Origin of the sequence: Campylobacter pinnipediorum subsp. caledonicus (genome assembly GCF_002022005.1) — a bacterium.
Taxonomy (GTDB): Bacteria; Campylobacterota; Campylobacteria; order Campylobacterales; family Campylobacteraceae; genus Campylobacter_A; species Campylobacter_A caledonicus.
On sequence record NZ_CP017258.1, the window covers coordinates 519,045 to 576,715 of the forward strand.

The 57,671-nt window shown below is 30.6% G+C and carries 60 protein-coding genes (2 of these 60 cut by a window edge); 52 read left to right on the forward strand and 8 right to left on the reverse strand.

Translation table 11 applies throughout. The features are described from left to right. The 8 genes from CPIN18021_RS02710 to hydF form a co-directional block, all read left to right on the forward strand. On the forward strand, positions 1-60 hold the final stretch of the coding sequence (locus CPIN18021_RS02710) for a hypothetical protein (protein ID WP_078423042.1). The gene continues 540 nt to the left of window position 1, outside the view; only the last 60 of its 600 coding nucleotides appear in the window; its start codon lies beyond the left edge, outside the window; it ends in the stop codon at positions 58-60. Positions 61-84: 24 nt separating this feature from the next. Further along, positions 85-2,541: a molybdopterin-dependent oxidoreductase gene (locus tag CPIN18021_RS02715; protein WP_078424354.1), complete on the forward strand. Its 2,457-nt coding sequence runs from the start codon at positions 85-87 to the stop codon at positions 2,539-2,541. Positions 2,542-2,771: 230 nt separating this feature from the next. Continuing rightward, positions 2,772-4,121, forward strand: a complete 1,350-nt coding sequence (locus tag CPIN18021_RS02720) for a [Fe-Fe] hydrogenase large subunit C-terminal domain-containing protein (RefSeq protein ID WP_078423044.1) — start codon at positions 2,772-2,774, stop codon at positions 4,119-4,121. A gap of 14 nt (positions 4,122-4,135) precedes the next feature. Further along, entirely contained in the window at positions 4,136-4,483 is a 348-nt protein-coding gene (locus CPIN18021_RS02725; protein WP_078424355.1) for an iron hydrogenase small subunit, read from the forward strand. Beyond that, on the forward strand, positions 4,476-5,159 hold the full coding sequence (locus CPIN18021_RS02730; protein ID WP_078423046.1) for a cytochrome b/b6 domain-containing protein: 684 nt from the start codon (positions 4,476-4,478) through the stop codon (positions 5,157-5,159). The genes CPIN18021_RS02725 and CPIN18021_RS02730 overlap by 8 nt, the downstream gene beginning before the upstream one ends. Positions 5,160-5,174: 15 nt before the next feature. Continuing rightward, a complete protein-coding gene (gene hydG / locus CPIN18021_RS02735; RefSeq protein WP_078398271.1) occupies positions 5,175-6,647 on the forward strand; it encodes a [FeFe] hydrogenase H-cluster radical SAM maturase HydG in 1,473 nt (490 codons plus the stop codon). Then, positions 6,635-7,684 carry a [FeFe] hydrogenase H-cluster radical SAM maturase HydE gene (hydE, locus tag CPIN18021_RS02740; RefSeq protein WP_078423047.1) on the forward strand — a complete coding sequence of 350 codons (1,050 nt, stop codon included), beginning with the start codon at positions 6,635-6,637 and terminating at the stop codon, positions 7,682-7,684. Before hydG ends, hydE begins: the two co-directional genes overlap by 13 nt. Further along, positions 7,681-8,865, forward strand: a complete 1,185-nt coding sequence (gene hydF / locus CPIN18021_RS02745; protein WP_078424356.1) for a [FeFe] hydrogenase H-cluster maturation GTPase HydF — start codon at positions 7,681-7,683, stop codon at positions 8,863-8,865. The genes hydE and hydF overlap by 4 nt, the downstream gene beginning before the upstream one ends. 18 nt (positions 8,866-8,883) lie before the next feature. On the opposite strand, the gene topA is transcribed toward hydF, so the two are convergent. Then, positions 8,884-10,971, reverse strand: a complete 2,088-nt coding sequence (topA, locus tag CPIN18021_RS02750; protein ID WP_078424357.1) for a type I DNA topoisomerase — start codon at positions 10,969-10,971, stop codon at positions 8,884-8,886. A 189-nt stretch (positions 10,972-11,160) separates the two neighbouring features. On the opposite strand from topA, the gene CPIN18021_RS02755 reads away from it, so the two are divergent. Further along, positions 11,161-12,252 (forward strand): nicotinate phosphoribosyltransferase, encoded by a 1,092-nt coding sequence (locus tag CPIN18021_RS02755; protein ID WP_078424358.1) that lies wholly within the window; start codon positions 11,161-11,163, stop codon positions 12,250-12,252. Between the two features lie 43 nt (positions 12,253-12,295). Here the strand turns inward: CPIN18021_RS02755 and CPIN18021_RS02760 are convergent, their stop codons facing one another. Next, positions 12,296-13,963, reverse strand: coding sequence for an anaerobic C4-dicarboxylate transporter (locus tag CPIN18021_RS02760; protein WP_078423050.1), 1,668 nt, complete (start codon positions 13,961-13,963; stop codon positions 12,296-12,298). A gap of 346 nt (positions 13,964-14,309) precedes the next feature. On the opposite strand from CPIN18021_RS02760, the gene CPIN18021_RS02765 reads away from it, so the two are divergent. The 18 genes from CPIN18021_RS02765 to CPIN18021_RS02850 all read left to right on the forward strand — a co-directional run bounded on the left by CPIN18021_RS02765 (position 14,310) and on the right by CPIN18021_RS02850 (position 30,550). Further along, positions 14,310-15,296: a FecCD family ABC transporter permease gene (locus tag CPIN18021_RS02765; RefSeq protein ID WP_078423051.1), complete on the forward strand. Its 987-nt coding sequence runs from the start codon at positions 14,310-14,312 to the stop codon at positions 15,294-15,296. Continuing rightward, on the forward strand, positions 15,293-16,066 hold the full coding sequence (locus tag CPIN18021_RS02770) for an ABC transporter ATP-binding protein (RefSeq protein WP_078423052.1): 774 nt from the start codon (positions 15,293-15,295) through the stop codon (positions 16,064-16,066). The genes CPIN18021_RS02765 and CPIN18021_RS02770 overlap by 4 nt, the downstream gene beginning before the upstream one ends. 3 nt (positions 16,067-16,069) lie before the next feature. Further along, positions 16,070-16,867, forward strand: a complete 798-nt coding sequence (locus CPIN18021_RS02775; RefSeq protein ID WP_078423053.1) for an ABC transporter substrate-binding protein — start codon at positions 16,070-16,072, stop codon at positions 16,865-16,867. 36 nt (positions 16,868-16,903) lie between these two features. After that, positions 16,904-18,124, forward strand: coding sequence for a radical SAM protein (locus CPIN18021_RS02780; RefSeq protein ID WP_078423054.1), 1,221 nt, complete (start codon positions 16,904-16,906; stop codon positions 18,122-18,124). After that, on the forward strand, positions 18,121-18,633 hold the full coding sequence (locus CPIN18021_RS02785; RefSeq protein ID WP_078423055.1) for a flavodoxin family protein: 513 nt from the start codon (positions 18,121-18,123) through the stop codon (positions 18,631-18,633). Before CPIN18021_RS02780 ends, CPIN18021_RS02785 begins: the two co-directional genes overlap by 4 nt. 131 nt (positions 18,634-18,764) lie before the next feature. Then, a complete protein-coding gene (gene rpsB, locus CPIN18021_RS02790; RefSeq protein ID WP_078423056.1) occupies positions 18,765-19,553 on the forward strand; it encodes a 30S ribosomal protein S2 in 789 nt (262 codons plus the stop codon). Next, the gene (tsf, locus tag CPIN18021_RS02795) at positions 19,553-20,617 is read left to right on the forward strand and encodes a translation elongation factor Ts (RefSeq protein ID WP_078423057.1); all 1,065 of its coding nucleotides are present in this window, start codon (positions 19,553-19,555) and stop codon (positions 20,615-20,617) included. Before rpsB ends, tsf begins: the two co-directional genes overlap by 1 nt. Continuing rightward, positions 20,617-21,261: an ABC transporter ATP-binding protein gene (locus CPIN18021_RS02800; RefSeq protein WP_078423058.1), complete on the forward strand. Its 645-nt coding sequence runs from the start codon at positions 20,617-20,619 to the stop codon at positions 21,259-21,261. Before tsf ends, CPIN18021_RS02800 begins: the two co-directional genes overlap by 1 nt. After that, entirely contained in the window at positions 21,252-22,013 is a 762-nt protein-coding gene (fliR, locus tag CPIN18021_RS02805; RefSeq protein ID WP_078424359.1) for a flagellar biosynthetic protein FliR, read from the forward strand. Before CPIN18021_RS02800 ends, fliR begins: the two co-directional genes overlap by 10 nt. Before the next feature lie 61 nt (positions 22,014-22,074). Then, positions 22,075-23,739 (forward strand): hypothetical protein, encoded by a 1,665-nt coding sequence (locus CPIN18021_RS02810; protein WP_078424360.1) that lies wholly within the window; start codon positions 22,075-22,077, stop codon positions 23,737-23,739. Then, entirely contained in the window at positions 23,740-24,351 is a 612-nt protein-coding gene (gene gmk, locus CPIN18021_RS02815; RefSeq protein WP_078423061.1) for a guanylate kinase, read from the forward strand. It begins immediately after the preceding gene. A gap of 25 nt (positions 24,352-24,376) precedes the next feature. Next, positions 24,377-24,577 carry a Sec-independent protein translocase subunit TatA/TatB gene (locus tag CPIN18021_RS02820; protein WP_069632909.1) on the forward strand — a complete coding sequence of 67 codons (201 nt, stop codon included), beginning with the start codon at positions 24,377-24,379 and terminating at the stop codon, positions 24,575-24,577. A 9-nt stretch (positions 24,578-24,586) separates the two neighbouring features. Next, a complete protein-coding gene (gene argS, locus CPIN18021_RS02825; RefSeq protein WP_078424361.1) occupies positions 24,587-26,173 on the forward strand; it encodes an arginine--tRNA ligase in 1,587 nt (528 codons plus the stop codon). 5 nt (positions 26,174-26,178) lie between these two features. Continuing rightward, positions 26,179-27,180: a YeiH family protein gene (locus CPIN18021_RS02830; protein WP_078423063.1), complete on the forward strand. Its 1,002-nt coding sequence runs from the start codon at positions 26,179-26,181 to the stop codon at positions 27,178-27,180. Positions 27,181-27,187: 7 nt separating this feature from the next. Then, entirely contained in the window at positions 27,188-27,595 is a 408-nt protein-coding gene (locus CPIN18021_RS02835) for an SseB family protein (protein WP_078424362.1), read from the forward strand. Between the two features lie 147 nt (positions 27,596-27,742). Continuing rightward, complete coding sequence (locus CPIN18021_RS02840) at positions 27,743-28,246, forward strand: ubiquinol-cytochrome c reductase iron-sulfur subunit (RefSeq protein WP_069632913.1); 504 nt, start codon at positions 27,743-27,745, stop codon at positions 28,244-28,246. Between the two features lie 10 nt (positions 28,247-28,256). Continuing rightward, positions 28,257-29,498 (forward strand): cytochrome b, encoded by a 1,242-nt coding sequence (locus CPIN18021_RS02845; protein WP_078423065.1) that lies wholly within the window; start codon positions 28,257-28,259, stop codon positions 29,496-29,498. Between the two features lie 2 nt (positions 29,499-29,500). Beyond that, on the forward strand, positions 29,501-30,550 hold the full coding sequence (locus CPIN18021_RS02850) for a c-type cytochrome (protein WP_078423066.1): 1,050 nt from the start codon (positions 29,501-29,503) through the stop codon (positions 30,548-30,550). Between the two features lie 550 nt (positions 30,551-31,100). Here the strand turns inward: CPIN18021_RS02850 and CPIN18021_RS02855 are convergent. From CPIN18021_RS02855 to CPIN18021_RS02865, 3 genes are all read right to left on the reverse strand, one after another. Then, entirely contained in the window at positions 31,101-31,649 is a 549-nt protein-coding gene (locus CPIN18021_RS02855) for an SCO family protein (RefSeq protein WP_078423067.1), read from the reverse strand. A gap of 9 nt (positions 31,650-31,658) precedes the next feature. Then, positions 31,659-32,033: a hypothetical protein gene (locus CPIN18021_RS02860; protein ID WP_141080402.1), complete on the reverse strand. Its 375-nt coding sequence runs from the start codon at positions 32,031-32,033 to the stop codon at positions 31,659-31,661. 94 nt (positions 32,034-32,127) lie between these two features. After that, the gene (locus tag CPIN18021_RS02865) at positions 32,128-32,556 is read right to left on the reverse strand and encodes a copper chaperone PCu(A)C (protein ID WP_078423069.1); all 429 of its coding nucleotides are present in this window, start codon (positions 32,554-32,556) and stop codon (positions 32,128-32,130) included. Positions 32,557-32,705: 149 nt separating this feature from the next. Between CPIN18021_RS02865 and CPIN18021_RS02870 the strand changes: the two genes are divergently transcribed. From CPIN18021_RS02870 to polA, 8 genes are all read left to right on the forward strand, one after another. After that, positions 32,706-33,674: a L,D-transpeptidase family protein gene (locus tag CPIN18021_RS02870; RefSeq protein ID WP_078424363.1), complete on the forward strand. Its 969-nt coding sequence runs from the start codon at positions 32,706-32,708 to the stop codon at positions 33,672-33,674. Positions 33,675-33,677: 3 nt separating this feature from the next. Next, a complete protein-coding gene (cmeU, locus tag CPIN18021_RS02875) occupies positions 33,678-33,905 on the forward strand; it encodes a CmeU family protein (protein ID WP_078424364.1) in 228 nt (75 codons plus the stop codon). Position 33,906: 1 nt separating this feature from the next. Then, on the forward strand, positions 33,907-34,920 hold the full coding sequence (locus tag CPIN18021_RS02880) for an alanine racemase (RefSeq protein WP_078424365.1): 1,014 nt from the start codon (positions 33,907-33,909) through the stop codon (positions 34,918-34,920). Positions 34,921-34,925: 5 nt separating this feature from the next. Then, entirely contained in the window at positions 34,926-35,324 is a 399-nt protein-coding gene (locus CPIN18021_RS02885; RefSeq protein WP_078423073.1) for a hypothetical protein, read from the forward strand. 57 nt (positions 35,325-35,381) lie between these two features. Continuing rightward, positions 35,382-36,488 (forward strand): molecular chaperone DnaJ, encoded by a 1,107-nt coding sequence (gene dnaJ / locus CPIN18021_RS02890; RefSeq protein ID WP_078423074.1) that lies wholly within the window; start codon positions 35,382-35,384, stop codon positions 36,486-36,488. 114 nt (positions 36,489-36,602) lie between these two features. Further along, a complete protein-coding gene (locus tag CPIN18021_RS02895; RefSeq protein ID WP_141080401.1) occupies positions 36,603-36,893 on the forward strand; it encodes a hypothetical protein in 291 nt (96 codons plus the stop codon). 183 nt (positions 36,894-37,076) lie between these two features. Continuing rightward, positions 37,077-37,880 carry an HDOD domain-containing protein gene (locus tag CPIN18021_RS02900; RefSeq protein WP_078423076.1) on the forward strand — a complete coding sequence of 268 codons (804 nt, stop codon included), beginning with the start codon at positions 37,077-37,079 and terminating at the stop codon, positions 37,878-37,880. 28 nt (positions 37,881-37,908) lie between these two features. After that, a complete protein-coding gene (gene polA, locus CPIN18021_RS02905; protein ID WP_078423077.1) occupies positions 37,909-40,557 on the forward strand; it encodes a DNA polymerase I in 2,649 nt (882 codons plus the stop codon). Between the two features lie 53 nt (positions 40,558-40,610). On the opposite strand, the gene CPIN18021_RS02910 is transcribed toward polA, so the two are convergent. Together CPIN18021_RS02910 and glnA are read right to left on the reverse strand one after the other, a co-directional pair. After that, positions 40,611-41,066 carry a hypothetical protein gene (locus CPIN18021_RS02910; RefSeq protein ID WP_078423078.1) on the reverse strand — a complete coding sequence of 152 codons (456 nt, stop codon included), beginning with the start codon at positions 41,064-41,066 and terminating at the stop codon, positions 40,611-40,613. Positions 41,067-41,165: 99 nt separating this feature from the next. Beyond that, the gene (glnA, locus tag CPIN18021_RS02915; RefSeq protein ID WP_078424366.1) at positions 41,166-42,596 is read right to left on the reverse strand and encodes a type I glutamate--ammonia ligase; all 1,431 of its coding nucleotides are present in this window, start codon (positions 42,594-42,596) and stop codon (positions 41,166-41,168) included. A gap of 306 nt (positions 42,597-42,902) precedes the next feature. Between glnA and CPIN18021_RS02920 the strand changes: the two genes are divergently transcribed. The 17 genes from CPIN18021_RS02920 to CPIN18021_RS03000 all read left to right on the forward strand — a co-directional run bounded on the left by CPIN18021_RS02920 (position 42,903) and on the right by CPIN18021_RS03000 (position 56,846). Beyond that, entirely contained in the window at positions 42,903-43,637 is a 735-nt protein-coding gene (locus tag CPIN18021_RS02920; protein ID WP_078424367.1) for a chemotaxis protein, read from the forward strand. Continuing rightward, on the forward strand, positions 43,637-44,896 hold the full coding sequence (locus CPIN18021_RS02925; protein WP_078423081.1) for a peptidase U32 family protein: 1,260 nt from the start codon (positions 43,637-43,639) through the stop codon (positions 44,894-44,896). Before CPIN18021_RS02920 ends, CPIN18021_RS02925 begins: the two co-directional genes overlap by 1 nt. Next, complete coding sequence (gene purE / locus CPIN18021_RS02930; protein WP_078424368.1) at positions 44,896-45,390, forward strand: 5-(carboxyamino)imidazole ribonucleotide mutase; 495 nt, start codon at positions 44,896-44,898, stop codon at positions 45,388-45,390. Before CPIN18021_RS02925 ends, purE begins: the two co-directional genes overlap by 1 nt. Positions 45,391-45,399: 9 nt before the next feature. Further along, positions 45,400-45,870: a DUF3972 domain-containing protein gene (locus CPIN18021_RS02935; protein WP_078423083.1), complete on the forward strand. Its 471-nt coding sequence runs from the start codon at positions 45,400-45,402 to the stop codon at positions 45,868-45,870. A gap of 132 nt (positions 45,871-46,002) precedes the next feature. Then, positions 46,003-46,860 carry a glycine--tRNA ligase subunit alpha gene (gene glyQ / locus CPIN18021_RS02940; RefSeq protein WP_078424029.1) on the forward strand — a complete coding sequence of 286 codons (858 nt, stop codon included), beginning with the start codon at positions 46,003-46,005 and terminating at the stop codon, positions 46,858-46,860. Next, entirely contained in the window at positions 46,857-47,579 is a 723-nt protein-coding gene (locus CPIN18021_RS02945; protein ID WP_078424369.1) for a Nif3-like dinuclear metal center hexameric protein, read from the forward strand. The genes glyQ and CPIN18021_RS02945 overlap by 4 nt, the downstream gene beginning before the upstream one ends. Positions 47,580-47,591: 12 nt before the next feature. Next, complete coding sequence (locus CPIN18021_RS02950) at positions 47,592-48,299, forward strand: zinc ribbon domain-containing protein (protein ID WP_078423085.1); 708 nt, start codon at positions 47,592-47,594, stop codon at positions 48,297-48,299. A gap of 3 nt (positions 48,300-48,302) precedes the next feature. After that, positions 48,303-49,439, forward strand: a complete 1,137-nt coding sequence (waaA, locus tag CPIN18021_RS02955) for a lipid IV(A) 3-deoxy-D-manno-octulosonic acid transferase (protein ID WP_078424370.1) — start codon at positions 48,303-48,305, stop codon at positions 49,437-49,439. Further along, positions 49,436-50,194, forward strand: a complete 759-nt coding sequence (locus CPIN18021_RS02960) for an RluA family pseudouridine synthase (RefSeq protein WP_078424371.1) — start codon at positions 49,436-49,438, stop codon at positions 50,192-50,194. Before waaA ends, CPIN18021_RS02960 begins: the two co-directional genes overlap by 4 nt. Positions 50,195-50,267: 73 nt before the next feature. Then, positions 50,268-51,608: a signal recognition particle protein gene (gene ffh, locus CPIN18021_RS02965; protein ID WP_078424372.1), complete on the forward strand. Its 1,341-nt coding sequence runs from the start codon at positions 50,268-50,270 to the stop codon at positions 51,606-51,608. 73 nt (positions 51,609-51,681) lie between these two features. Beyond that, positions 51,682-51,912 (forward strand): 30S ribosomal protein S16, encoded by a 231-nt coding sequence (rpsP, locus tag CPIN18021_RS02970; protein ID WP_069632936.1) that lies wholly within the window; start codon positions 51,682-51,684, stop codon positions 51,910-51,912. Positions 51,913-51,923: 11 nt separating this feature from the next. Continuing rightward, the gene (locus CPIN18021_RS02975) at positions 51,924-52,169 is read left to right on the forward strand and encodes a KH domain-containing protein (RefSeq protein WP_078423089.1); all 246 of its coding nucleotides are present in this window, start codon (positions 51,924-51,926) and stop codon (positions 52,167-52,169) included. Continuing rightward, positions 52,159-52,689 carry a ribosome maturation factor RimM gene (gene rimM / locus CPIN18021_RS02980; RefSeq protein ID WP_069632938.1) on the forward strand — a complete coding sequence of 177 codons (531 nt, stop codon included), beginning with the start codon at positions 52,159-52,161 and terminating at the stop codon, positions 52,687-52,689. The genes CPIN18021_RS02975 and rimM overlap by 11 nt, the downstream gene beginning before the upstream one ends. Next, on the forward strand, positions 52,686-53,396 hold the full coding sequence (gene trmD / locus CPIN18021_RS02985; RefSeq protein ID WP_078424373.1) for a tRNA (guanosine(37)-N1)-methyltransferase TrmD: 711 nt from the start codon (positions 52,686-52,688) through the stop codon (positions 53,394-53,396). The genes rimM and trmD overlap by 4 nt, the downstream gene beginning before the upstream one ends. Further along, positions 53,386-53,742: a 50S ribosomal protein L19 gene (rplS, locus tag CPIN18021_RS02990; RefSeq protein ID WP_078423091.1), complete on the forward strand. Its 357-nt coding sequence runs from the start codon at positions 53,386-53,388 to the stop codon at positions 53,740-53,742. The genes trmD and rplS overlap by 11 nt, the downstream gene beginning before the upstream one ends. A gap of 1,056 nt (positions 53,743-54,798) precedes the next feature. Beyond that, complete coding sequence (locus tag CPIN18021_RS02995; RefSeq protein WP_078424374.1) at positions 54,799-56,118, forward strand: major outer membrane protein; 1,320 nt, start codon at positions 54,799-54,801, stop codon at positions 56,116-56,118. Positions 56,119-56,288: 170 nt separating this feature from the next. Next, positions 56,289-56,846, forward strand: coding sequence for a c-type cytochrome (locus CPIN18021_RS03000; protein WP_078424375.1), 558 nt, complete (start codon positions 56,289-56,291; stop codon positions 56,844-56,846). A gap of 197 nt (positions 56,847-57,043) precedes the next feature. On the opposite strand, the gene CPIN18021_RS03005 is transcribed toward CPIN18021_RS03000, so the two are convergent. Beyond that, positions 57,044-57,671: the end of an aryl-sulfate sulfotransferase gene (locus CPIN18021_RS03005; protein ID WP_078422926.1), read on the reverse strand. Its footprint extends 1,244 nt past the window's final position; only the last 628 of its 1,872 coding nucleotides appear in the window; the start codon falls outside the window, past its right edge; its stop codon occupies positions 57,044-57,046.

Consider the following 57,671-nt stretch of genomic DNA (forward strand, 5'->3'; position numbering starts at 1 on the left):
CCTAGCCAGCGTGATTTGATTACTAAATTTCTTCAGCATAACGCTAAAGATATAAAATGAGAACAACTCATAAAAGGAGAAAATATGAAAAGGCGAGATTTTTTAAAATTTAGTGGAGTTGCTGCTACTGCAGCACAAGCAAGTCGTATAGATGGTATTACTGAAACTATTTTTGATAGCAAAAGAGTATTGGGGGTTAATCGTTTCGGACCTTTTTATGCAAATTTAAATAGCGATCAAATAGTAAGTGTGGATAGCTTTGAAGGCGATGCTTTTCCAAATACTATGAACAACTCACTACCTGATCGCATCCAAAACGAAAGCCGTGTGATGTATCCTTATGTAAGAAAAAGCTACCTAGAAAAGAAAGGTCCAAGCAAATCCGAACTTCGTGGGCAAGATGAGTTTGTAAGGGTTAGTTGGGATGTGGCGCTTGATCTAGCTGCTAAGGCTCTAAAAGAAAATTTTGATAAATATGGCCCTGAGGCTATTTATGGTGAATGCTACTGGTGGGGCGGTAGTGGTAAGGTTAGCTGGGGAAGAACAGTTGCACATAGAATGCTAAATATCTTGGGTGGATATGTGGAAGAAACTGATGATTATTCAACAGGTGCTGGTATAGCCATAATGCCTTATGTTTTTGGTTCTACTACTGTTTATGATGCTCCTACACGCTGGGAAGCGATAGTAAAAGAGTGCAAAAACATTGTATTTTGGGGAACAGACCCTGTTCTTACAAATCAAATAGCAACAGGAGTTCCTACACACAATAACTACGAATACTTTACTAAAATCAAGGAGCTTAAGAAAACGGGCAAGATGACAATCACAAGCATTGATACTTATCGCAATAATACAGCACGCTATTTAGAAAGTGATTATGTGCCAGTTCGCCCAAATACCGATACAGCAATGATGATAGGAATGTGTCATTATCTATATGAAAGTAAACTTTATGATGAAAAATTTATAAAAAAATACACAGTTGGATTTAATAAATTTAAAGATTACTTTTTAGGCAAAAACGATGGCGTGGTTAAAGACTTAAAATGGGCCAGTGTTATATGTAATGTTTCTGTTGATAAATTAGAACAACTATGCCAAATGCTTGCAAAAGACAACTCTATACTAATAGCCGGTCGTGCATTGCAAAGACAAGACCATGGAGAACAGACATTTTGGATGATAGCAACATTGTCAGCTATGCTAGGGCATATAGGTAAAGTCGGTGGTGGATTTGAGTTTAGCTTAGGTTATAATGGTGGCGGTCCTAAGAGTATGATAGCGCCTGGACTAAAAGGTATGTCAGCTTTACCAAGTGAAAAATATACAACCCCTGATAGTCCATGGGTAAAAAATAAAAACTATACTATACCAACAAGTAGAAGTATTCAGTCTCTAGAAACCCCTGGTGTGGAGATAGATTTTAAAGGTCGCAAAATAAAACTACCTCATATGAGAGTAGCATACAACGCAAGTGGTTCTATGTTTACACGTCATCAAGATATAAATCGTGCTGTTAAGGCATGGAAAAAACTTGATACAGTTATTACAGCAGAGCCTTTTTGGACAAGTTGTGCGAAATTTAGCGATATAGTATTGCCGGTTGCAATAGAAGGAGAAAGAACAGATATAAATAGTTCAAACTCAACAAATGAATATATATTTGCAATGAAGCCTATTATCAAGCCTATGGGAGAGAGTAAGAGTGATTTTGAAATTTGTCGTGAAATTTGTAAGCGTTGGGGTATGGAAGAGACATTTACAGAGGGCAAAGATGAGCTAGCTTGGGTTAAAGAATTCTTTACTGATGCTATGGAGCAAGCAAAAGATTTAGGCTATCAAAATTTACCTAGTTTTGATGAGTTTTGGGAAAAAGGCTATGTTAGATTTGATAAAGAGGATGAGAGCAAGAAGTATTATACTAGACTTAAGTCTTATAGAGAAAATCCAAATAAAAACAGATTAGGGACACCATCAGGAAAGATTGAACTCTATTCACCTGCTATAGCTAAGATGAACTATAAGGATTGTTTCGGACATCCTGCTTGGTTTGAGCCATTTGAGTGGTTGGGTGATAAAAAACAAGCTAAAAAATATCCGATAGCTATATCTAGTCCACACAGCCGTTTCCGCTTGCACTCTCAGCTTAACAACTCTATCATAAGAGAGTATGCAGAGGTATCTGCTAGAGAGCCTATGATAATAAGCCCTAAAGCAGCGGAACAAAGAGGCATAAAAACTGGCGATATAGTTAGAGTGTTTAACGATAGAGGTGAAATTCTTTGTGGTGCGATAGTAAGCGATATAGCTCAAGATGATGTTGGAATTATTTGTGAGGGTGCTTGGTATGACCCTGAAGTTTGGGGTAAAAAAAGCTTATGTCAACACGGAAATATAAATGTCTTAACAAATGACAAAGGTTCAAGTAGTTTAGGACAAAGCAATTGCGCTCATACATTACTAGTTCAAGTTGAAAAATACAAAGGAGTAGTAAGAGAAATTAGAGCGTTTGGTAAGCCAAAAATTTTAAATAAATAAAATACAAGAGAGGTAATTTTATCTCTCTTAAATATTATTTGTAAATTTTAAATAGCTACAAATAATTTTAAAATTAACTCTTTACACACATAGTTTATTCAAAACAATATTTTTTATATTTTTTATTATCTTTTAAGGACAGTGTATATAATATTAAAAATATAATATTTTATTTAAATTTAAAGATTTGATTAAAATAGATTCTTAATATAGCCTAGGGGAGGTTTATTATGGGTGTTTATACTGTAAAGACTTTTCCGCCTTCTGTAAATTCAAGAGGTGGTGATGCAGAGTTTGAAGGTACTTATAGAAAAGGTGAACTTAGGGGAATTATCCAAATCAATCAAGATGATTGTGTTGGATGTGATACCTGTAGCAAGTTTTGTCCTACTGAAGCCATAGATGGTTCGCTTGGTGTAGCGCATAAGATAGATCAAAACTTATGTGTAGCCTGTGGTCAGTGTTTGATTAATTGTCCATTTGGCGTTATAGAACAGATGAGTTTTGTTGATGAGGTTATAAAAAAGTTAGAAGATAAAAAGACTTTTGTGGTTGCTCATCCTGCACCTTCTGTAAGAGTGGCTTTAGCTGAAGAGTTTGGCGGAGAGCCAGGAGATCTAACGATAAATAAAATGTATAATGCATTAGAAAAAGTTGGTTTTAATATGTATGATGTAAACTTTGCAGCAGACCATACCATACTTGAAGAGGGAACAGAACTCATTAAAAAGATAAAATACTGGGTTTTGGGAGAAAGAAGCGATGATTTAAATCATATGGCAGCTCATCCTTTCCCGCATTTTACAAGTTGCTGTCCTGCATGGGTAAGAAATGCTGAAATTTTTCATCCTGAATTAATACCGCATATTTCAGGAGCAAAATCTCCGATTCAGATGGGCGGTCCTTTAGCTAAAACATGGGCTGCCAAATTTATATGGGACAAAGACCCAAGAGATATTTTTATGGTTTCTATTACACCATGTACTGCAAAAATATTTGAAGCTAGTAGACCTGAGTTTGACTCAGCCTATAGATATCTAAAAGAAACAGGAGAAATACCAGCAGATACTGCTAGTTTTCCTGATATAGATGCTGTTTTAACAGCTAGGGATTTAGCTGAGCTTTTTAGAAGAAAAGGTATAAATCCACTTGAAATGTCAGCTGAGTATCCTGAAAAAGTTATGAATGTTTATTCTGGTGGTGGAACTATATTTGGTAATAGTGGTGGTGTTATGGAGGCCGCTTTAAGAACTGCTTATTATTTACTTTCAGGTCAAAATTTAAAAGATCCAGAGCTTACACCTGTTAGAGGTTATGATAATGACTTAACACAAGCTGTTATCCCTATACCTTTAAAGGATTATGATGGTAAAATTCTTGAACTAAAAATTGCTGTTGTAAACGGGGCTTCAAGAAATCTTAGTACAATTATAAAACATATAACAAAAGATAGCAACAAATATCACTTTATAGAGGTTATGAATTGTCCTGGTGGATGTGTAAATGGTGGCGGTCAGCCTGTTCAAGCTATGGGTACTTCGTGGTTACATCCACTTTTACCACTTCCTTTAAGAGCATAGTAAAAGGATAGAAAATGAGATATCAATATATAGAAAAACCGGTTGGAAAAATATTTTCAAGAAGAGATTTTTTAAAAGTTGGTGGTATTTGCACAGCTGTTGTAGCAATGAGCGGATATGCTATAACAGATATTATTAAAAAGAGAAAAGCCTATATAGCAATGAGACAAAATGGCCTTTATAAGGATGATAAAAGATGTCAACAAATGAATATCACAAGTTCTCATCAAAATCCAAGTTGTGCTAAATCTTATGCTGATTTAAAAACAGAACCGATGGGTGAAATAGCAGAAAAGTTACTTCATACAAATGCTTATTTTGATCGTAAAAATTTGCTTTTAAAAGGAGTAAGTCATGCTTAGTAATCAAAGAGTTTTAAAATTCCCGTTGTCAGAAAAAGTTTTCCATAACCTAAATTTAGTAACATGGACAGGTCTTGCTGTTACTGGGATATTGATTTATTTTAAGTTAGTTGATGAAAAAATGTCTGAAATACTTATGGATTGGCATATAGGTATAGCTATTGTATTTACTATGAATTTCTTTGGTTTTATGTTTTTGAATTTTGATAGATTTACATTAATGCTAAGAAATTTATTTATATGGGATAAAGATACTTTTGCTTGGTTTAAAAACTTTGGTGGTTACCCAAGAAGACTTTTTGGTATAAAATTTGGACCAGAAGAAGTCGCCCCTCAAGGTAGATTTAATGCCGGACAAAAGGCAACTTATATTATATTTATGTTTATGATATTTGCTCTTATCGTTACAGGTTGGCTACTTTATGCTTATCCAGCGGCAATTGGTAAAGTTGTTACTAAATGGATGTTTATATTTCATGTTTGGGCCTCAATTTTAACAACTTTAATAGCTTTTTGTGCTCATATGCCACTAGCTTTAATAAATATTGAAGACTTTAAAGCTATGTTTAGATTTGGACCAGGAGATGTGCCTTTGGAAGATGCGCATCATCACGCCCCAAAATGGGTAAAGGAGGATTTAATATCTATTGACGGCAATCTAAAAACAATAAAATAATAAGGAGAAAAATATATGTCATGGACAAGTGAGAGATATCAAAAAATAGTTGAATGGGTTAATAAGCACGAATATGAAAATTTCATAGATGAAGATGAGATACATAGTATTTTAGAAAAAACAAAGAATGCTAGCAAAGAAGAAGTAAGAGCTATAATAGCAAAAGCTAAACAAAATGCATCTAATGGGGCTATGCTTAGTCCTTATGAAACAGCTGTTTTATTGAATAACTCTCACGATGAGCTTTGGGAAGAAATTTTTGATGCAGCAACATGGGTAAAAACAGAGGTTTACGGCGATAGAATGGTATTATTCTCTCCTCTTTATATATCAAGCCCATGTGTAAACAACTGCAAATATTGTGGTTTTGCAGAGTCAAATACCGAGCATAATAAAAAAATATTGCGTGAAGAAGAGCTAAAAAATGAAGTAACTTCTATGCTCGATATGGGTCAAAAACGACTTGTTGCTGTTTATGGAGAACACCCAAAAAGTGATCACAACTTTATAGCACAAAGTGTAAGAACTATTTATGGAGTTAAAAAAGGTAATTTAAGTATGCGTAGAGTAAATATAAACGCAGCTCCACTTTTTGAAGACGAATACAAGATAGTTCATAACGAAGGCATCGGAACATTTCAGGTTTTTCAAGAAACATACCACAGACAAACCTACAAAGAAAATCATCCAGAAAATACACTAAAAGGTATTTATGATTGGCGTGTTTTTGCTCTTCATAGAGCATTAAAAGCCGGGCTTGATGATGTTGCGATAGGTGCTTTACTTGGTCTTTATGATTATAAATTTGAAATTTTAGGATTATTGTTTCATGCGATGAGCTTGGAAAAATACTTTGGAATAGGACCTCATACAATATCTTTTCCTCGTATTAAAAAAGCATCTGGTGCAAATAACGATGATATGCCTTATGCTTTAGATGACGATGAGTTTTTAAGAGCTATTGCTATCATCCGCTTAATGTGTCCGTTTACAGGAACGATACTTACAGCAAGAGAAGAGCCTGAGCTAAGGAACAAGGCTATTCAAAGATGTGGAATTTCTCAAATGGATGCTGGAACAAATATAGAAATTGGTGGATATTCAAAAGATAACAAGATAGATGAGCTAAATAAACAACAATTTCAAATTGGCGATCATCGCTGTATAGATGAGTTTGTTATAAATGTTATGAAAAAAGATAGAATTCCAAGCTTTTGCACATCTTGTTATAGAGAAGGTAGAACTGGTGATCACTTTATGCCTTATGCAAAAAATGCAAAGATAAAATACCTTTGTCTTCCAAATGCTATTTTGACTTTAAAAGAGTATTTGCTTGATTATGGCTCAGAGGAGGCTAGAAATTTAGGCGAAAATGTTATAATTCCAAAATATTTAAAAGAGCTTGAACAAAATTTACCTCATATTGCAGAAAAAGTTAGAACACTTATAACTGCAATGGAAAACGGAGAAAGAGATTGTCATCTTTAGAATTTATAAACGAACTTTATAATACACATACGACATCACTTAAAGGTCTTGAAGAGATAATAAAAGATGAAAGCAACTGTGATTATCTCTTTGAGGCTGCTGATAAAACTAGGCGCAAATACTCAAAACAAGAGGTGCATTTAAAAGCACTTATAGAAATTTCAAATATATGCACCAAAACTTGCTTTTATTGTGGTTTAAGACAAGCAAATAAAGTCGTAAACCGTTACAAGATAGAGCCTGATGATATAATAAACTATGCAAAAGAAGCAGCTCAAGTAGGCTATAAAACCATAGTTTTACAATCAGGCGAAAGTAACATTTTTAGCGATGACGATATGTGTAAAATACTTAGAGGTATTAAAAAATTTGGAGTTCAAATCACACTAAGCCTTGGAGAAAAGAGCTTTGAACAATATAAGGCTTATAAAGAGGCCGGTGCAAATAGATATCTTTTAAGGATAGAAACAACAGATGAAAAACTTTATAAGCGTTTTCATCCAGGAATGAGTTTGGATAACAGAATAAGATGTCTACAAGACTTAAAAACATTAGGCTATGAAACCGGTAGCGGTTTACTTGTAGGACTTCCAGATACAAATCCTGAAATTTTAGCAAAAGATTTGATGTTTTTGAAAAAATTTGATTTTGACATGGTTGGCATAGGTCCTTTTATCCCAGCTGACAACACTCCTCTTTCTAATGAAAAGGGAGGAAGTGTTCATATGGCAATAAAACTAATAGCCATAACAAGGCTATTATTACCTAATATAAACATACCAGCAACAACAGCGATAGAGACTATAGATCCAAACGAAGGTAGAAAAAAGGCACTCAAAAGCGGTGCAAATGTAATAATGCCATCCATAACAAATGGAAAATATCAAGACTTATATAGACTTTATCCTAAGAAATTTTACATAAAATCTGATGTAAGTGAGACATATACAAAATTTGATAATCTTTTATTTTCCATAGGAGATAAAGTATCTTTAGAAAATGGTGATAGTATGAGATTTAATCAGAGATTAAAATGAATACACCAAAGCTTTTAAGATTAAAAATCGGTATTTTTGGTAGGCGAAATGTAGGCAAATCAAGCATTATGAATATGTTAAGCGACCAAGATGCATCTATCGTTTCGGATGTAGCTGGAACAACAACCGATGTTGTTGAAAAAAGCATAGAAATTCACGGCATAGGTGCTGCTGTTTTGCTTGATACGGCTGGAGTTGATGATGTAGGAGAGCTTGGAGCAAAGAGAATTCTAAAAACAAAAAAGGCTATTGATGAGATAGATATAGCTATTTTGGTTTTAGAGTCTAATAAAATCACTGATTTTGAAACCGACTTGATAGCGGATTTTAAACAAAATAAAAAACCATTTTTAATCTTTGTAAATAAATGCGATACACAAAAGCCAAATGATAATTTTTTAAAGCAAATAAACGAACATGATTTTGTCTTAACATCTGCAAAAACAAAACTAAATTTAGAAGAAGTTTATGATACGCTACTTAAAACTACAAAAAAAATAAAGCCCGATGAGAGTAGCTTGTTTGATGGAATTTTAAAAGAAGAAGATTTGGTTTTGCTTGTAGCACCTATTGATGAAGAAGCCCCAAAGGATAGACTTATACTACCACAAGTTCAGGCTATAAGAAAAATACTTGATAATAAAGCTTTTTCTTTAGTTACTCAAGATAGTGATATATCAAAGATATGTCAAAGAGTAAGACCTGATTTGATAGTGTGCGATTCGCAGTGTGTTTTAGAGGTTATAAAAACAGCTCCAAAAGATATAAATATAACTACTTTTTCTATACTTATGTCAAGATTAAAGGGTGATTTAAAAGAGTTCATACTTGGTGCAAACAAGATAGATGAACTGAAAAATAATGATAAAATTTTAATAGCAGAAGCCTGCACTCATAATACAAAAGATGGTGATATAGCTAGGGTTAAAATACCAAAGTTGCTTAGAAAATTTACACAAAAAGAGTTAGAATTTCATTACACAAATGGAAAAGACTATCCTGATAACTTAAATGAGTTTGCTGTTATAATTCATTGTGGTGGTTGCATGATAAATAAAAATTTAATGCAAAGCAGGATAAATAAAGCAAAAAACTCAGAAATTTGCATAACTAACTATGGTATAGCGATATCAAAATGCCAAGGTGTTTTGGATAGGGTTATTAAGATATTTGATTTTTAGATATTTAAAAGATGAGATTTAAATCTCATCTTTATTTTTACACTCAATACATTCAGCAAATGTTCCTTTTTTTAGCTCTTTTTTGATTGTGTTTCCGCCACATTTGCTACACTTTTGTATAAGTGGTTCATAAGAGCTTATAAAATCACATTTAGGGTAGTTAGAACATCCATAAAATTTACCACGCCTTGAAAATCTTTGAACTATATCGCCACCACATTTTGGACATGGTGTTTCTATTTTTATTGGTTGTTTTTTTTGTGCGGTTTCTTTAGTATCTTGTTTGTCAGATTCTATATTTCTTGAATACTTGCATTTAGGGAAATTCCCACAAGCGATAAATTTACCGTATCTGCCACTTCTTTCTAAGAGTTCCCCTCCGCATTCAGGACATTTTTCACCTATTGGATTTGCAACTTTTAAGCTTTTTATATTTGTCTTGCCTGAAGCTATTTTTTCCATAAAAGGATGATAAAAATCACCTAAAACATTTTGCCAATCAGCTTGATTTGATGCTATAAGGTCAAGTTTTGCTTCTAAGTTAGAAGTAAATTCGCTATCTACTATATCGTTAAAATGCTCTTGTAAAACACTCATTATAATAAATGAAATTTCATTTGGTATAAGCTGTTTTTTCTCTACTTTTACATAATCTCTTGATGTTAGAAGTGATATTGTAGGTGCATAAGTAGATGGTCTTCCTATACCAAGGCTTTCTAACTTTTTAACAAGCCCAGCCTCTGAATATCTTGAAGGTGGCTCTGTAAAATGTTCTGTTTGCTCTATGCTTTGAATATTTAATTCATCATTGATATTTAAACTAGGTAAGATTTTATCTTTGTCTAAATCGCCATAAACTTTATAAAAACCATCAAATACCATCTTTTTGCCACTAAGTTTGAACTCTGAATTTTCACTTGTTATAAAAACATTTTGGGTTTCACTTATGCTTTGACTCATTTGACATGCTAAAAATCTATTGTAAATTAGTGTGTATAGTCTTAATGCATCTTTTTCTAAAAACTTAGCAGCAATTGTTGGTGTGAAGTTTAAATTTGTGGGTCTTATTGCTTCGTGTGCCTCTTGTGCACCTTTTGATTTTGTCACATAAGATACAGCTTTGCTTGGTAGATATTTATCTCCAAACTCATTTTTTATAAGATCTCTCGCTGCTTCAACAGCCTCTTTTGCTAGATTTAAACTATCAGTTCTCATATATGTTATTGCGCCCATAAAACCATCATTTGTTTGGACGCCTTCGTATAAATTTTGAGCTATCATCATTGTCTTTTTGGGGCTAAAGCCAAGGACATTGCTTGCATTTTGTTGCAATGTTGATGTCATAAATGGAGGCTGAGGACTTGTCTTTCTCTCTTTGCTTTCTATATTGCTTACAATAAATTTATCATTTTTAAGTGTATCAACTATAAGTTTTGCTCTATCAGGATTTGTTATAGTTATTTTTTCTATTTTTTGATTTTGAAACTTTATCAAATCGGCTTCTAAATCTTTTTTAAATTTAGTATCTATACTAAAATATCTAACTGGTTTAAATGCTTGTATCTCTTTTTCTCTATCCACTATGATTTTTAAAGCAGCACTTTGAACCCTGCCAGCACTTAAGCCTTTTTGTATTTTAAGATTTAACAACGGACTTAGTTTGTATCCAACTATCCTATCCAAAAGTCGTCTTGTTTGCTGGGCATTTACACTATCCATATCTATCACTCTTGGATTTGAAAGAGCATTTTGTATGGCATTTTTTGTAATTTCATGAAAGACTATTCTAGGTAGCTTGTTTGCGTCTTTTCCTATTGCACTTGCTATATGAAATGCAATAGCCTCTCCCTCTCTATCCTCATCGGTAGCTAGGTATATTTGATCAGCTTTTTTGGCTAACTCTTTTATCTCTTTTACTATTTTTGAATGGTCTGCACTAACCCTATACTCCGGCTTAAATTTATCATCTTCTATTTTTATGCCAAAGCTGGTTTTTGGAAGATCTCTTATGTGTCCTTTTGAAGCTATAACGTCATAGTCATCACCTAAAAAATTCTTTATCGTCTTCGCTTTTGCAGGAGATTCTACTATTATTAGACTTCTCATACAATTTCCTTTTATTGATTATATAATTTGTAATTGTATCAAAAAATAACAATAATTTTTAAACTTACATTATAATTTATTAAATTTTTTATTTGCAATTTCTTTTTTTGTATGTAAAATAAATGATGATTTAAAATAATTTTAGTTAGAATGAAAATATTATCATGTCATATTAATTAAGGGGCTTTAGTGATTAGCGAAATTGAATTAAAAAAGCAGGGTAAAATACAAAGACTTACAAATAAAACTTTTAAATTTGATGAAAGAATTGCAAGTGGATTTTACACAGCTGAGTATTTTTTAAAAGTAAATAAAATAATAAAACAAAATCTTGCAAATCAAACCGTTACAATGCAGTGGTTTCAAAGAAAAGACAATATAATGCTGTGCGGTATAGATGAAGCTATATCTATCTTGCATACATTTGCTAAAAATGTAGATAAATTAAAAATTTATGCTTTAAATGATGGTGATATTATAAACTCACATGAACCTGTTTTGCGTGTAAGTGGTAGATATGAGGACTTTGGATTTTTAGAAAATATAATAGATGCTGTTCTTGCTAGAAGAAGTAGTATTGCAACTAATGCGATGCGTGTTGTCAGTGTGGCAAATAAAAAGGATATTTTTTGTATGGCTGATAGACAAGATGATATTTATACGCAAATAGGCGATGGATATGCCGCTTATGTAGCAGGCATAAACAAAGTAGCCACAAATGCCCAAGGGCTATGGTGGGGCGGTATGGGTCGAGGCACTATGCCTCATGCTTTAATTCAAATTTGTGGTGGAGATATTTTAAAAGCCTGTGAGCTTTATATCAAAACATTTCCGGAAGAAAAAATTACAGCCTTGGTTGATTATAATAATGATGTTATAAATGATTCTTTAAAAGTAGCAAGAGAGTTTAAAGATAAAATCGCTGCTGTTAGAGTTGATACATCTTCAAATTTGATAGATAAATATTTCTTAGATAAAGATACAATTGGGTTTGATCCACACGGTGTTTGTAAAGAACTTATTTTTGCACTTAGGTGTGCTTTGGATAATAATGGTTTTGAAAATATAAAAATAGTTGTTAGTTCGGGGTTTACACCAGAAAAGATTGCTGATTTTGAAAAATTTAATACCCCAGTTGATGTTTATGGTGTTGGAAGCTTTATAACCAAAAATGATACTTGTGGTTTTACTGGAGATTTGGTTGAGTTAAACGGTAAAAAAGAGGCAAAATTTGGCAGGAAATTTATAGATTCTGATAGACTTAAAATAGTTAATTTTTAAAATAAAATTTAAACCCTAAGCAAAAAGCCTAGGGTTTAAAATATTATAAATACCCAAACATTGTGGTAAAGATATAACCAAATACACAAGATACACTAACGCCTAAAAGACCAGGTATTATAAAGCTGTGATTGATAACAAATTTGCCTATTTTTGTAGTTCCAGATCTATCAAACTGAATAGCAGCAAGGTCACTTGGATAAGTTGGAAGTATATAATATCCATAACAAGCAGGTGCAAAAGCTAAGATGATGGCAGGGTTTACATCTATACCAAGCGCTAGTGGTACAAAAGCAACCAATGCAGCAGCTTGAGAGTTTACAAACTTTGATATAAGAAGCAACATTACAGCATATGTCCAAGGATGTTCCATTACAACGCTTCCGAGAGCTTCTTTCATCATAGGTGTGTGAACGGCAAACATAGTTTCAGCCATCCAAGATATACCAAACACCGCAACAAGTGCTATCATACCAGAGCGAAATATCTCGTTTTTACTGATTTTGCTAGCATCTACTTTTGTAAAAATCACTATTAAAGCACCTGCTAAAAGCATAAAAATTTGAATAACATCAACCATACCAAGATTTGCTTTTTTACTTATAGAGTCTTTGATAAGTATTTTTGCATTTTCTATCGTTTCACTTTTATCGTTTGCTGTTAGGATTATAGTATTATCGCTTTCTTTTATATTGTTTGTGAGTTTGTTGTCTTGATAAATTTCAACTTCGCTATATGCTATATCTACTTTTGTTTTATTGTTTTTTACATTTTGAACCAGTTTTGTGTCTTTAAGATTTGCTATTATTTGTCCATCTTTTACATTAAAGCTTTTAATTACTTTATTGTCTGTAGATACGATTTCAACCACTTTTGCTGGAATTGTTTTATTCCAAGATGGTCTTAAATCTTTGTTATAACCAAGCACAGCAACAACAGCTATAGCACCTAAAAATATCCACATTGCAAGCCATTGTGAGCTTGGAAGTTTTTTGCCAAGTAATGTTGAAGAATCTCCATAAACATACTCTTTAAACTCTGGATTTTTGATTTTTTCGTTAAATTCTACATCTTTATCAAGATCTTTTCCTCTAAACCAACTAAAAATTCCAACCGCTAAAACACCACAAAGTGTTGATGGTATTGTTATTTTAAGCAAATCCAAGTATCCATCAAATCCAGCCAAGTGACTTTTTGCATTTATTAAAAATGCGGTTAATGTTACAACAGCAACAGAAACAGGACTTGCAATAATGCCCATTTGAGAAGCTATAGAACTTGCTGCCATTGGTCTTTCAGGTCTTATGCCGTTTTTAATAGCTATGTCGTATATAATAGGAAGCATTGTATAAACAACATGTCCGGTTCCGCATAAAACTGTTAAAAAACAAGTAACAAAAGGTGCGAGTATACTCACATACTTAGGATTTTTTCTTAGCACTTTTTCTGCTATTTGAAGCATAACATCAAGACCACCACTAGCTTGCAATGTGGCACTTGCAACGACAACAGCGAGTATTGTTAGCATAACCGAAATAGATGGCTTTCCAGGCTGTATGCCAAAGCCAAACACAAGCATTATAAGACCAACACCGCCTAGCAAGCCAAGTGCTATACCACCCTTTCTTGCCCCATAAAATAGACAAATTAATACAACTATTAGCTGTATTGTAAATTGAATTCCTTCGTTTAAGTTCATTAAAAAATCCATAAGAACCCCTTTAACTAAAATTTTACATAATTTTAACAATTAATTAATAAAATTAACTTTAAATATACTTAAGTATATATATAAAATAAAATTTTAAAGCTATTGTTAATAATTATAAAGAATATTTTAATTAAAATAGTTGATATTTTTTATATTTTTACTACTAAAAATAGTTTTATTAATCATATTATAATAATTTCAAATGTAGAATACATTTTTAAAATATTATTTGATATAGATTATAATAATATTTTTGTAAATAATAAAATGGAGTAAAAATTGTTTGATAAAAAAATACTTTCCCGTTATTTGGTAATAATACATAAAAGCACAACAGGATTTTATTGTGAGCTTTAAAAACATATTGGTTGCAGTTTTGCTTTTTGCTGGCATAATTATTTTGGGACTTTTTGCTTTAAGTGTTGGCGGTGCGAATATAGGCTTTATTGATATTATTGATTTTATTTTAGGAAAAAATGATAACGAGATTATAAAGACTATAGTTTTTGATTTAAGGGCTCCTAGAATTATTATGGCTATTTTGATTGGTATGTTGCTTGCTAGTTCTGGTGTTGTTACTCAAAGTGTATTTTTAAATCCACTAGCAGACCCTTATATTATAGGTATAGCAGCAAGTGCTATTTTTGGTGCAGTTGTTGCATATTTATTGAATCTTGATAGCTTTTATTATGGTATTTTTGCTTTTATTAGCTCAGCTATATTATCTTTAGTTATTTTTAAACTAGCAAGTCAAACAAACTCAATAGCCACATTGCTTATAATAGGCATAGCGTTATCATCTTTTTTGGGCGCTTTTACATCTTTTGCGACCTATCTTATAGGAGAAGATAGTTTTAAAATAGTTGCATGGTCTATGGGGTATTTGGGTGGCGCAACTTGGGATAAGGTTTTTATTATTTGCATACCTCTCGTTTTTTGTGTTTTTTATTTTTATATTAAAAGAAATGAATTAAATATACTTTTAAATGGTGATGATGAAGCAAAAAGCTTAGGTATAGATACAGGCAGAGTAAAAAAGATATTTCTTATTGTGTCTGCTTTGGCTGTTAGTTTTTCTGTTGCCTTTACTGGAATGATAGGTTTTGTAGGGCTTATTATACCTCATAGTTTGAGACTGCTTTTAAAAACATCAAATAATGCGATACTTATACCATTTTCTTTGTTAGCCGGTGGTTTTTTTGTATTATTTTGTGATGTTATTGCAAAAAGTTTATTATCTCCTATAGAAATTCCCATTGGTGTTATTACTGCTTTTTTTGGAGCACCGTTTTTTCTTATTTTGGCTATTAAATCTCGCAGGAGTATAGCTTGAAAATAGATATAAAAAACTTAAGCTTTGGTTATACCGATAAACAGATTTTGAAAAGTATAAATTTTTCTGCAAGCAGTAGAGATTTTTTAGGCATTTTGGGTGCAAATGGAAGCGGCAAATCAACTCTATTAAAAAATATTTCAGGCTTGTTAAACTCAAATCATAATAGTGTATATTTTGATAATATACCGATAGAGAATTATTCTAAAAAGCAATTATCAAGGATGATAGGATTTGTTCCACAAAAGAGTTTTTTAAGTGCACCTTTTTTGGTTGAAGAGGTTGTTCTTATGGGGCGTTTTGCTCATATGAAAAATGCTTTTAGTGGATATAATAAAGAGGATCATATAAAAGTTGATGAGGTGTTAGAGCTTTTGGGAATTTCTGATTTTAAAAATAGAGACACAAGTTCTTTAAGTGGTGGTGAGTTTTCAAAGGTTTTAATAGCTAGAGCTTTGGTGGCAGAGCCAAAAATATTGCTTCTTGATGAGCCAACTTCAGCTTTGGATCTTAACTATGCTGTTGAAATGATGAAAATTTGTAAAAAACTTACTGATGAGTTGGGTCTTATAAGCATAGCTGTCATTCATGATTTAAATTTAGCTTCCATGTTTTGCAATAGACTTATTATGTTAAAAAAAGGAAATTTAGTGTATAGTGGCACATCAAAAGAGTTATATACGACTGAAATTTTAAAAGATGTTTATGATTTAAAATGTGATATTTTAGAATACAAAAGCAATCCTTTAGTGGTTGCAATAAAGGAGTAAATAGTGAAGAAAATTATTTTAAGTTTGGCTATTTTTGCTAGTCTTTTAGGGGCTAAAAAGCTAGTTATTTTAGAGCCTAGTGTAGTTGAGATGATGTATATGCTTGATTCAGAATCTGATATAGCAGCTATATCAAAATTAACCATGTCTAAAATTTGGCCTGCTGAAAAAACAGAAAAACTTCCAAGTGTTGGTACTTATTCAAAACCAAATATAGAAAAAATTATAGAAATCAAACCTGATTTGGTTGTCACTGGTTTTCACGCTGAAAGTATAAAAGATGAGCTTGGTAAGTTTAATATAGGCGTTTTGGGCTTAAAAAGTGATAGTTTAGATGATATTTATAATAACGTCTTGAAAATAGGTGAGATTTTAGATAAAAATGAAAAAGCAAAACAATTAGTGAATGATATAAAGCAGTCTGTTGATAAGTTTTTAAATTCTAAATTTAAAGGTAAAAAAATAGCGATTTTATTTTCTTCAAATCCAATAATGGCATTTAATAATAAGTCTTTGGTTGGAGATATTTTTTCAAAATTTGGGTTTATAAATATAGCCGATGGCTTAAGCGGACAGACTCCTATTATATCTAGTGAAGTTTTACTTGCTAAAAATCCTGATTTTATAATAGTAGTAGGTGGCATGGGTTCAAAAGAGGCCATACTTTCAAGCAATGAAGCATTAAAAAATGTAAATGCTGTAAAAAATGATAAGGTTATTACTATACCTTCTTCGCTTTTATTAAGAGGGACACCTAGAATAAAAGAAAACATGAGTGAAATTTTTGAAATGTTAAAATAATATAGTTAGATTTTTAAACAATTTGGAGGTATTTAAATGTTTGAAAAAAGAATAAAAAGTCATCATTCCGGACATCCAAAGCGTTCTAAATATTCAGATGAAGATGAATTATTTGAGTTTTTAGATACTAATTTCCCGAAACAAAAAGATGGTGTTTTGTATTTTCATACACCTTTTTGCGATAATATTTGTTCTTTTTGTTCAATGAATCGTTCTAAAATAGAAGATGAGCTTGATGAATATTGTAAATATATTTTAGAACAGATTGATTTATATACTAAATTTGCATACATAAGAGGAAAAGTTTTTGAGAGTGTTTATTTTGGTGGCGGCACACCAACTATATTTAAAGAAAGGCATTTAGAAAAAATACTTAGTGCTATAAATAATAAATTTAACCTATCTGACACATGCGAGTTTAATTTTGAAAGCACTTTGCATAATTTAAATTTGTCAAAGTTAAAATTAATGCAGGATTTTGGTGTTAATCGTTTTAGTATAGGTATTCAGACGTTTTCTCAAAGAGGAAGGGAGCTTTTAAATAGAGTGCATTCTAAAGAAGCTGCTATATCTCATCTTGAAAAAATAAGAGCAAATTTTGATAAATTATTGTGCGCAGATATTATTTATAATTATCCGGATCAGACAGAACAAGAAGTAAGAGAGGATGCTAAAATTTTAAAAAATATAGGTATTGATAGCTCTAGTTTTTACTCTCTTATGTTTTTTGAAGGGTCTGAGTTTGCAAAGACACATACTGAAGATTATTATGAATTACAAACAGACAAGATGCTTCATAATGCTTTTGTTGATGAAATGTTTAAGGGTGGAGATTATGAGTTTTTGGAGCTTACAAAGATAAATAAAAAAGATAGAGATGCTTATAAATATATAAAACTCACTCACTTGGGAGTTGATATCTTGCCACTTGGCATAGGTGCTGGTGGTAAACTTGGCGATTTTGGAATTTTTAATATGAAAAAGAATCTTAAAATGGTTGGAATTTTGCCACAACAAGAGATAAATTATAGAAATTTTACGGCTTTATTTCAATATCCGAAAGTTAAATTTGATGATTTGAGAAAATATATAAGCGAAGATGGCTTTTTAGAACTTTTAAATTTTTTCAAAAAATGTGAAGAAAATAAACTTTTAAATATTAATGAAAATGGATATGAGTTAAGTGTTGATGGTGTTTTTTGGGGAAATACCATTTCAGAAGAAGTATCAAAAATTATGCAAAAGGAATTTGAATGAAAAAGATAGTTGTTTATTCATCTTTAACTGGAAATACAAAAAAAATAGGTGAAGCTATAGCTTCGAAAATAGGCTGTAGTGCATTTAGTTTCGAAGATAAAAGTGTTGCTGATTTAAGCAAATATGATTTTATTGCAGTCGGATACTATATAGACAAAGGTGGTCCAGATGCCCATTTTAAAAGATATATCAAAGAAAAAATAAAAAATAAAAAAGTTGGTTTATTTATAACACTAGGTGCAGAACCAGATGGAAACCATGGTATTGAAATGCTTGAAAATGGTGTTAAAATACTTGAGCAAAATGGTAATGAAGTTTTAAGAAAATTTATTTGTCAAGGTGCTATTGATCCAAAAATGATTCAAGAAATGATAGATATGGCTGAAAGGCTAGGGGATAAAACAATGCATCCTATCACAGAAGAAAGAAAGGCTAGATGGGCTGCTGCTTCAACTCATCCTGATGAAAATGATATAGAAAATGCAAAAAAAGCTTTTGAAGGAATTTGATTTTATCTTAATTTTATAATATTTTAAGTATAATCCAAGCCTTATTTCACACACACCAATCCTTGATTTGGTTGCAAATTAATTTTTGTTGATGGGTGTGGAGGTAAAACTAAATTTAAGGAGACCTAATTATGGTAACTATGAGAGATTTATTAGAATGTGGTGTTCACTTCGGACATCAAACACGCAGATGGAATCCAAAAATGAAAAAATACATTTTTGGTGAAAGAAAAGGTATTTATATAATAGATTTACAAAAAACTATTCGTTATTTTAGATATACATACAATATAGTTCGTGATGCAGCTGCTGAAGGAAAAACTATACTTTTTGTTGGAACAAAAAAACAAGCCGTTGAAGCTATAAAAGAGTATGCGCAAAAATGCGGTATGCCTTATGTGAACCATCGTTGGTTAGGCGGAATGATGACAAACTTTGGAACTATTCGCCAGTCAATTAGAAAACTAGAAGTTATAGAAACTATGGAAGAAGATGGTTCTATAAATTTATTAACAAAAAAAGAAGCTCTTATGCTTCGTAGAAAAAAAGAGAAGCTTTTAGCAACACTTGGTGGCATCAGAGATATGAAAAATCTTCCTGATATGATATTTGTTGTTGATACAGTTAAAGAGAAAATAGCTGTTCAAGAAGCTAATCGTTTAAAACTCCCAGTTGTTGCTCCTATTGATACAAACTGCGATCCAGATGTTGTTGATTATCCAATCCCTGGAAATGATGATGCTATTCGTTCAGTTCAACTTTTCTGCCAAGAGATGGCTGAGGCTATTATAGAAGGAAAATCTTTATTAGAGCAAGATAGTGATATAAGTGAAGAAAAACAAGCTGTTACAGAAGATGAGAAAAAAGAAGTTGTAGCTGAGGCTATGAGTGAAGAAGATTTTGGCAGCGAGGAAGAATAATGGAAATTACAGCACAAATGGTTAAAGAGCTCCGTGAAAGTACCGGAGCTGGTATGATGGATTGTAAAAAGGCACTATCTGAAGCTGATGGTGATATGCAAAAAGCGATAGATTTGCTAAGAGAAAAAGGATTGGGACAAGCTGCTAAAAAAGCTGATAGACTTGCTAGTGAAGGTCTTGTTAGTGTTGAAGTATCTGCTGAAAATAAAAAAGCTACTATTACAGAAATAAACTCTGAAACAGACTTTGTTGCTAAAAATGCTCAATTTCAAGCTTTAACAAAAGATACAACATTACATATACAAGAAAATAATATAAAAGATGTTGAGTCTTTAAATGTAAGCAGTATAAACGGCACTAAATTTGAAGATTATTTTAAAAGCCAAATAGCTACAATAGGTGAAAATTTGGTTGTTAGACGTTTTGAAACTATTGAAACAGATGAAAAAGGTATTGTTAATGGCTATGTTCACTCAAATGGACGTGTTGGTGTTTTAATTGGAGCAGTTTGCGAGAGCAAAGAGATTGCAGATAAAGCTGGTGAATTTATAAGAAATTTATGTATGCATGCTGCAGCTATGAAGCCTAGTGTAATAAGCTACAAAGATTTAGATCCAGAATTTGTAGAAAAAGAATATGTTGCATTAAAAGCTGAGCTTGAAAAAGAAAACGAAGAGTTAAAAAGACTTGGTAAAACATTACATCATATACCTTCGTACGCAAGCCGTATCCAGATAACTGATGATGTTTTGGCAAAAGCTGAAGCTGCAATCAAAGAAGAATTAAAAGCAGAAGGTAAGCCTGAAAAAATTTGGGATAAAATTTTACCTGGTAAAGTTGAAAGATTTTTTGCTGATAATACAGTTTTAGATCAACGCTTAACACTTTTAGGTCAATTTTATGTAATGGATGATAAAAAAACTATAGAGCAAGTTATAGCTGAAAAAAGCAAAGAACTAGGTGGAAAAATCGAGATAGTGAAATATGTTAGATTTGAGCTTGGCGAAGGACTTGAGAAGAAAAATGAAGATTTTGCAGCTGAAGTAGCAGCTCAAATCGGCTAATGGAAATTTTAAGAGCGTGTAATTTAACATTTGCGTATGATTATACGCTCTTTGAAAATGTAAATTTATCTTTTTTAAAAGGCGAAAGTAGCGCCATTGTTGGAGTTAGTGGTTGTGGCAAATCAACCCTTCTTCATATTCTTTCTACTTTATTAAAGCCAAATAACGGCGATGTTTATTATAACGAAAAATCACTATACACACTTTCAGATACCGAACTAAACAATATAAGAAGACTTGATTTTGGTATTATATTTCAGGCGCATTATCTTTTTAAGGGTTTTAGCGGTGCTGAAAATATACAAATAGCAAATATTTTATCAAATCAAGATTGTGATCAAAATTTATTTAAAAGATTGGGTATTGATAAAATTTTAAATCAAAAAATTGGCGAGCTAAGTGGCGGTCAACAGCAAAGAATAAGTATAGCAAGAGTTCTTAGTAAAAAACCAAAAGTTATATTTGCTGATGAGCCAACTGGAAATTTAGATAAAAATACAGCTTTTGATGTTATGGATATTTTATTTGAGTATATAAAACAAAATCAAGCTACATTAATTTTGGTTACGCATGATAACGATTTGGCTTTAAATTGTGATAATAAATTTAGATTAGAAAACAAACAGTTTTTAAGATGGAGCTGATAGAATTTTTTGGTCCTGATAGAGTCATAACCTTTATGCTTTTGTTCGCTAGGCTTAGTGGACTTGTGGTATTTTTTCCATTTTTTTCACATAATCAAATCCCTATAGCTATAAAAACATTATTTATATTTTTATTAACTGTTTTGCTTTTTCCTTTCTCAAAAGTTCACAATGGAACTATAAATTTTTTAGTTTTTGATATATTAAGTGAAGTTATGTTAGGTCTTTGCTCTGGAGTTTTGCTTACTATTGTTTTTGCTGTTTTACAACTTGCTGGAGAGCAAATTTCTATGGTTATGGGATTTTCTATGGCAACAGTTTTAGACCCACAAACAGGGACAAACTCACCAGTTATCTCAAATATTATAAATTTCATAGCCTTGCTTACATTTTTGGTATTTGATGGACATCATCTGATCTTGCAGTTTTATTCGCACTCTTTGGCAAATATTCCTCTTGGTGATTTTTATCCAAGAGTGGGAGTATTAAAATATACTATTAATACTTTTATCAATCTTTTTATGTTTGGGTTTATACTATCATTTCCGATAATAGGTCTTTCTTTGCTATCGGATGTTATTTTTGGAATGCTTATGAAGACTATGCCTCAATTTAATCTTCTAGTGATAGGCTATCCTATTAAAATAACAATCTCATTTGCTATACTTATAGCTATTTTATCTGGTATTATGAAAATTTTTACAAATTTAATGCTTAGGCTAATAAATGATTTACCTGATTTATTTTTTTAAAATTAAGTAAATAAAAAAGAAAAATATCATAAAATAAAAGATTATGTTTCAAGGAGTACTTATGAAAGTTGCATTGGTAAATAAAAATCCTGCAGTTTCAAGATTGATTACTTTAAGCTTGAATAAAATTGGAGCTCAATATTCAGAGTTTCAAGAGCTTTCTGATGTTGATGATAATTTTGATTTTTTGATACTGGATAGTGATGTAGAAAGAAGTGATATTGATATAAAAAATATTTCATCAAAAGTAATGTATCTTTTACCTCGTGGAGCTGAGTCTCCTGATTTTGCTGATGTTGTTTTGCAAAAACCATTTTTACCTACTGATTTTATAAGTATTTTTGAAGAAAATAGCCCCAGCGAAAATAGCAAGAAAGATGTTAAAGCTTTAGATGAAGATATTGATTTTGATGATAACGGAAGCGATTTTTCTGATAAATTAGAAGATTTTGACTTGCCAAGTATTGATGATAATCTTAATATAGGCGAGATTGAAAATTTAGATAATCTAGATATAAAATTAGATGATGAAGTTTTGCCACAAGAGGATTTTGATATTGAAAATTTAGATGATCTGCAAGATATTGAGCTACAAAATCAAGAAAATACTGATGATGATTTAATGTTGAATGAAGATGTATATAACAAAGAAGTATCGGATTTGCAAGGTAATATTGAAAATTTAGAAGATGAAATGAAAGATTTAGATAACTTAGAAAGCATTGATAATACTTCTATAGATGATGTTTTAAAGAAACATGAGTTGCAAAATATTGAAGAGAATCAAAATTCCGATAACTTAAATGAATCTAATAAAGAATTAATTGAAGAAAATAAAGATATTTCTGAGGAGTTGCCACAAGAAGATGAGGATATTAAAGAGCAGATATCGGATTTAGATAACCCAGATGAAGTTTTAAAAGAAGAAATTAATGTTGATGAATTGCAAGATTCGAAAAAAAATGAAGATATTTCAAATATTGATGAATCAAAAAAAGATACTTTGGATGAAAATAAAGAAAATAATTCTAATGATGATGATAAAATGGACTCTATTGAGACAATTAAACATATATTAGAAGATATTGAAACTCAATCTGATGATTTTAAAGAAGAATTACAGGAAGATAATTTGGAAATTAATGATGATGTTAAAAATGATGATAATCCTAGTGCTTCTAATGATTTAGAAAATCAAATTGAAGATAACGATAGTAATATGGACGTAGTTCAAGATCAAAATATAAATGAGACTACTTTTAAAGAATCAAAAGAAGAAATTAAAGCAAATGAGGAGATAGAATTAGAAAACATTTTAGATGAAAATAGTGAAGAAAACAAATCAGAAAATGAAGAAAAAGTAGAAAATAAAAACATTGATGAAGAAATATACTTAGAAGATAATATTGATGATAAATTCGATAGTATTAATGAAGAAGATAAATTAGATAAAATTGATGTAAAAGATGAGTTGGATATGGAAAATAAAGATATAAACACTATAGATGATATTGATGAAGCATCTATGCTTGCCGCATTTGGTTTAGAAAGTGCCGCAGCAGCTATAAAAGAGATAAAGAAAAGCGGTATTAAAAATGATGATTTTAAAGAAGAGTTAACTAAAAAAATAACCGAACATATAACTAGTTCCCTTACTGAAACATCTATAAAAGAAGCTTTGAGAGATATGAATATAAAAATAAATATAAGCTTTGAGGAAAAGTAGTTGAAGGGCCAAATACTGATAGTTTCAGGTCCAAGCGGAAGTGGGAAAAGCACACTTTTAAATAGACTCTTTAAAGAGGAGGATAATTTATATTTTTCTATATCAAGCACCACTAGACCAAGAAGAAATGGTGAGAGAGAAGGTGTTGATTATTATTTTATAGATGAAGATGAATTTAAATATGGTATAGATAATGATGAATTTTTAGAATGGGCCTGTGTTCACAAAAATTATTATGGTACTAGTTTAAAACCTGTTCTTAAAGCTTTAAATGATGGTAAAATAGTTGTTTTTGATATTGATGTTCAGGGTTTTTGTATAGCTCGAGAAAAACTTAAAAACTATATAACATCTGTATTTGTGACAACAAAGAACAAAGATGAATTAGAAAAAAGATTGCAAAAACGTAATACTGATTCTAATGAAACAATAAAAAATAGACTGACAAATGCTGCGGTAGAGATGGAGCATATATCAGAATATGATTATTTCTTAATAAATGATGATATAGAAAAAAGCTATATGGATTTACTGTCCATTGTGCGTTCTATGAGAGTTAAAAGTTCAATTGTTAATATAACAGAAGTTATTGATAACTGGAAAAATTGTTAATAACTTATAATAAAAGGAGAATAATATGGGTAATATAGGTATTAGTCAATGGTTGATAATTTTGGTTATCATAGTTTTACTTTTTGGTGCTAAAAAGATTCCTGAACTAGCCAAAGGTGTTGGAAAAGGGATAAAAAGCTTTAAGGCCGAAATGGAAGAGCCGGTAGAAAAAGTTGAGAAAAAAGAAGAGACTGTTAAAAATAGCGAAGAGACTAAAACTGTATAGGTTTGAGCTTTGAAAAATATAGTAAAAAACGAAATATTTAAAGTTCTTGGTAGAGAATTTATCCTAGAAAAACCAAAAGATAAAAATTTGGCTCATTATGCTACACCCATTGCATTTTCTATGGCTAAGGAGCTTAAAAAATCACCAATGTTGATAGCTGATGAGCTTGTATCTAAGTTTCAAAACAGTGATATTTTTGATGTAAGTGCTGTCAATGGTTATATAAATTTTAAATTAAAAAATGAGTTTTTGGATAAAATTTCAAATCAAACACTAAAGCTTGATGTTGATTTTGCAAAAGGCGAGAAAAAAAACGAAAGTGTCTTTATAGAATATATCAGTGCAAATCCAACAGGCCCTTTGCATATAGGTCACGTTAGAGGTGCTGTTTTTGGGGATACTTTGGCTAATATAGGCGAGTACCTTGGTTACGATGTTACAACTGAGTATTATATAAATGATGCTGGCAATCAAATAGATTTGCTTGGCATATCTGTTAGTTTGGCCGCAAAAGAATTTTTATTTAATGAAAGTGTAGTCTATCCAGAATCTTATTATAGGGGTGAATATCTAAATGAGATATCAAAATTAGCACTTGATAAATTTGGTAAAGATATTTTTTATGATGAAAATAGAAATCTCGAGCTTGCTGAATTTGCAAAAGATGAAGTTTTGAAAATTATAAAAAAAGATTTGGCTGATGTTGGCATTTTTATACAAAATTGGGCTAGTGAAAAATCACTTTATTCAAATTTAATTCCAACCATAGAAAAACTTAAAAAATCTGGCCAGATGTATGAAAAAGATGGCGCTACCTATATAGCATCTACAAAATTAAACGATGATAATGATAGGGTTGTAATTAGAAACGATGGCAGGCCTACATATCTTGCAGGAGACATTATCTATCACGATAACAAATTTGAAAAATCATACGATAGGTATATAAATATCTGGGGAGCTGATCATCATGGATATATAGCTAGGATAAAAGCGGCTATTAATTTCTTGGGATATGATGAAAATAAACTTGAAGTTATTTTGATGCAAATGGTTAGCCTTTTAAAAGATAAAAAACCATTTAAGATGAGTAAGAGAGCCGGAACATCTGTGCTTATGAGTGAGATAGTAGAAGACATAGGATCTGATGCGCTTAGATTTATGTTTATAAGTAAATCAAATACAAGCCCTTTGGAATTTGAACTTAATACATTAAAGCAAAATGATAGTTCAAATCCTATTTTTTATATCAACTATGCTCATTCTCGTGTAAATCAAATTTTTACAAAAGCAAATAAGACCGTAGTTGATGTTTTAGATGTTAGCTTGGATTCTCTTGATGAAAATGCAAAAAATTTGCTTTTTGAAGCTCTTACCTTAAACGAAGTATTGCAAGATGTTTATAGTTCTAGGGGATTGCATAAACTGACTGATTTTCTAAAATCTTTATCGTCAAATTTTCACAAGTTCTATAATGAAAATCGCGTTATAGGTGCTGAAAATGAAGATGCATTGTTGAAATTATTTGCTATTGTTGCTCTTTGTATCAGAACTACTTTAAAACTTATGGGTATTAAAGCTAAAGAAAAGATGTAAAAACAATGGAAACTTTAAATAGTTTTTTAAAATTTAAAAAATCATGGAGTTTTATTTTTATACTTGGTGTTTTATGTGTGGCAATATCTTTTTTGCCACCATTTAGCACCTATTTTATTTCACCTTTAATTATTGCTGTTGTTTTTGGTGTTATTTTGGCAAATTTCTTTCAAAAAATATCAAAATCAATCAGTAATACAAGTGTTGTAAAAATATCAACAAAGCAAGTTTTACGTTTCGGTATAATTTTGTTTGGTTTTAGAATAAGCTTATCAGATATTGAATTTGTTGGATTAAATGGCATAACGTTAGCATTTTTTATAGTTTTTAGCACATTTTTCTTGGGTCTTTTTCTTGGCAAAATGCTTGGATTAGATTATAAAAGTTCAGCCCTTATAAGTTCTGGTAGTGCTGTTTGTGGAGCTGCTGCTGTTATGGCAAGTGAGAGCGTGGTAAAAGGCGGCAGCGATAAAGTAGGCGTTGCGATTTGTACTGTTGTGCTTTTTGGTAGTATAGGCATGTTTGCTTATCCATTTTTATTTCAAATTATTGATTTTAGACCAGAGCAAATAGGCTTTTTTATAGGTGGCTCTTTACATGAAGTAGCTCATGTTGTTGCTGCGTCTTCTAGCTTTGGCGAGTCTGTTCAAAAAAATGCCGTTATTATAAAAATGCTTAGAGTTCTTATGCTTATTCCTATGCTTTTTGTTTTGGGATTTTTAAATGCAAAAGAGGGTAAGGGCGATATAAAATCTTTTATTCCTTATTTTGCTATATTTTTCTTAATTGTAATTGTTGTAAATTCATTTTTGGGATTATCTAAAGATATTTTAAATGTGATACAATATTTTGATAATTTTTTACTTAGTGTTGCTATGATATGTCTTGGTATGGGAATAAATAAAAGTATTTTTGTAAATGTTGGATATAAGCCATTTATTTTGGCTATTTTGTTGTTTTTATACCTTATGATTAGTTGTTATTTATTTACTTATTTTATCTTATAGGATATTTATGAATTTAAAAGATGCGATGGATAAATTTTTAAAAAACCCAGTAAGCGATAATGAAAGGAATTTAATAGATTTCCTAAAAACTAGTGAATTTTTATCGCCCATAATGCTTATTTCACCAATGGTAAACAAAGATGGAAGCTCTTTTGATGAAAAAGAGGGGAATAATATTAGATTTGTGATACTGGAAGATGAAGACACAGATAAAAAATATTATCCTTTATTTACTAGCCAAGAAGAGATGCTTAAATGGAGAAAAGATGAGGAGCAAGAAAGTATAAAGCTTAAATTAAAAGATTATGCTCCGATGTTGTTATCCGAAAAAAATGAATATGATGGTATTGTTATAGATCCTTTTTCTCATTCTTTGATTTTAAATTTAAAATTTTTAGAATCAGTTTTTAAATAAAAACTAATAAAAGTATAAAATATAATAATTAATTTTGATATATAAAGTGACTATTTTGTAAGAATATTATTTAAATTACACAAAGAATTTTTAATATTTTTTAGATATAATGCAAATATTGTATAAATTAATTAAGAAAGGAAAATAATGTCTGTAAAGCAAGAAAGACGCGATTTTATCGGAATTGCGTTCGGTGCAGTGGCTGCTGTTGGTGGTGCTTTTTCATTGGTTGCTATGAAAAAGACTTGGGATCCACTTCCAAGTGTTAAAGCAGCAGGTTTTACAACCGTTGATCTTAGTCCCATGAAAGATGGAGAGATGAGACAGGTTGAATGGCGTAAAAAGCCAATATTTATTTTAAAAAAAGATCCAAATTCTCCTGCAAATGATAACAGAGATATAAAGATTGGAAATGATAGATATACGGTTGTGATAGGTCTTTGTACCCATCTTGGTTGTATACCAGAATGGAAGAGTTCTAAGAATGCATTTATTTGCGCCTGTCATGGAGGCGAGTTTGATGCTGATGGTTTAAATGTTTTTGGACCACCACCACGCCCTTTAGATATTCCACCATTTAAAATAGATGGAACAAAGTTAGTACTTGGTGAAACAGGACCCGAGTATAACAAATTAGTCGGCAAAGCATAAGGGAGATAATATGGCACAAATTCATAAATCAAACGGAGTTGTTGACTGGCTAGATCAGCGTTTAGCTGTTACTAAGCTTATGAAGGTTTTAGTAAGCGAATATTGGATACCAAAAAATATAAACTTTCTTTGGGCTATGGGCGTTATTTTAACCACTCTTTTTATTGTCCTTTTTGTTTCAGGGCTTTTACTTCTTATGTATTATAAACCCGATGTAAATTTAGCTTTTGATAGTGTAAATTTTACTATTATGCAAGAAGTTGAATATGGTTGGCTTTGGCGTCATATGCATGCCGTTGCTGCCTCTGTAATATTTTTAATAATGTATATACATCTTCTTACTGGACTTTATTACGGTTCTTATAAAAAAGGAAGAGAGCTTATCTGGGTTACAGGCATGTTACTATTTATTTGCTTTTCAGCAGAGGCTTTTAGTGGATATATGCTTCCTTGGGGTCAGATGAGCTATTGGGCAGCAACTGTTATCACTCAACTATTTGGTGCAATTCCAGTCATAGGTGATGCTCTTGTTGAGTGGATAAGAGGTGATTATGCTGTTGGTGATGCTACATTAACTAGATTTTTTATGATTCATGTTTGTCTTATGCCTATTATTATTATAGTTGTTGTTGTTATACACTTTTACTCTTTGCGCATTCCACATGTAAACAATCTTGAAAGCGAAGAGATAGATTTTGATGTAGAAGCAAACGAATATTTGCATGGTGATAGAAAAAAAGCTAAAGTTATACCTTTTTGGCCTGGATTTTTAGCTAAAGATTTTATGTATGTATCATTTTTTATGATATTTTTTATGTATCTAGTTTGCTTTCATTTTGGTTTTGCTATGGATCCTATAAATTTTGAGCCAGCAAATGCTTTGAAAACTCCACCACATATATATCCTGAGTGGTATTTCTTGTGGCAATATGAGATTTTACGTGGATTTTTCTTTGATATTTTTGGAATTTCAGCTGGTAATTTAGGTCTTTTATCGTTTGCATTTGCAGGTGCTGCATTTATGATAATACCTTTACTAGATACAAGTGATGTGGTTGCTCCGGCACACAAAAGACCGTTATTTTTCATATGGTTTTGGTTGCTTGTTGCTGATTTGATAGCTCTTTCTATTTTAGGAAAAATTCCAACAGAAGGTAGAGAGTGGTTTGGGTTTGGAACATCTGTTTTATTTTTATTCTTGTTTATTGTGGCTTTGCCTATTATTAGTTTTATTGAAAAGAAAAGGGGATAATTATGAAAGAGTTAAAAATATTTGCCATAGTTGTCTTTCTTTCAGGTCTTTTATATTGGGGTATAGAGCCTTATGCTCATCATGAGCTACATCCTCATACGGACCCTGCTGTTTATGATTTTGCTGCTGGAGATGATAGTTATTCAAAAAGCATGCTTGAGTCTTCAAAAATAGCACTTGAAAAAGCAGAAGTAAGTGGAGATGGTAAAAAAATTGAAAATGCAAAACTTGATGTGCAAAAAGCAGAAAAAAATCTTAATGATTATAAATCTTTCTGGAATGATATTAAAGCTATAGATTTTAAAAGCGCAGATGCTATTCGTGGTGCAGATGTTTTTGCAAATGCTGGTTGTACAGGATGCCATGGAATAAAAACTGCTGGTTTCGATGCACCTATGGATAACGCTACTTCTAGCTCTAGTTTTGGTGTTGTTGCTCCTGATTTAAGCACAGCAGGTGCTATATATGATGAGAGTTTCTTGGCGGCTGTTATAAAAAATCCAGTTATGGCTATGAAATTAAATCACAAATTTGGCGAAGAGAGAGGGTTCCCTATGCCTGAGTTTTATGGTGTAGGTGGTGATGATATGAATGCAGAATTAGCAGATTTAGTTGCTTATTTAAAATCAATATCAGCTAAATATATAAAAGAAAATGGAAAGATTAGTGATTCTAAGCTTTTTGAAGACGCTTGTCAACGTTGTCATGATATAAAATATGATAAAAAATATATGCTTGGTAACAGAATTGATTTAGCGAATTATATGGGTTCAAATCCACCTGATTTATCTATGATGATAAGATCTAAAAATTCTGATAATTATCTAAATAAATTTATTAATGATCCTCAAAAAATGCTTTTGGCTACTGCTATGCCTAGAGTTGGTTTAACAAAAGAATCTGAAGATCAAGTTGTGTCTTATCTTGAAAAAATTGGCGATAGTAAAAAAGACGAGAGATCAAGCGTAGGCTTTTATACTATGATTTATTTCTTTATACTTGGTATTTTTGCCACACTTTGGAAGATAAAAGTCTGGAAAGAATTACATTAATGATTTTAAAAACCAATAAGATTTTTCTTATTGGTTTTTTATATAAATTCTTATAAACCATTAATGATATAAAAATTAGACTTTAAAAAATAGATTATATATTTTTAAATAATTCAAAATCACTCAAGTAAAAAAATATCACATAAGAATATTTAGTATAGTAAATTTTTAATATTTATCTTTGGTATTTTATTGTTTTGTTAAAAAGCAAAAGTCCAAAAAAATCATCTTTATTTATAAATTAATTTTTCAAAATCCAAGTTTAATATAAAGTATAAAATCTTTTAAATAATAATAGAGATAGACATAAACGGTTTATTAATTTCAGCGTTAAAAAGTACTTGGGTTTAATGCGGCGTGGAGAGGGATATCTCTATTTTAATTATGACTTGATAATATGGTTTTTATAAATGTTTGGGAGTATTATGTAAGATTTAATGAAGTTCTTTGTTTGAATTGAATAAATATTTTTAAAATATTATTTTGACCATGCTGAGTTTTTGAGTTGATTACATATGGTTTTAATATATACTATTTAATTTTTAAATCATTAATGTCTTTGTTTTATCATGTCTTGTATGGCTTGTGTTATATCTTCTTCTGTTAAATTTGAAACTTCTGTGAAAAAGCTGCCATTTTTATCAAGTAGATATATAGCAGAAGAGTGTGCGATTGAATATTTTATTGCAGAGTCTGGCATTTGTATCTTTTTATATTTTACATTGTATGCTTTTGCTACTTTGTCTAAATCTTTCATTTTTATACCAAGCGAATTATTGTAAAAATTACCTACCATCTCTTGAAGTTGTTCTGTCGTATCTCTTTCTTCATCAAGTGTAGCAAACAAAAGTTTTATATCTTGTCTGTTTATTTTTGATAGTACCTCAGATACTCTAAAAAGCGTAGCTGGGCACACATCAGGACAAAATAGATAGCCAAAATATAAAATTTTATATTCTCCATCTAAATCTCTTAGCTTTATCTCTTTGTTTTGAGTTTGTGCTACAAAATCATATTTATTTGCTTTTTCTTTATTTATAAATAAAACAAAAGCAAATAAAATTAAAATAGTAGTTAAAATTGATATAATCTTTTTCATATTTTTCTTTTACATCTTAATATCAAAATCTATATAAATACCTGTTTTTTTATCATTATTTAGTATTTCAAACCTATATCTCATTTTATCAATCACGCAAGCGCTAAGCACTATTTTTGAGCTAAAAATGCCGTTATTGTCTTTTTTTAGTTTAGCTTTTATTATTCCCATGTCCATATCAAGACCGTAAAATTCTAAGCTTAAATTGTTATAGTTAAAATTTTCCAGCCCTTTTATACTAAACACAACTGGTTGCATTGGTAGTATTGGTTTTGGGTTTAGTTCAAATTCTATCTTTTTACCTTCAAAAACTATATCACATTTTTTATTATTTAAATCACACTTTAATGGTTTTAAATAGACTTGGGCTGTAGGTTCTGGCAATACATTTTCTTTTTTATCTTTAAAAATAAAAAATAAAGCGATAATGAGAATTATTAATAAAATTAATGTAATATAGATTTTTTTCATTTTATTTTTAGAAAAATAATTTTTTCTTTGTATCAAGTAATAAAATATTTTTTATTGTTACACTTTTACCTGTATTAAAATTAATCGTTAAATCTATGCCTTCATTATTGTTAATTTCTTTTTTTGCACCAAAAAGCATAAAGTGTAGACCTTTTGGCATTAATTTTATAGTGGAGTCTTTTGGTATATTTATATCATTGATTTTTACCATAGCCATCATATTATCCATTATCTTATGAGTGTGTAATTCAACTGCCTCATATGCACTTGAACTTGCGCCTATGATTTTTACATCAGCTTCTAAATTATTTGTTATGTCCATAAAAACAGCACCATTTTTATGATCCATTGTCTGTTTTGCAAATACATTGCTTATCTCAATTTCTCCAGAAAAACAATATGTTAAAAATATAAAAAACACAAATAACTTTTTCATAAATTTATCCTTACTTTCTTTCAAATTTCTTTTTGTTTAATTTTAAAATTTTATCTTTTAAATATTGCTTATAAATTTACATTAAACTTTTAAAGATATAATTCGTATCTTTAAAATAAATTAATTTTTTATATCAAGGAATCTATCAAATGTCAAGAATTCTTTTTGCTTTATTCGTGTTTGCAATTACATGTTTAAATGCTGTTGATTATGAAGATATATACCTAAAAAAAGGCAGTAATGAAGTTATAAAAACTATTGAAAAGAATATATTAAGTAAAGACTTTTGGGTTAAAAGGCTAGAAGGTGTTCAACTTGATTTTGGTTATTATGATGAAGAAGCTTTGCTTACCGTTGTTAATAAAGAAAAAAAACACCTTGAAGTTTATAAGTATTCCAATGGCAAGCTAGAAAAAACTTTCAATACAAATATTTTAGTTGGAAAACTTGGTGATAAACTTGTTGAGGGCGATTTAAAAACTCCAGTTGGTGTTTATCAATTAACAAAAAGATTTACTCCATTAGATTCATATCTTGGGCCTTTAGCTTTTTCTCTATCGTATCCAAATTTGCATGATAAGTTATCAAATAAAACAGGTAGTGGTATATGGATACATGGATTTCCTATGAATGGGAGCAGAGAAGATGAGATAAAAACAAAAGGTTGTGTTGTTATGGAAAATGATATCTTAATGCAATATGATAAAATTATTGATTATAAAAAGAGCTTGGCTATAATATATGAAAACGATATTAAAAAAGCGACAACAGAGCAAATAGCGACTATTTTTTCTCAAATTCTTGCTTGGAAAAAGGCATGGACAGAAAGCGATATAGATTATTATTTGAGTTTTTACGATAAGAATTTTAAAAGATATGATGGGATGAGTTTTGATAAATTTGCTAGCTCTAAAAAAAGTATATTTTCAAGAAAAGAGCATAAAAATATAGTATTTTCAAAATTTATAATAAGCCCTTATCCAAACTCTAAGAACGAAACAATGTTTAGAGTTGTATTTTATGAAAATTATAGTACTTTAAACTATAAATTTAATGGTGAAAAAACTTTATATATAAAACTTGTTGATGATAAGATGAAAATTGTAGTAGAGGATTAAAAAATGCAAAAAGATTTAGTTGAACAAAAAATAAAAGATTTATTTAAGGCAAGGGCTGATTTTTTTGATTTATTGGACTCTGTTGTCCCAAAAAAAGAAGGCACTGATATTTTTGATTTTGATAAACAAAAAGATGTAGACTTAAAAGATGTATATGCTAAATTTTATGCTTATGATTATAGTATTAGAAAATTACTTATAGATGTTTATAGAGCATATGAGATAGATTAAAATGTCTAAGATAAAACTAGATACCAAAGCTTATAAAAATAATTTAAATCAAATAATAAACAAGGTTGGTTCTAAAGATAGAATTATTCTTGTTTTTAAAGATAATGCTTACGGACATGGCGCTACTGTTTTGGCTCCATTGGTTCGCGAACTAGGGTTTAAATTCTGCGCTGTAAAAGACGAAAGAGAAGCTTTTGAGCTTGTTGATTTTTTTGAAAAAATTCTTGTTTTATCTCATATACCAAACGGAAATGAAAATGATGAGCTTATATATGCGGTTAATGATATAGCTTCTTTAAAAAAAATAAAAAATAACACCAAAATACATCTAGCAATAGATACCTTGATGCATAGGAATGGAATCTGCTATAATGAGCTAGATTTGGCATTTGATATTATAAGAGATAAAAATATAATTTTACTCGGTGCTTTTACTCATTTTAGATCAGCCGATATTTTAAATGCTGATTATTTTGTTCAAAAACAAAAATTTAATGCAACAAAAGAAAAAATTAGAAATTTTTGTATAAGTCAAAATTTTCAAAATCCTATTTTTCATTCTCATAATTCAGCCGGATTAGAAAGAGTTTATGAGCTAGATGATGAGCTTGTGAGGATAGGTATGTCCCAGTTTGGCTATTGTCAGTTTAATAACTCTCTTTTATTAAAACCAGTTCTTAGTCTATGGGCCGATAAAGTAAGTGACCGTGTCTTAAAAGCTGGAAGTTCTGTTGGATATGGGGCTAAATTTACAACAGCAAAAGATATAAAAATTGCTACTTATGATCTTGGTTATGGCGATGGGTTATTAAGATATGATGGAATTGGTGAGTTGTTTTTAGCTAATAAAAATCAAATTTTAGGAACCATGTCTATGGATAGCTTTAGTTGTATAGATGGTGGAGATAGTGTTTGCGTGTTTGATAATGCTACTGTTTTTGCTAGGTATTTTAACACAATAGAATATGATATTTTGGTAAAATTATCACCTTTTATACAAAGGGTTTTGGTTTAAAAATAGTGTTTTTTAGATTTTTTATATTATTTTTTTGTCTGTTTTTATTTGGAAATGACAGCTATGATTTCGCAAAGAGACATTATGAAATTTATAAAACCTCTTTGCCATTTAGGTGCAATGACAATCTTACTTTAACAGCTTTGTTAAATGTCGGAGATATTTTATTGTATAAGTATGTGGTTAATGACACTATGAGCAAACCGGTTTCTAAATTTAAAGATAAAAAGTTAAAAGAATATATAAAAGAGTTAAAAAATATAGCTATAAAAAACTCATGTAACGATAAAGTTATTTTAAAATTATTTGATTTGGGAATTAAAATAGAACATCTTTTTTATTTTGAAAAAGCAAAATTGCTATTTGAGTTTAAAATGGGTTCAAAAGAGTGTAGTATTATTTAAATTCAGATTTTTTAGATAAAATCATCGGTTTAATAAAATCAAAATTAGGAATGTATTGTGGAACTTGATTATTATGAAATACTTGAAGTACAAAGAGATGCTAGCCCTGAAGCTATAAAAAAAGCATATAGAAAATTGGCATTAAAATATCATCCAGATAGAAATGCTGGAGACAAAGAATCAGAAGATAAATTTAAATTAGTCAATGAAGCATATCAGGTTTTAAGTGATGATAATAAAAGATCTATTTATGATAGATATGGGAAAGATGGTTTAAATGGCGCCGGAGGATTTGGTGGCAGTGGATTTGATTTTGATATAGGCGATATTTTTAGTTCGTTTTTTGGAGATGGATTTTCACAAAGAGAAAGAAGAAAAAATACAGATAAATATCATACGGATCTTGAAATTTCTATTACTATTGAGTTTAATGAGGCTGTTTTTGGCTGCGAAAAAGAGATAGAATATACTACAAAACACCCTTGTAAGGCTTGTAATGCAACAGGTAGTAAAGATGGCAAAACAACAACTTGCCCTCATTGTGGAGGCAAGGGTAGGATAGCTCAAACTAGAGGTTTTATGAGCTTTGTTCAAGACTGTCCTCATTGTGGCGGAACTGGAAAGATAATCAAAGAAAAATGTCCTGAATGCAAAGGAAAAACATACGAAGAAATAAGATCGAGTCTTAAGATAAATATCCCCGAGGGTATCAATAGCGGTATGCGCATAAGAGTTGCTGGAAAAGGAAATAAAAGTTCATCCGGAGCGGTTGGAGATCTTTATATAGTGGTCAATGTAAAAGATGATGAGTATTTTGTAAGGCATAATGATGATATATATGTTGAAATACCTGTATTTTTTACTCAAGCTATATTAGGGGATAATATAAATATACCAACACTTCGTGGTACAAAAATGCTCGAGCTTCCTGTTGGTGCAAAAGATAAGCAACAATTTGTTTTTGAAAACGAAGGTGTAAAGAATGTAAGCTCAAACTATAAAGGTAATTTTATAGTTCAAATTTCTATTCAAACACCAAAAAAATTGTCAGATAAACAAAAAGAATTATTACAAGAGCTTCAAGAGAGCTTTGATGTAAAAAGCGGAGAAAGCACAAAAAATCACGATAGTGTATTTGAAAAAATAAAAAGTTGGTTTAAATAAGTGTTTAAATATCTTTCAGTTTTAATCCTATGTATCATTTTTTCCGGATGTGCTTTTTTAAACACTAAAACTCAACCGCCACAAAAGAAAAATGTTGTTAAGAAAGTAAAAAAGATGTCAGCTATCAAAGGTTATATCACAGAGCTTAGTTATGATGGCGGAAAATATTGTTATAAGATAGTTGCCACAGATACATCAAATTTAAAGCTTAGTAATGCTGATTTTTGTTCTACTAAGTTTTATCATAATAAGGGTGATTTGGTATATGCTACATTTTATGGAAATGATATAAAAGAAATGTTATTAATACGCTCAAAAATAGAAGAAAAAAAGATAAAAAGAACTTTTAAAAATAGAAAAAATATAATAAGTGTTCCACGAGAAGAAAAGATAAATTTTGATTAGCCGTTGGTTAACCAAGTTGATATATAATTTCAACAAGCAATCAAAACTTAAACTCCTTTTTAAATTGGCGGGTTATCCCGCCTTTTTAATTTTATACTTTAAAAAACAATCTTAAAATTTATAAAATAAATCTCAAAGTAATTTTTTGTTAAAATCAATCAATATTTTTAGGAGTGCTAATAAATGACAGATGAATTAAAAAAAAGAGTAAAAAGCCTTCCGTCTTTACCGGAAAGTTTTAAAAAAATAGAATCAGCTTGTAACGGAGATGGTGGCATAGATGAAGTTGCTAAAGCAATAGAAAATGATCCTATGCTTGTTGCTGATATATTAAAAATAGCAAATTCTCCACTTTATGGTTTTAGTAGACAGATAAAAACCGTGCTTCAAGCTGTAAGTCTTTTTGGAAAGCATATGACAAAAGCTCTGGTTACAAGTTTGACTATAAAAAATATTTTAAAAATGGATTTAAGTCCTTATAATATCAGTCTTCAAGATTTTGTCGATATATCAAATACTCAAGGTGCGATAGCTAGAGAATGGTTTAAAAGATTAAATCCAAATTTAGTTGATGATATATTTTTATGTGCACTTTTGCAAAATACTGGAAAAATAATTCTTGCAGATGAAATTATAAGAATGGATAAAAAAATTGTTTTTAAAGATGATATTATTTCTTCTGATAATGTATCTGATGTAGAAATGAATTATTTTGAAACTACAAGCATTTTACTTACTGCAGATATTTTTGAACATTGGGAGTTTGCTCAAAATATAGTAGATATAATAAGATATTCTCAAGATCCTAAGAATGCACCGGAAAAATTTCAAAAAACTGCATATGCTCTTATAATTATAAGAAACTTAATAAATTGCAAAGAGTCTTTTAGCAGTAAGGGTATTACAAATGCTCAGAATTTAGCACAAGAGTGCTGTTTTGATACAGATTTAATGCTAAATACTATATCTAACATAAAAAAAATATGAAATTTTTAATTACTTTAAAGGCAAATTTATGAGCAAAAAAATACTTACCATAATAGATACATTTGGATTTTTTTTCAGACTTTACTATGCTATGCCTCACTTAAAAAACAAACAAGGAAATTCAAGTGGAATGATAAGTGGCTTTGCAAATTTTATAAATAATTTAAAAGATGAGTTTGAAAGTGATTATATAATTTTTGCCCTTGATAGTAAAGGTAAAACACTACGCCATGATATAGATAATGATTATAAAGCAAATAGAAGTGAACCACCAAAAGAGCTAAAAGAACAGCTTCCGATTTGTATAAAAATGATAGAAGATATGGGACTTTGCGCTATAAATAAAGATGGCTATGAGGCAGATGATATAATCGCAAGTGTTGTAAAAATAGCAAAATCAAAAGATATATTTGTTAGGGTTGTTACTCATGATAAAGACCTTTATCAGCTTATAGATGATGGCAAGGTAAGTATTTATAGCCCAATAACCAAAATAGAACATGATTCAAATTCGTGCTTAGAAAAATATGGCGTAAGACCTGAAAAAATACTTGATTTTTTAGCGCTTATCGGAGATACTTCAGATAACATCCCGGGTGTAAAAGGTATTGGTACAAAAGGAGCTAAAAAACTTTTAGATGAGTTTAAAGATATAGAAGATATTTACAATAATTTAAGCTTGGTTCTAAACGAACGAACAAAAAATATGCTTATAGATGGAAAAGATAGTGCTTTTTTAAGTAAAAAGCTAGCAACTCTTTTTGATGATGCGCTTGTTGATTTACCTCTTGATGATGCTATCTTCCCAACTGAAAACCCTCTTTTAAATATCGTAGATACTCTTTATGAATATGATTTAAATAAAATTATAAAAAACCTTAAAATGCAAGATACAAAAGATGTTTTGGATTTAAAATTTAATCCTATCTTGATAACTGATGAAGAAAAATTACAAGAAATTCTAAGCACTATAACAAGTGAAACAATAGTTGCTTTTGACACAGAAACAACTAGTGTTGATGTTAGTGTTGCAAAACTAGTTGGATTTTCGTTTTGTTTTAACGAAGATGAGAGTTATTATGTGCCAGTAGCCCACTCATATCTTGGTGTTGGAAAACAGATAAATATTGATTTTTGTTCTTGGGCTATTTCTCAAATTTATTCAGGTTGTGTTATAGGCCATAATCTAAAATATGATTTTGCTGTTGTAAAAAATAATTTAGATATAAATCCACCAAAAAATTATAAAGATACAATGATACTTGCTTGGCTTAGTGAGCCTGCGATGGCTGTTGGAATGGATGCCTTGGCAAAACGTCTTTATAATAATTATGAGACTTTGAAATTTGAAAGTATTGTTAAAAAAAATGAAACTTTTGCTGATGTTGATTTGCAAACTGCTTGCAAATATGCATCCGAGGATGCTTGGATAACTCTTAAATTTTATAAAAGTTTTTTAAATTTGCTTGAGCCAAATTTGCTTGAGCTTGCAGATAAGCTTGAGTTTGAGTTTATAAAAGTATTGCTTGATATGGAAAATGAGGGTATAAAGCTAGATGTTCAAAAACTAAGAGAGCTTATAATTTCAAATGATACTAAGTTAAAAGAGCTTACGAGTGAAATTTACACACTCTGTGGTGAAAATTTTAATATTAACTCAGTTCAGCAACTTGGCACAATATTATTTGATAAACTAAGCTTACCAGCCAAAAAAAAGACAAAAACAGGTTATAGTACAGATGAAAGTGTGCTTAATGACTTGATAGATTCTCACGAAGTAATACCAAAAATATTATCGTATAGAGAGCTTTATAAGCTTCAAAATACATACTGTGAACCTCTTTTAAATTTAGCCTTAAAGGATAAAAACTCAAGAATTTATACCAGTTTTTTACAAACTGGCACAAGCACCGGAAGACTATCTTCTAAAAATCCAAATTTACAAAATATTCCAGCAAGGGGACACCTTGCAAAAGATGTTAGATCTGCTTTTGTTGCAAAAGATGGGTTTAGTTTTATTGGGCTTGATTACTCTCAGATAGAGTTAAGACTTTTAGCTCATTTTAGTCAAGATGAAGCTCTTGTAAAGGCATTTTTAGATGATGAAGACATACATACAAGAACTGCTATTAGTATTTTTGGTGAATTTGATGATCAAAAAAGATCAGTTGCAAAAAGTATAAATTTTGGACTTATATATGGAATGGGGGCTAGCAAATTAAGCAATCAAATAAACATTTCAAGAGCCCAAGCAAAAGAGTATATAAGTCTTTATTTTAAAGCATTTCCTACAATAAAAGAATTTTTAGAAGGTATAAAAATAAAAGCAAGAGAGGATGGTTTTATTGCTACTTTACTTGGAAGAAAAAGGTATTTTGATTTTACAAATGCTACACCTATGCAGCTTGCTATGTATGAAAGGGAAGCTGTAAATACAAAATTCCAAGGCTCCGCGGCTGATATTATCAAAATGTCAATGGTTGAAATTGCAAAAATTACAGATGAAAATGCAAAACTTTTATTGCAAATTCACGATGAACTTATATTTGAAGTAAAAGATGAATATGCACAAGAATTTGGTAAAAAGGCACAAAATATAATGCAAAATATAACAAAATTGAATGTCCCTTTAAAAACATCTTTAAATTATGCTAAAGATTGGGCAGGGCTAAAATAGAGTTTTAAATTTAAAAGCAACAAGCTAAGGATTACTTAGCTTGTTATTAAATTTTATGTATTTTGTATCTTTTTTAGTAGCATAGTTAAACTATTTTTTTGAATTTGGCTTTTTGATTGTATTTTCTCTTGTTCTACTTTTTGTTTTATTTTCTTTATTAACTCTTGCTTATAATCTTTTAGTATGTTTTCTATTATTTGTGCAATTTCTGATTTTTCTTTATCCGTTTTTGAACTATCGTGCAGTCCTAAATTTAACTCTAGCTCAGCTCGTTTTTCTTCTATTTTTGCATCTATCCAATCCGTTTGCATTTTTATCATAAAGCCAGATGCGCCATATTTTACTAATGATTTGCGAAAATCATCAACACTCATTTTTATAAAATTTTTATCACTATTGGCTTGTATTTCTGGTTTGATATTATTTAAAATATGATTAAAGTTTTCTTTTGAACTTTTTATAGGACTTTTATTGTCTGATATGTTTAAAATATTGTTTTGCACTTTCATGGAGTTGCCTTTTTTTAGGCAACAAGCAAAAACAGTTCCTTGTTTAAATAAGTATTATGAAGAAGTGTAGGCTTATTTTATCTACACTTCTTATTTATTTTAGCATGAGTAGCAAGTTTTAAACTCATAAGCAGTTGGTCTTGCTTCATAAGGCCAAACTTGAGTTTCAAATTTTAAGTGTTGGAATGCGTCTATAAAACTATCTGTCATTACTGGTTTTAAATAATCATTGCAACGAATTAAAGCTTCCAAGCTACCCCTTAATGTATGTGGAAGTTGTTCTATTCCTTTTTGACGGATTTCATCTAGAGTTAGTGTAAATAAGTTTTCATCCATCGGTCCAACAGGCTCTATTTTGTTTTTAACACCATCAATCCCAGCCATAAGCATAGCTGTAAATGCTAGATAAGGGCAAGCTGTACTATCTGGAAAACGCATTTCAGCTCTTACTGAGTTTTCTCCAGAACCATAAGGAATTCTTACAGAGGCTGAACGATTTTGACTAGAATAAGTTAAGATCGAAGGTGCTTCAAAGCCAGGAATTAGTCTTTTATAAGAGTTTGTGCTAGGGTTTGTAAAAGCAGCAACACTTCTAGCATGTTTTAAAACACCGCCTATATAATGTCTTGCAAAATCACTTAAATTTGCATATTCTCCCTCTTTGTAGAATAGATTTTTTCCATCTTTCCAAATTGACTGATGAACGTGCATTCCGCTACCATTATCTCCATAAAGTGGTTTTGGCATAAATGTTGCTGTTTTGCCATTTAGATGAGCTACCATTTTTACTACGTATTTATAAATTTGAACATTATCAGCAGCCTCTACCAATGTTCCAAACTTAACACCTATTTCGCCCTGTCCTTGTGCTACTTCGTGGTGAACTGCAAAAGTTTCAAGTCCAACTTGTTCTAAAACCTGAACCATTTCAGCCCTTAGATCAACCATACTATCTACTGGTTGGCAAGGAAAGTATCCGCCTTTTTTTCTTGGGCGATGTCCTGTATTATAACTATCTGAGAAATCTTTATCGTCATTCCATTCGCCTTCTTCTGTATCAACCTCATACATAGCGCAATTTGTTTTATCAATTATCTTTACATTGTCAAATACGAAAAATTCATTTTCAGGGCCAAAATAAGCAATATCGCCAAGTCCACTTTCTTTTAGATGAGCCATTGCTTTTTTTGCTATCGAGCGAGGGCATTTTTCATACATTTGCCCTTTGTATATATCATATATATCACAAAAAACAACTATAGTTATATCGGCAGTAAATGGATCTAAAAATGCACTGGTTGCTTCTGGCATTAGCATCATGTCTGATTGATGTATTGGTTGCCAACCAGAAAAAGAACTAGCATCAAATGGAACACCCTTGAAAAACATATCTTTTGTAATGGATTTTGCATTGTATGACATATGATGCCAAGTTCCATTTATATCAGTAAATCTAAAATCAACAAATTTAACTTCATTTTCTTTACAAAAATCAAAAAAATGATCTACGTCTTTTACAATTTTTCCCATTTATCTCTCCTATATTAACTTTCGTTTATTTTTTTATTCTACCATAAATTTTTACCATATAAGATAAAACTTATATAAAAAATATACCTACTTTAAAAAGCAATAAAATATATCTATAATTTTAATATTTTTCTTTAATATTTGTATAAGTTTTAAATTCAAAAGATTTTTGTAAATTAGAATAATTAATTTTTTGACATGAATTATGATATTATATCAAAATTTAAATATTTATTTTTATTTAAAGTTAGCTTTAAAACAAGTGATAGTATAATCACATTACTTTAGACTAAATTAGGAGTTTTTATGACCCAAGAAGAACTTGATGCATTGATGGCAGGAGGTCTTGATGATACGGAACAGATTAGTGTGGAGCCATCCGAAGAATCAACAAAAGATGATAAAAGCGAAGTAGTTGAATCAAAACCAGATTCATCTTCTAAGGAAAAATTAGAAAAACTAGATGAATATGATGGGTATAGAGTTAGTGCCGAATCTGCTTGGCCACCACCACCACCAACAGAAGATCATAAGATGGTTCATCAGCTTGATGATGTTACAAGAGATAGTGAAGCAAAAGCTACTGAGATGTTTGATAAACTTGAAACTATCAATAATTTTTGTATGGATGCGGAAGGCGGTTGTACTTCACTAAAATCAGGTATAGATGAAAATATACAGCTTTTTAGTACTTTAAGTGAGAAGTTTCCAAATGTATCAACATTTAAAGAAGCTCTTGAAAAAAACAACTCTTTAAAATCAAATTTAGATGATATTATAGGCAATCTTCAAATGGGACAAGATGAGATTATGATGGCTATGGATATGATGCAATATCAAGATATTCATCGTCAAAAAATAGAACGTGTTATAAATGTAATGCGAGCATTAAGTAAATATATGAATAGTTTATTTGAAGGTAAGATAGATGATGAAAAAAGGGTTGGTTCTGCTGTTCATATTTCAGGAGATACAACTACAGAAAATCTAGTTAGCAATGACGATATAGAGGCATTAATAGAAAGTTTGGGCAGTAAATAGTGAAAAGACCTGAGCTTTTAAGTCCTGCTGGAAATTCAACAAAGTTAAAAATAGCACTTGAATATGGTGCTGACGCTGTTTATGCCAGTGTTGCTAGTTTTTCACTAAGAACTCGTTCTGCGCGAGAGTTTGATCTTCAGAGTTTTAAAGAGGCTATAGACTACACACATGCAAGAGGAAAAAAATTTTACGCGACTGTAAATGCTTTTCCTTTTAATGGTCAGATAGAACCTTTAAAAAGACATATACAAACCATATCTGAGTTTAAACCCGATGCTTTTATAATAGCAACGCCAGGTGTTATGTCTTTAGCAAAAGAGATAGCTCCTGATATAGAGGTTCATTTAAGCACTCAAGCAAATGTTATGAACTATCTTGATGCAAAAATTTACCATCAAATGGGCGCTAGTAGGATAGTTGTCGCTAGAGAGATGAACCTAAAAGATGTTATAAAAATTAAAGAACAAATTCCTAGTTTAGAGATAGAAATTTTTATTCATGGTTCTATGTGTTTTGCATATTCTGGTAGATGTTTAGTTAGCTCTATTCAAAGTGGTAGGATGTCAAACCGTGGAAGTTGTGCTAATGATTGTAGATTTAAATATGAATTATATGCTAAAAATCCAGATAGTGGAACTTTGTTTAGGTTAGAAGAGGATAATGAGGGTGGAACTCATATCATGAATTCAAAAGATTTAAATCTTTCAGCACATATTGATGACATTATAAAATCAGGCGTTATTGATAGTTTGAAAATTGAAGGAAGAACAAAGAGTGAGTATTATGTAGCCTGTGCCACAAGAGCTTATAGAATGGCGGTTGATGACTCTTTGGGTTTGAATTTTGATTCTCGAAAATACTCTTATGAATTAAATACTCTTAAAAATCGTGGTTTTACAGATGGCTATTTGGTTCATAGACCTTATGAGAGAACAGATACACAAAATCATTTTAGTAGTCTTGAAGAAGGCACACATCAAGTTCATGCTATTAGCGTTGATGGCCAATACCTAAAATGCAAATTTAAGATGATTTTAAATGAAGATTATGAGATAGTTGCTCCACTTGGTACTGATATTTTAGAGTGTGATAATGAGATTGGCAAAATTTACAAAAAAGATGGAAAATATTGGATTAATTTTAAGCAACTTATGACTAAAAAGGGTAAGTTTATGACTGAAATTCATAGTGGTAATGAAAACGAGATAAAATTACCATCACAACTGCCAAATTTTGTCTTTTTAAGAAAGGAATTTTAATGAAATTTGTATCTATAATGATGGGTAGCAAGAGTGATTATGATATAGTTAGTGAAGCGACTAGAATGTTTGATAAGTTTGGGATTAAATACGAACTTATAATTACTTCAGCACATAGAAGCCCTGAAAGAACTCAAGAGTACATCAAACAAGCTGAGGAAAAAGGAGTTCAGGTATTTATAGCTGCTGCTGGAATGGCTGCCCATCTTGCTGGTGCTGTTGCTGCAAATACTACAAAACCAGTCATAGGTGTTCCTATGGATGCTAGTGCTCTAAATGGTGTTGATGCTCTTTACTCTACTGTTCAAATGCCAAGCGGTATGCCAGTAGCAACACTTGCTATAGGCAAAGCAGGTATTATAAACTCAGTATATTTAGCTATGCAAATTTTAGCTTTAAATGATGAAGATTTAGCAAAAAAACTAAAAGATGATAGAGAGTCAAAAAAAGAGGCTTTAAAACAAGATTCTGCTAAAGTCGAGGTTATACTTTAAGGAGGCAAAATGCAGACATTTTTAAAAATAGATGAGTTTTGCAAATTAGTTCATCTAAACCGTGAAGTTATAGATGAGATGATACAAAGAGGTGTTCTTAATACTCGCAAAGATGGAGATGAAATATATATAGAAGCTAGTCAAGGGACTATGAGTATTGTTCCATCTTCAAATGCAAATTTGACTCAAAATATGCAAGCTTTACCGGGAGAGAGCTTTGTTGAAAAGACAATAGGAACTATATTAAATCTGCATGAAAAAGTTTTGGATGCAAAAGATGAAACCTTAGAAACATTAAAAAATGAAAATAAATTTTTAAAAGAAGCTCTTTTTTCTATGCAAGAACTTTATGATGAAGATAGAAAAAGTATACAGACATTAACCACTCAACTTAAAATTTCTCAAGATGAGGTTGAATTTTTAAAAAGAAAATATAAATTGATGTGGAATAAAGCTGTTGATAATTTTAAGGAAAACTAAAATAATATAGATTTTTCTAATTTGCATATTTATTAGTAAAATCAAGTTATACGCTATGATTTTACTATAAAGATTTTTTGAGATTTAAATATTTGAATTTCTAATATATTGATAAAATAAAGGTAACAAATGATAACTTTTTCAGAGATTATTTTAAGCTTACAAAGCTATTGGCAAGAAAATGGTTGTGTGATACTTCAGCCTTACGATATGCCCGCTGGTGCTGGGACTTATCATCAGGCTACTTTTTTAAGAAGCCTTGGTAAAAAACCATGGGCAGCCGCATATGTGGCTCCATCTCGCCGTCCAACAGATGGTAGATATGGTGAAAATCCAAATCGTTTGGGAGCTTATTATCAATTTCAAGTTTTGATAAAGCCAAGCCCTGAAAACATACAAGAGCTATATTTAAAAAGCTTAGAAAGACTAGGACTTGATCTTAAAAAACACGATATCCGCTTTGTGGAGGATAATTGGGAGAGTCCTACTCTTGGTGCTTGGGGTCTTGGTTGGGAAGTATGGCTTGATGGTATGGAGGTTACTCAATTTACATATTTTCAACAAGTTGGCGGCATAGCTTGCGAGCTTGTTAGTGGAGAGATAACATATGGTCTTGAGCGTTTGGCTATGTATTTGCAAAACAAAGACAATGTATATGATATAGTTTGGGATGATAAAAACAATCTAGTAACTTATGGAGATGTTCACAAGCAAGGCGAGTATGAATGGAGCAAATATAATTTCGAAGTTGCTGATGTAAATATGCTTTTTACTCAATTTGACAATGCTTTCAATGAATGCAAACGTGCGCTTGATGCAGAGATAGCTCTTCCTGCTTATGATTATTGTATGCTTGCGGCACATACTTTTAATGTTCTTGATGCAAGAGGCGCTATAAGTGTAACGCAGCGACAAGATTATATTTTAAAAATTCGTGAACTTGCAAAAAGTTGTGCTTTGACATATTTAAAATCTCAAGAAGAAAAATGAAAATAAAAGAAATTTATGATATTTTAAATCAAATTGCACCCTTTGAATCCCAAGAAAAATGGGATAATAGCGGTGTATTGATAGGAAATATGCAAAGTGAGTTTGAAAGAATTTATTTAAGCTTGGATTTAGATAGCGAGCTTATAGATGAAGTTTTGCCAAATTCTTTGATTATTACTCATCATCCTTTGATTTTTAGGGGACTAAAAAATATTAGCTTGGATACATATCCAAGCGGTATCATTGCAAAAATGATAACAAAAAATATTACTCTGATTAGTATGCATACAAATTATGACAAATTTGTTTTGAATGAATACTTTGCAAAAGATATCTTGGGTTTTGATATAGTAAAAAAAGATGATTTTTTGATATATTGTGATGTTGATTTTAAATTTAGTGAGCTTGTAAATTTCGTAAAGCAAAAGCTTGATGTAGAGCAAATAAAAACAACTTTTGTTAAACAAGATATAAAAAATATAGCAATTTGTACTGGAAGCGGAATGGATTTGTTGTCTATGGTTAAAGCAGATGTTTTTTTAACAGGAGATATAAAATACCATCAAGCACTTGAAGCTAAGGAAAATGGCATAAATTTAATAGACATAAATCACTATGAAAGTGAGCGATATTTTGGTGCTTCTTTGATGAAATATTTGCAAAATATTAAAATAAAAGTTATAATCACTAATTCAAAAAACCCATTTGTGTATTGTTAATAAAGGAATTATATGAATAAATATTTAGAGCAGTTAGTTAAGCTTTCAAAATTTGATAAAGATATAGATAGTTTTGGTCTTAGAGTTGAAGATGTTGAAAAGGTTTTAAGAGCTACAAGACAAGAATTTGAAGAGTTAAACGAAAAGATAGAAAAGATAGATAGTGATTTGGTTGAATTAAAAACTCAAAAATCAAAAACAAATGCCCATATAGCTGAATTTTCAAATAAGATAAAAGATGTTTCAAAAAAGAGTTCGGCGGCTAAAACTGAAAAAGAGGTAAAAGCGCTTGGTCTTGAAGAAGAGATAGCAAAGGAACAACTAGAGGCAGCTAACGAAGAGATAGCGAGACTTGAAAAAATTTCAGCAGCTAAATTAGAAGAAAAACAAGAGTGCGAAGACAAAAAAGCTGAGCTTCAAACAAAGCTTAATGAGATAGAAAAAGAGATTAGTTCAGAGCTTGAAAGTATAGAAAAAGAGCGTGAAGAGATATATGCTCAGAAAAATAAACTAATTTCTCAAATGAATCAAAAAATCATTACATTTTATGAAAAAATTAGAAAATGGGCTGGAAATACAGCTGTTGTTCCTGTTAGAAAACAGGCTTGTTATGGATGTTTTATGCAGATAAATGATAAAACTTTTTCATCTGTAATTAAGGCAGAAGATATAATCACTTGTCCTCATTGTGGAAGAATTTTATACAAAGAAACAGAATAGCATTTGATAGCGATTTATTATTTTTTGGCTCTGATAGCTTGGTTTATCGGAGCTATACCTTTACTTTTTTTAACAATCAAAAAAAAATATAGACATTCATTACCGGCTAGATTTTTTCTTTTTAAAAATCCAAGGTTAAAATCATCTAATGTTCATTTTCATGCTTGTTCTTTTGGTGAGATAATTGCTTTAAAGCCAATTTTAAATCTTTTTGATAATAAAGCTATAACCACAATAACAAAAACAGGATTTGATGAGGCTAGTAAAATTTGTAAAAATACAAGTTTTCTACCATTTGAAATTTTTTTGCCTTTTTGGTTAAAGCCAAGCAAGGTTTTAGTTATATTTGAAGCAGAGCTTTGGCTTATGCTTGTCTTTGTTGCTAAGATTTATAAAACAAAAATCATGCTTATCAATGCAAGAATTTCAGATAGAAGTTATCGTAGGTATTTGAAATTTAGTTTTTTTTATAAAAAGATTTTTAGCTATATTGATGTCGTTTATGCTCAAAGTGATATAGACAAAAAAAGACTGGAACAACTTGGAGCAAAAAATATAAAAATTTGCGGAAATATAAAATCAGCAAATGTCTCAAAGCCAAACAAAAATTATCAAAAACCAAAAGAGCGAACGATAATTTTTGCTAGTACACATAAAGGTGAAGAAGAATTATTGCTAAAAGAATTTAAATTATCAAAATCAGATAAACTTCTTATCGTGCCAAGACATCCAGAAAGATTTGATGAGGTTGTGTCTCTTGCCAGTAAGTGGTGTGATAATTATGGCTATGAGTTTAAAAAATTTAGTGAAAATAATGATATAAATGCCCAAGTTGTTGTGATAGACACTCTTGGAGAGCTGGTGAATTTATATGCTATAAGTGACATAGTTGTTCTTTGTGGAAGTTTTTTGCCTGATATAGGTGGACACAACCCAATAGAAGTAGCCCAATTTAAAAATGTTCTTATAAGTGGTAAGTATATTTTTAATCAAAAAGCTCTATTTTCAATGTTAAACGATGTTTATTTTGCTGATTATTTGCAAATAAATGAACTTTTAAATAAAAATTTAAAACAATGCTCTATCATAAATAAAGCGGATATAAACGAAATAATACAAGATATCAAGGATACAATATGAATCAAGAAAAGGCGTATAAGCTACTAGCTTTACAAGAGGGAATTTCAAACAATGAAGCAAAAGAGCTTATAGATAGCGGACTTGTTTTTGCAAAAGGTCAAAAACTTGCCATAGCAAGAGCTATGTTAAATATAAATACAAAATTTACAGTTCAAAAATTGCAAGAACCAAAAAAAATATTTGAAGATGAAAATCTGATAGCCATAGATAAACCAGCATTTATTACAAGTGAAAAGATAAGCGAAATGTATAAAACGCCACTTTTACATAGGCTCGATAAAGAGACAAGCGGTGTTTTACTACTAGTTAAAAACGAAGAATTTGCCAAAATCGCCATTAATGAGTTTAAAAATATGCGAGTTAAAAAGAAATATGTGGCAGCTGTAAAAGGTATATTTAGCGAAGATGTTTTAGTAAATGAGCCAATACTTACCATAAAAGGTAAGGGCGGTGCTATATCAAAGATATCAAAAGATGGTAAAGAAGCCATTAGTAGAGTTTCTCCTCTTATGGTTGTTGGTAAAAAAACTCTTTTAAAGGTTGAGATAGATACTGGCAGAACACATCAGATAAGAGTGCATTTAGCGAGTTTAAATGCCCCTATTGTAGGAGATGAAAAATATGGTAAAAATAGAGCAAATAGAATGTTTTTACATGCTTATAGTATTGAGATACTAAAATACAAATTTAAATCATTTTTGCCTAGTGAGTTTAATACCCTTGGTTTTGAAATTTCAAAAAAATATGAAATTTAAAGAGTGATAAAGAAAAGATTTTGTAAAATATGCCCTTTGTATATTAAATTTAATTTTTTAAGGAATGTAACTAGTGTTTGAACAAATAAGTGAATCTTTTAGATTAGCCCTAAGTAAAGTTCGTTTTGTTGATGACGAAAAGGCATTAAAAAATGCCATGGATGTTCTAAAAAAAGCACTATTAAAAGCAGATGTTCACCATAAAGTTACAAAAGATTTATTGGTATCTATAGAAAACGATATGAAACAAGGTTCTATAGGTCAAAAACAATTTTTAGATGCTATTAAATCAAACCTAACAACAGTTTTAACAGCACCAGGCAATCAAGGCTTTGTTTATGCTAGTGTTGCTCCTACCACAGTTTTGATGGCTGGTCTTCAAGGTTCGGGTAAGACAACTACCACTGTTAAGTTAGCAAGTTATCTAAAACTTAGAAAAAAAAGAGTTTTGATAGCTGCTTGTGACTTACAAAGACTAGCAGCAGTTGAACAGCTTCGCCAGCTTTGTGAAACAAACGAGATAGACCTTTTTTATATAGAAAACGAAACAGATCCAGTAAAAGTAGCCAAAGAGGCTTTATCTAAGGCTAAAAGTGGTCTTTATGATGTTTTATTAGTTGATACCGCTGGTCGTTTGGCTATAGATGAAAAGCTAATGCAAGAACTTCAAGATATAAAAAACATAGTAAATCCACATGAAATTTTTTATGTTGCTGATGCTATGAGTGGTCAAGATGGTGTAAGATCAGCATCTAAATTTAATGAAATTTTAAATATTAGCGGCGTTATATTATCTAAATTTGACTCTGATTCTAAGGGCGGTGTTGCTATAAGTGTTGCAAAACAGCTTCAAATTCCACTAAGATTTGTTGGTGTTGGTGAAAAAGTATCTGACTTAGAAAGCTTTATCCCAGATAGAATCGTAAGTAGGATTATGGGTGAGGGCGATTTAGCTACACTTGTTGAGAAAACTAGCACGATTATAGATGAAAAAGAGGCAAAGAGATTAAGCCAGAAGATTAAAAAAGGTCAGTTTAACTTCAATGACTTTTTAGATCAAATGGAAAGTGTAAAAAAACTAGGCTCTATGAAATCACTTTTAGGTATGATACCTGGAATGTCAAATATGGCAAACCAGATAAAAGACATAGATCTTGAAAACTCAAAAGAGATACTGCATATAAGAGCTATGATAAACTCAATGACAAAAAAAGAGAGAGAAAATCCTGATTTGTTAAATAATAGCAGAAAAAGGCGTTTGGCTGCTGGTTCTGGACTTTCTCAGATGGAAGTAAATCGCTTTTTAAAACAGTTTGAAAATGCATCTAAACTAGCTAAGAAATTTTCAGGCAAGGGTGGTGCAAAAGGACTTGCAAATATGCTAGCCCAAGCTAATCTAAAAAGACCTGTTTAAGGCTTAAATTTATGTATCTTTTAGATATGTAAATTTAAACCTTATTTATAAAAATTTTAAAAGGAGATAAAGTATGGCAACAGTTGTAAGACTAACTAGAATGGGAAGAAAGAAAAGACCATTTTACCGTGTAGTTGTGACAGATAGTAGAAAAAGACGTGATAGTGGTTGGATAGAGAGCATAGGTTATTATAACCCTATGGTTGAGCCTGAAGTTATTAATATAAACGAAGAAAGACTTGCTTATTGGAAAAGCGTAGGCGCTAAACTTAGCGATAGAGTTGCGCAAATAACCAAAAAATAATCAGATCAAATATGGTTGAAAATTTTTTATACGAATACGCTAAACTTATAGCGGATTATCCTGATAAGATAACCGTTGAGAAAAAAAATCTCGATAATGATTTTTGCGAGATTATAGTTCATGCAGATAAGGTTGATACTGGTAAACTTATCGGCAAAGATGGTAGGATGATAAATGCTATAAAAACCGTTATAATAGGTTGTAAGGCAAAAGATCCAACAAGTTATAGAATAACGGTAAAAGCACTTGGAGAATGATTTTTTAGAAGTCGCTACACTTGGAAGAAGTGTCGGGCTAAAAGGCTATGTAAAGCTTTATAACAAGAGCGACTTTCCTGAACAGTTTAAAAAAAATGCAAAATTTTTTGATAAAGATGGCAAAGAATTTATTTTAAAAGATTTTAATAAAATAAATTCTAGTGCGCTGTTTTTTGGTTTTGAAGATATAGAACTAGCAAAAGAACTTACAAATAAAATTCTTTACACAACAAAAGAGCTCACAAGAAAGACATGTAAACTTAAAAAAGATGAGTTTTTTTATTTTGATATCTTATCACTTGCTGTAGTTGAAGATGATGAAGAGCTAGGTGTTGTTGTGGATATACAAGATATTTCCAAGGATAGACTTCTTGAAGTTAGAACGGATAAAATTTTAGTAGATGCTGGACTTCCTAAGACATTTTTTATCCCATATATTGATAATTTTATCTTAAATGTTGATTTATCACAAAAAACTATTTATGTTAAAAACTCAAGAGCAATACTTGAAAATTCATGAAATTTACATTTGTAACTCTTTTTGAAAGCATTATTAAGCCATATTTTAATGATTCTATTTTACATCGTGCAGTAAAATCAAATTTCATTGATTTAGATTTTGTAAATCCAAGAGATTACACAAAAGATATACACAATAAAGTAGATGAATATATGGTTGGCGGTGGTGCAGGATTATTGATGTCTTGTCAGCCATTAAACGATACTTTGCTTTCAGTGAAACAAAAAAATACTCAAACACACTTTGTTTTTTTAACTCCGGTGGGTAAAAAATTTACACAAAATGATGCAAAAAGATTATCTAAAAAGCCTCACATTTGCTTTGTTTGCGGAAGATATGAGGGTATTGATGAGCGCGTAGTTGAGCTTTGGGCTGATGAAGTTTTTAGTATAGGAGATTTTGTATTAACAGGCGGCGAACTTGGGGCTTTGTGTTTGTGTGATGCCATATCTAGAAATGTAGATGGTGTGCTTGGCAATCCTGAAAGTTTGTGTATTGAGAGTTTTGAACAAAATTTATTAGAAGCCCCATCTTTTACAAAACCAAATATTTTTTTAAATTTAGGTGTTGTTTCAGAGTTTTTAAAGGGAAATCATGATAAAATCCGAGCTTTGAAAAACCAAATGGCCAGTTGTAAAACAAGGTTTTTTCGACCTGATTTATACCGAAAAATTAAGCCACATATTAAGGAAAAACATGAGAAATAAATACATTGATGCATTTGAAAATGCTCAGATTGCAGCTAAGAATGTGCCTGAATTTCGTGCAGGGGATACACTTCGTGTGGCTATCCGCATAAAAGAGGGTGATAAAACTAGGATACAAAATTTTGAAGGTGTTTGTATAGCTAGACGTGGAAGTGGAACAGGTGAGACTTTCATTATAAGAAAGATCGGTGCTAATAGTGTTGGCGTTGAGAGAATTTTCCCTATATATAGCGAAAGCATAGAGGATATAGCTGTTCTTAGAAGAGGTCGCGTTAGAAGAGCTAAGTTGTTTTATCTACGTGGTTTACGTGGTAAAGCTGCTAAGATCAGAGAACTTAGAAAATAATTTATTCGAAGATTTATTTCTTCGAACCTTCTTTTGTTGCTATAAATATAGTACTATAACTTTACGCTAAATAATAAAAATATTTTATATTTATAATTACTTAAATATTTCTTTTTTCTAAACTAAAATTCAACCTTGTATCTTTATTTTGTTAAAACATATGCCTACTACTACTTATTTTTTTATCATTATAAAACCAGATAATCAAATTTTATAAACTTAGCATATGATTTATAAACTATAAAATAGCATTCTTTCTAATCAAAAGTTATTTAAAATAAAATTTGCTTTATCAATCCATAATTATTCATAAAAGTTATCCATTCTTAAATCATGCTTTTATAAATTGTTGAAATAATGTAAAATAATGGTAATTCTCTCTACCAAATCCAAGTGCTTAGACACTACGAGGAAGATTTAGCGGTTATCTCCGTTTTTTGTTCTTGGTTAAAAATCTTAGTAAGTTTCTATACTTTATTTTATATAAGAAAAATAACAAAATTATATTTTTTAAAAAAAGATTAGCGCATGAAAAAAGCTTATTTTTATGGCGTTGATGTATCAAAAGATACTTTGGATTTATGTTTTTTAATAAAATAATGATAACTAAAGCTAAGTATTAAAAGCTTGTTTTAATTTGATGATATCTTATATACAAATAACTATTATATGTCATTATAAGAAGCGTTAGCAGATTTAAAGATAGAATATTCAATCCCCAATCCTAATAAAACAACTCGTTTTTTAAAACATTTAATTTAGGCTAAATCAGATATATGTTAATCAAAAAGTTTTTTTAATGGCTATTGTTTTTTGATGTTAATATTTATATGTGATAGCTATTTTTTATGAAAATATTTCTTATCTTCTCTTTTGTATATAGCTTAAAATTAAATATTATTTTATTTTTTGTATTTAAAATGAGTGTATTTTGATAATTGCTAACTTTTGGTAATTTTCAGTAAACAATCGGTAATAAAATTATGAAATTTTATAATTATTTAAGCGTTAATTACTTAATATTACGAGATTACAATTTTTTAAAGGAGAACAATTATGAAACTAACAAAAATTAGTTTAGCAGCTTTGGTTGCATTAGGAACTTTTTCTGTAGCATCAGCTACCCCACTAGAAGAAGCTATAAAAGGTATAGATGTAAGTGGTAGCTTATTATATCGTTATGATAATGTTACAGAGAAAGAAACATCTAAAGATAATGGTAAGGCTAAAGAAGAAAAAGATTCTAAAGGAAAAGCTAAGCTTAATGCAGCGCTTAACTTCAGTGCAGCTTTGGCTGATGATTTCTTTGGTGTTTTATCTACTATATATACAAGCCAAGATCAATTAGGTCATACACTTGGTGCAACTGGACAATCAAAACCAGATGCTTATGATGTTTCTCATACAAGAAATCACTTTGAAATTCGCCAGTTTTACTTAGGATATAAAGCTGATAACACTACTATAACAGCTGGTAAACAAGAGTTAGGTACATTCTTTACAGATGATGCTGTTGGTACTGGTATTAGAGTTATTAACTCTGATATAGAGGGACTGACTCTTGCTGCAGTTGGATTTGGTGCTATAGAAAACCATAAAATAGAATCAGATGGTGAGCTTTGGTCGCAAGTTCGTCAATTAAATAAAGTAAAAAATGTCAAACAACCACCAGTAGATGCCTATGATATAGGAAACCTTTATGGTCTAGCTGCTATAGGTAGTTATGATCCAGTATCATTCCAATTATGGTATGCATCTTTAGAAAATGTAGCTGATTTATTTGCTGTTGAGTTAGCTAGCGATTTTGCTATAAGTGATGATCTTAGCTTTGGCTTAAAAGGTCAGTATGTAACTACAGATGCAGATGGTGAAATGAAAAAACAAGTTAAAGAATATAGTGATGGTGATTTTTATGCATTTGAAGCTACTACAGCACTTTATGGTGTTGATCTAAGTGCTGGTTATGTTGGTTGGAAGGTAAAGACTAATAATAAACAAGAAAAAGATAAAGCAAAAGATGGTGTAGCTTCATTTTCATTAGAAGATCAAGGCTCTTTGATAGATGCTGGTGAATACAATCACTATGATTATACTTGGTTAAGTGGTAAAGGTGGATTTTTCTTTGCTACAGCTGGATATAACTTTGATAAGTTCTTTGTTGGTGTTGATTATAAAAATGGTCAAAACAAATTTGCTGCTAAAGAGAGTGCAAAAGAAAAACATGAAGAGGTTGTAGGTAGATTGTCTTACAACTATAGCAAAAAACTTAAATTTACAACTTGGTATGCAGCAACTACTACCAAAAACGTAGGTGGCGATAAAGATAAGAAAGAAGATGGTACCGCTTATAGATTCCAAGCTAAATACTCATTCTAATAACCTGTTGTTATTATCTTGATATATCCCAAGTTAGGTTTATCCTGCTTGGGATTTTTAAATTTTACACACTTTATTTATCATCTTTATTTTACTAAATGCTTTTATATAATTGATTTTTTATGATATAATGATAACTTTAATAATTTTAATTTTATAAAAGGCAGAAAATGAAAATAATAAAAATTTTATCTTTGGCGTGCTGTTTAGGCTATTTTGCATTTGGTGCAAGCGAGGTTTATTATATAAAAGCTACAGGTGAGTTTGGAAAAAACCTTTCAGAAGTCGCAAAACAATATGCCAAAGATAATAATGCTAATATAGATATCTTTGTGGATGAAGACCCTAGAACTTATAAAGATACTAGAGTTTTAAAACTAGGTGTAAATAAAAGAGGGCATTATTCTACTTCTTTGGGTAAAGAACTTTATGAAAAGAACTGTATGTCTTGTCATGGTGAAGATATGCAAAAGCGTCCAAGTGGAGCAACTGCTCTTAAAAATATGAGCGCTGAGGACATAGAAGGTAGTGTTATATCCTATAGAACCGATAATGAATTTGGCGGTAGTAATAAAATACTTATGCGAGATGTGGCCAGAAAAATTTCAAATAGCGACCTTGGTGCTATAATACATTATATAAAAGGCGAAGATGCGTATTCAAGTGATATTGAATATGAAAATAAGCCAGTATCTACAGAAAAAAAACAAGGAAGCTATCTAAGATAGTTTTTTAAGCCATAGATTGTGAATTTATGGCTTTTTTTATTTTATTTTTTATACATAACTGCTTAATGATATTTTTTGAAAACATAGTTAAAATTTGCGTTTTTAGATAGGTTATAAAAATTTGTTTTTTGATATATTGTTTTAGATTACTATTGATTGGTGGTATATACGGCTATAAAATTATAGCCGTATTGAGGTTATTTATTTTTTTTATTAAAAGCTTTTTCAAGACTTAAAGGCATCGCTTGATAGCCTATACCAGTGCCTGTAAATTTAAGTTGAAATGATGGAGTCGTTGAGCCCCATTTAAATTCCAAAAGTTCAGGAGCAGGATCACCGACAGGCACACCTTTTGATAAATCAAATTGCATACCAGCAGTTGCTGAATAAACTACAATTGAATCCTTATCTTTTTGATATTCTGTTAAACTTGTAACAGCACTAAACCAATCGCTTCCTCTTTGTTTGCCGTATTCCCAAACTTGCTGTATAGTCATTTTATTTTGATCTATTTTATATACAACAGCACGAGAGTATTTCATGCTAGGAAGAGCTGGTTGCTCCATACCACGACTGTCTCCATTATCAAATACTGTAAGATAAACTATATCTTTATTTGACTTAGAATCAATCAAAAATGCAGTATGTTGTGTCCAAGTCCAGTCAAATCCACCATTTTCATTTAGATATCCTGGACATTTACTATACTCATCATCACAAACGATTTTTTTACCTTTGCTATCAACTGGTTGAAGTAATTTATCTTGGAATTCTTTCTTCCAACCCTTATGTGTACCAGCTATCCATTTTATTTTTTTATCTCTA

Coding starts and splice junctions, on each gene's coding strand:
- trmD (WP_078424373.1), top strand. CDS start 52,686: ATGAAATTTACATTTGTAACTCTTTTTGAAAGCATTATTAAGCCATAT.
- CPIN18021_RS02725 (WP_078424355.1), top strand. CDS start 4,136: ATGAGATATCAATATATAGAAAAACCGGTTGGAAAAATATTTTCAAGA.
- CPIN18021_RS02975 (WP_078423089.1), top strand. CDS start 51,924: ATGGTTGAAAATTTTTTATACGAATACGCTAAACTTATAGCGGATTAT.
- rpsP (WP_069632936.1), top strand. CDS start 51,682: ATGGCAACAGTTGTAAGACTAACTAGAATGGGAAGAAAGAAAAGACCA.
- CPIN18021_RS02840 (WP_069632913.1), top strand. CDS start 27,743: ATGTCTGTAAAGCAAGAAAGACGCGATTTTATCGGAATTGCGTTCGGT.
- hydF (WP_078424356.1), top strand. CDS start 7,681: ATGAATACACCAAAGCTTTTAAGATTAAAAATCGGTATTTTTGGTAGG.
- CPIN18021_RS02800 (WP_078423058.1), top strand. CDS start 20,617: ATGGAAATTTTAAGAGCGTGTAATTTAACATTTGCGTATGATTATACG.
- CPIN18021_RS02845 (WP_078423065.1), top strand. CDS start 28,257: ATGGCACAAATTCATAAATCAAACGGAGTTGTTGACTGGCTAGATCAG.
- CPIN18021_RS02820 (WP_069632909.1), top strand. CDS start 24,377: ATGGGTAATATAGGTATTAGTCAATGGTTGATAATTTTGGTTATCATA.
- CPIN18021_RS02935 (WP_078423083.1), top strand. CDS start 45,400: ATGCAGACATTTTTAAAAATAGATGAGTTTTGCAAATTAGTTCATCTA.
- CPIN18021_RS02830 (WP_078423063.1), top strand. CDS start 26,179: ATGGAAACTTTAAATAGTTTTTTAAAATTTAAAAAATCATGGAGTTTT.
- CPIN18021_RS02865 (WP_078423069.1), bottom strand. CDS start 32,556: ATGAAAAAGTTATTTGTGTTTTTTATATTTTTAACATATTGTTTTTCT.
- hydG (WP_078398271.1), top strand. CDS start 5,175: ATGTCATGGACAAGTGAGAGATATCAAAAAATAGTTGAATGGGTTAAT.
- CPIN18021_RS02870 (WP_078424363.1), top strand. CDS start 32,706: ATGTCAAGAATTCTTTTTGCTTTATTCGTGTTTGCAATTACATGTTTA.
- CPIN18021_RS02835 (WP_078424362.1), top strand. CDS start 27,188: ATGAATTTAAAAGATGCGATGGATAAATTTTTAAAAAACCCAGTAAGC.
- polA (WP_078423077.1), top strand. CDS start 37,909: ATGAGCAAAAAAATACTTACCATAATAGATACATTTGGATTTTTTTTC.
- rplS (WP_078423091.1), top strand. CDS start 53,386: ATGAGAAATAAATACATTGATGCATTTGAAAATGCTCAGATTGCAGCT.
- CPIN18021_RS02720 (WP_078423044.1), top strand. CDS start 2,772: ATGGGTGTTTATACTGTAAAGACTTTTCCGCCTTCTGTAAATTCAAGA.
- CPIN18021_RS02945 (WP_078424369.1), top strand. CDS start 46,857: ATGAAAATAAAAGAAATTTATGATATTTTAAATCAAATTGCACCCTTT.
- CPIN18021_RS02895 (WP_141080401.1), top strand. CDS start 36,603: ATGTCAGCTATCAAAGGTTATATCACAGAGCTTAGTTATGATGGCGGA.
- CPIN18021_RS02810 (WP_078424360.1), top strand. CDS start 22,075: ATGAAAGTTGCATTGGTAAATAAAAATCCTGCAGTTTCAAGATTGATT.
- tsf (WP_078423057.1), top strand. CDS start 19,553: ATGGAAATTACAGCACAAATGGTTAAAGAGCTCCGTGAAAGTACCGGA.
- CPIN18021_RS02900 (WP_078423076.1), top strand. CDS start 37,077: ATGACAGATGAATTAAAAAAAAGAGTAAAAAGCCTTCCGTCTTTACCG.
- fliR (WP_078424359.1), top strand. CDS start 21,252: ATGGAGCTGATAGAATTTTTTGGTCCTGATAGAGTCATAACCTTTATG.
- topA (WP_078424357.1), bottom strand. CDS start 10,971: ATGAGAAGTCTAATAATAGTAGAATCTCCTGCAAAAGCGAAGACGATA.
- CPIN18021_RS02850 (WP_078423066.1), top strand. CDS start 29,501: ATGAAAGAGTTAAAAATATTTGCCATAGTTGTCTTTCTTTCAGGTCTT.
- CPIN18021_RS02855 (WP_078423067.1), bottom strand. CDS start 31,649: ATGAAAAAGATTATATCAATTTTAACTACTATTTTAATTTTATTTGCT.
- CPIN18021_RS02995 (WP_078424374.1), top strand. CDS start 54,799: ATGAAACTAACAAAAATTAGTTTAGCAGCTTTGGTTGCATTAGGAACT.
- CPIN18021_RS03000 (WP_078424375.1), top strand. CDS start 56,289: ATGAAAATAATAAAAATTTTATCTTTGGCGTGCTGTTTAGGCTATTTT.
- CPIN18021_RS02785 (WP_078423055.1), top strand. CDS start 18,121: ATGAAAAAGATAGTTGTTTATTCATCTTTAACTGGAAATACAAAAAAA.
- CPIN18021_RS02730 (WP_078423046.1), top strand. CDS start 4,476: ATGCTTAGTAATCAAAGAGTTTTAAAATTCCCGTTGTCAGAAAAAGTT.
- purE (WP_078424368.1), top strand. CDS start 44,896: ATGAAATTTGTATCTATAATGATGGGTAGCAAGAGTGATTATGATATA.
- CPIN18021_RS02880 (WP_078424365.1), top strand. CDS start 33,907: ATGTCTAAGATAAAACTAGATACCAAAGCTTATAAAAATAATTTAAAT.
- CPIN18021_RS02910 (WP_078423078.1), bottom strand. CDS start 41,066: ATGAAAGTGCAAAACAATATTTTAAACATATCAGACAATAAAAGTCCT.
- CPIN18021_RS02760 (WP_078423050.1), bottom strand. CDS start 13,963: ATGGATTTTTTAATGAACTTAAACGAAGGAATTCAATTTACAATACAG.
- CPIN18021_RS02950 (WP_078423085.1), top strand. CDS start 47,592: ATGAATAAATATTTAGAGCAGTTAGTTAAGCTTTCAAAATTTGATAAA.
- rpsB (WP_078423056.1), top strand. CDS start 18,765: ATGGTAACTATGAGAGATTTATTAGAATGTGGTGTTCACTTCGGACAT.
- CPIN18021_RS02920 (WP_078424367.1), top strand. CDS start 42,903: ATGACCCAAGAAGAACTTGATGCATTGATGGCAGGAGGTCTTGATGAT.
- glnA (WP_078424366.1), bottom strand. CDS start 42,596: ATGGGAAAAATTGTAAAAGACGTAGATCATTTTTTTGATTTTTGTAAA.
- CPIN18021_RS02715 (WP_078424354.1), top strand. CDS start 85: ATGAAAAGGCGAGATTTTTTAAAATTTAGTGGAGTTGCTGCTACTGCA.
- CPIN18021_RS02780 (WP_078423054.1), top strand. CDS start 16,904: ATGTTTGAAAAAAGAATAAAAAGTCATCATTCCGGACATCCAAAGCGT.
- cmeU (WP_078424364.1), top strand. CDS start 33,678: ATGCAAAAAGATTTAGTTGAACAAAAAATAAAAGATTTATTTAAGGCA.
- CPIN18021_RS02960 (WP_078424371.1), top strand. CDS start 49,436: ATGAATCAAGAAAAGGCGTATAAGCTACTAGCTTTACAAGAGGGAATT.